Below are 57671 nucleotides of genomic sequence, written 5' to 3' on the forward strand. Positions count from 1 at the left end.
AGTTTATCTAAGTGATAGAGTCATAGTCATGTCAACTAATAAGGGTAAAATAATGGAAGATATGAAAATAGAACTAGATAGGCCGAGGGATAGAAAATCTGAAGGATATAAGTATTATAAAGAAAAACTAACTTTAATATTAACAAAGGCAAATCCAGTATAAATAGAGGAGCAGTTAAATATGAAAAAAGACTTTAAGTTTAGATATTATCCAACAGAAGAACTATTAATAAGTAGGATAGATAAAAAATTAAACCAGTACGAAAGAAAAGTTAGACGATATCTAATGAATTATACAATTGATAATGGAAAAGCTTTTAATTTAGGTGAAACAACAGATGAAATGTCTAAAGATATAGGTTTTGAAAAAGAAGAATTAAAAGTTTTATTTGACAATCTAGATAATAAATCATCCATTGTGGTAGATGAAAATAAAAATGTAAATTTTATCTATCCAGTATCAGCAATTCCAACTAACCATAAGGTAACTTTAGCAGATGGAAGAAGCTTTAATGCTATGTGTGCTATAGATGCAATGGGAACAGCGTTTACATTTAATCAGGATATAGAGATTGAATCAATATGTAGTAATTGTGGAGATTCTATATATGTGGAAATAAAAGATGGGCAACTAATGGAGTATACCCCTGAAGATATGCATATACTTCATGTGGATTTAAATAAAAATAAGAATTGGTCAGGAGAGTGCTGAAATATCATGAATTTCTTCTGTAGGAAGAACGAATATGATGAATGGGTAGCAAAAATGAATCTATCAGAGGATGATATATTCTGTTTAAATGCAATTGAAGCTTTACAAGTTGCTAAAATGCTTTTTACTGCATCGGATTTATAAAAAATGATAGCCCCTATGATATGGTGGAAGTGTTAAGCAATACACCAAACATAGATGGGCTATTTTTATGTTAATAAATTCTTATATTATAGAACTATAACATTTACTATTTATAGGATAAAATATCTCCATTTCCAATATATTCTTTTATTTTTAAACCATATCCCCATTTTCTTGCATATTCATCTGTAACTTCATTTAATTGTATATCTATATTTCTAAAACCAGTATTTACTAAAATTTCTTTTATCTCTTCCAGAGATATTGCACCACCTACTCAAGTTCCATGTACATTTGGATCATCTTTTATTTCATCTGGTAATTCTTTTTTTAATATTATATCGGAAATGCTTATCCTTCCACCTGGCTTTAATATTCTATAGATTTCCCTATAAACTTGTTCTTTATCAGTAGACAAATTGATTACACAATTTGATATTAATAAATCTAAATAGTTGTCTCTTATAGGAAGATACTCAATTTCACCTAATCTAAACTCTGTATTTTTAAATCCTTTATTTTGGGCTATTTCTCTAGCTTTTTCAAGCATTTTATAATTATTGTCAATTCCAATTACAAGTCCTGATTCTCCTACTGACTTTGATGCTAAAAATACATCCATTCCTCTTCCAGAACCAAGGTCAGCCACCACTTCTCCTAATTTAGGCTTTCCTTTTTCTTTAGGATTTCCACATCCTAAGCCTAGCTGTGCTTCCTCGGGGATATTTTTTAAATCTTCTTCGGTATATCCTAAAGATTTATTTAATTTATCTACATCACCCTTTACTTTTATTTCCTTTTCTGCTATTTCATCATAAAATTCATTAATAGATTTTCTAATATTTTTTTTATCCATGAATTTCTCCTTTTATAAAATTTAAATAAAATATTTCTATAGATAGTATTTACTTATCATGTAATTCATTATATCATAAAAATATAAACTAATATGTACTTTTATTTTAGGAGAAGAAAATAGTAGAAATCTCTTCATGGATAGAAGTATAATTATTATATAATTAACCTAAATAAAGAAAATAAAGAAGGTGGGAAACATAAATTCAAAAAAGAATTACGCAGTTGTAGTAGGTGGTACCAATATAGATATACTTGGAATTCCAAAGAAAGGTTTAATCTATCATGATTCAAATATTGGAAATGTAAAGACATCTCTTGGAGGGGTGGGAAGAAATATAGCAGAAAACTTAAGTAGACTTTCTGTAGATACACATCTAGTATCTATAATAGGAGATGATTCATATGGAGATTTAATAATTGAATCGTCAAAAGAAATAGGATTAAATTTAGATAATAGCTTAGTATTAGAAGGCGAAAATACTTCTATATATCTTTCTATATTAGATGGTGAGGGTGATATGGAAGTAGCACTTTCTAGTATGGATATGTTTGAAAAAATGGATATAGGATTTATAAAGAGTAAAAAGAAATTGATAGAAGAATCTAAAGTATGTATAATAGACACCAATGTTCCAAAGGATACAATAGAATATATCTTAAAAAACTTTAAAGGAACCGACTTTTTTCTAGACACAGTATCTACTGAAAAGGCCAAGAAGGTAAAGGATTTAATAGGCCTTTTTCATACTGTAAAACCAAACAAAATTGAAGCTGAAATATTAACAGGGATTGAGATTAAAACTGATGATGACTTAAAAAAGGCTATAGAGTACTTTCATTCTAAAGGAGTAAAGAATGTATTTATTAGTCTTTCAAAAGATGGAGTAATATTTAGTGATGGCAAAAACATAGATAGACTAAAGGTTAAAGATCCTAGTATAATAAATGCTACAGGAGCAGGAGATGCTTTTATAGCGGCACTTAGCTATGGACATATGAGGGGACTAGATATAAGAGAAAAAGCAAGGCTTGGAGTAGGGGCTTCACTTTTGGCACTTAGCCATGAAAATACGATAAACCCAAATATGAGTGTAAAAAATATAGATAAAAAACTGGAGGAAGTTGAATTATGTTAGATAAGTATTTAAGCTTTAAAGAAGAGGTAGCAGTTGCTTTAAAAGAGAATAGACCAGTAGTAGCATTAGAATCTACAATAATTTCTCATGGAATGCCTTATCCTAAAAATGTAGAAACAGCTTTAAAGGTAGAAAAGATTATAAGGGAAAACGGAGCAGTTCCGGCAACTATAGCAATACTTGATGGTAAGCTAAAAGTAGGTCTTACAGGAGAGGAGATAGAATCTCTTGGTAAAAAAGGCGAAGATGTTATAAAGACTTCAAGAAGAGATATACCATTTATAATAGCTGGTAAAAAAGATGGTGCAACTACAGTAGCTGCAACTATGATTATAGCTAAATTAGCAGGGATAAAAGTATTTGCAACAGGAGGTATAGGAGGAGTTCATAGAGGAGCTGAGACAAGCTTTGATATATCCGCAGATTTAGAAGAACTTTCAAACACTGACGTGGCAGTAGTTTGTGCAGGGGCTAAGTCAATTCTTGATATTGGTCTTACACTAGAGTATCTTGAAACAGCTGGTGTACCTGTAATAGGTTTTGGAGTAGATGAACTTCCTGCTTTTTATACTAGAAAGAGTGGGTTTAATGTAGATTATAATATAGATTCACCTGAAATGATCGCAGCGATGTTAAAAGCCAAATGGGATCTAAATCTTCACGGCGGAGTAGTTATAGCAAATCCAATTCCAGAAGAATTTGCAATGGATTATGATACTATAAACGGTGCAATATTAGAAGCTGTAAAAGAATCACATGAAAAGGGAATAAAAGGTAAAGATAGCACTCCGTTTTTACTTGCTAAGGTAAAAGAAATAACTGGAGGAAGTAGCTTAGATGCAAATATAGAGCTTGTATACAACAATGCAAAGGTTGGAGCACAAATCGCAGTAGAACTTTCAAAATTGGTATAATAATATAAACACCCTCTAATTATTAGAGGGTGTTTTCTGTTTTTTAAGTTTTGTAACAATTAAAATAAAGATAGGGAGTATCACTTGAAAAGGAAAGGCATAATATTTATAAATTTTAATCCATTCAATCATATGCATAGTACTACTATATAAAATAAATGAAACTGACATCATAAGTAGCCCTAAAGGTGCAGAAACCCCCTTATAATCGGGAAAGTTAAATAATCTAGCAGTTCCAATACAAGATGCCAGTAGACAAATAGATACTTTTATAAATCCAGCTATTGTGATTACAATACTTACTATAATTTCAAGGCCTCTTATAAAATTTCCTATATCTATTAGGGTTACAGCATCATATGAAGGGAAAGTACTTGAACTTAAGATTGGAAAGCCCAATATAAGTATATTTCTTATAGCGACACTTAAAAGAATTAAACTCCCTATAAATAGCCCTTTTAGATATATCTTAGATGATTTCTTTTTTTCTTTAACGCTATTTAAAATTGATAGAAATATAACAGTTTCTCCAAAAGGAAAGGAAAAGTTAGAAAAACTAGCCTTTAAAATGGATAACCAACCATTTTCTAGTAGGGGTAATAAATTATTTGTATCCACCTTTGGGATAGCCATAATCAATGTTATGGCTATTATAAAGATTAATAAAGGAAATACAAACTTATTTACCCTAGCTATAACTTCCATTCCAGATTTTAAAACATAAATAGCTAAAGCACCTATAAAAAAGGTAGTTACGTATTGGGGTGTATCAGGGAAAGAAGATAGCTGTATAAATTCTGTTATATTTCTAATACAAATAGCACCTAGGTGAAAAAAATAAAAGGTGTATAGAAATCCTATTATTTTACCAACTATTTTTCCAAATAAATATTCTAGAATTTGAAATATATCTTTATTTGGATGATTATTTAAGATTTTTCCATAGACAATGACTATAGGGATGGCAAATGCTAGGGATATCAACATGGAAATCCATGTATCTTGTTCACTTTCTGAGTAGGAAACTAATGCTAAAGATGTACCGAAGATAAAAGTTATTATCAATATATAAGCTTGCGACTGAGAAATTTGTTCTTTCCTAATTGGAATGCACCTCCTTAATATATGAAGACATTTACTATATTTTCTATGAAGTTTGAGGGGCTTGGAACTTCAAACTTTAGTCCCACTAAGACAACTATTAAAAAGGAAATGGATATTATAATTAAATTAAATCCAAATAACATATGGTGATTATTTTTTTAAATAGGCATAAGATCAAAGATTATAATAAATAGGTAGAGAAATAAATATATTGGTATTATCAGCATATTACTCAACCACCTTTAATGGTTTTAAATAATGACCAGTATTTTTTATTTGTATATCACAATTTATATTTAAATCTAGATCCTTAAAGATAGAATCCCAGTCTTTTTCCATATTATCCCAAAGTCTAGGGTTTCTTTGCCGTATGATATTACCAAATCCAAATATATCAAATCCAAACTCCTTTTGCACATCCTCTATGTGGCTTTTTATTTTTTTTTCTAAGGACTTTTGAGCTAACTTTTTAAGTCTCTCCCTTCCTCGCTTGGATACATAGTCAGTAGTAGTCGTTAGTTCTCCTATGGTCACATCTGTTTTAATGGAAATATCAAAGCCGAGAGTTTGGGAATCGTATATAGGTTTTATTTTTGTATTGCTACCTAATATCTCTAAAGTTATTGTGTCATTTGGATTTCGCTTTTCAGCCTCTACATTTAAAAAACCTGCTTCTACCTGGTCTTTTATAAATAAGTAGGGTAGTATATCTTTCTCTTCTAAAAAACCTACAAGTTTTCCCATGCTAAAAACTGCTCCTCCTGATAATAAATTTGTAGGAGTTCCATCATTGTAAAATGATTTTACAGTTGGTAGTACAGTATGAACCTTTGGTATTGCAAGTGCGTTTATAACTTCATATGTCTTTAATGCAGGCACCTTTACTATGTTTTTACTTTCATTTACCATTATAGCTAGTTCAAACGATCTTACATCAGTTGAGAAGCTTTCTCTTTGTAGTACCTCTTTAGCTGATTTTTCTTTAGAAATATAAATATTGGTGGAAAGTCTTGCTTCTCCTCTTCTTACAATTAAATCTAAAAATTGAACAATTCCCTCACGTGCGACTTCTTCACTGATTATAATAGTGGTTGCATGACCCCAATAAGCTCTTTTTGCAGAAATTCTGGTCATCTTAGTAACCGCATCTGAAATAGAATCACCCTCAGTTTCCAATAGAATAGACTCAAAGCTTTGTTCTCTTTTATTGTCCTTTATATTTATAAATTCTGTTGCTATATTATATTTATCCGAATTTTCCGCCTTATCTATGGCTATTCCAGCTACTATATAAAGAGCGTTTATCTCTTTATAACTCCAACATCCTGTAAGGACTATGCTAGATATTAGGATAATAATTAATAATATATATCTATTCATCACCTTTCCCCCCAATAGTGCCTCTCTTAGAATCTTTGCTCATAAATTTTGGTCTATATCTCATATACCAAGCTGGGCCCCTTATTATAGTATCCTTTATAGACTGCATATGAAATGAGGTCAAATGCCCCATAAAAGGGATACCACATGATCTTAATGAAAATAAATGTATAATTAAAGCTAGCATACCAAATATATATCCATATATTCCCAGAACTGAGGATAAGAGCAGAAGGCCTGCCCTAATAAATGAAAGAGTTACAGTCATATTTGGTATCATAAGTCCTGTAATAGAGGAAACTCCAACTATTATAATCATAGGAGCAGATACTAGACGTGCATCGACAGCAGCTGTTCCCAACACCAACACTCCTACTATACTTATAGCCTGGCCCATCGTACTAGGAGCCCTAGATCCTGCTTCTCTTAATATTTCAAATACAGTAAGTAGGATTAAAAGCTCCACAATACTGGGAAAAGGAACCCCTACTCTAGCTGCATAGATAGTTATTAAAAGAGGAGTTTGAAGTGTTCCCTGATGAAAAGACACTAAAGATAAGTATAATGCAGGTATACTAATACTTGCAATAAAACCTAAAATGCGAAGTAATCGTCCTAAACTTGCATAGTAATAGTTTATATAGTAATCATCCCCTGCCATAAATGACTCTATAAAGAGGGAAGGAAGAGTCATAACTGAAGGACTCCCGTCAACTAATACAGCAACACGACCTTCAAGTATTTTTCCAGATATAGTATCGGGTTTTTCGGAAGTAAAGCTAGTTTCAAATAAAGAAAAAGGATTCTCATCTATAAATTCTCCAATATATTTAACATCTGTAATTCCATCTATAGAGATATTTTCTATCTTTTTAATTATATTATTTAATATATCTTCATGCACTAAGCCATCTATATAGCATATACATACTTTAGTTCTTGTTCTTTCCCCAAGGGTCATAGAGATAAATTTTAAGTCTTTAGAACAGACTTTTCTTCTTATCATACTTAAATTAGTAGACATTGATTCTATAAATCCCTCTTTTGGACCTCGAAGCACTTTTTCACTATTAGGCTCTTCGATGGCTCTAACTTTCCATCCTTTAGTAGAGTTGATAATAACTTCTTGATATCCTTCTAAAATTAAGACTGTATCTCCAGAAACAATTGCATTTACTAATTCATCTATAGATGTAGAACATTTTAGAGTGCTAGATGTAATTATTTCATTTGATAGATATGATATAAGATCTACATCATCTAATAAAACTTTGCTCTCTAAAATAGGCTTTAGTATATGTTCATTTATGACCTTTGTATCTACCATATCAGATATAAAGAAAAGGCATCCCCTTAGTCCACTATATTGATTTTGAAATATACGCATATTTATGCTTTCATCATTCTTGAATATTTCTTTAATCATCTTTATATTTTCATCTAAGAAACATGTAAGTGAATATTTTTTTAAATCCTCCATAAAAACCATCCTTTTTATACCATTAAAATTAGTATTGCCATTAAATTTTTTATAATTCGCATTGCTTATATAGAATAATAATAATTGTAATTATAAAAATATTTATGATGTATATGCTTTTACCTAATATAGAAAATATCCCATACTATGCTATAATATACTAATAATAAAGAAGTTTAGAAAGTGGGGGAATTAATGAAAAAAGAAGTAAAAAAGATATTGGCCTTTAGCGGTCTTATATGGATTATAGCAAATCTTCATCATCCAGTTACACCTTCATATTTTACAGGTTTAAAATTACCTGATCATATATTTGGAACATCTTATGCAGCGATGGTATTTGCAATATTTATAACTGCTCCAGTTTGGGGTAGTATAGGAGATAAAGGTAAGAGGAAATTGACCTTAGTTATAGCTACCTTTTTTTATGGGATAGTGCAAATTAGCTTTTCACTTACAACATCAGTTTGGAGTATATTGGTTTTTAGAGTTTTAGCAGGAGTGGGAGCGGGGGGATTTCAGGTAAGTCTGATGTCAGCGCTTGTTGATGTAAGTAAGAGGGAAGAGAGTAAAGTTATAATGGCAAACTATTCAGCAATACTAAGTGTTTGCTCAGCAATAGGTTTTCTTATAGGGGGAATGCTTGGCTACCTTACTCCTCAAACTGTATTTATTATTCAAGGTGTGTGTATGATTTTTCTTTCATTGGGGATAAAAATATTTTTAAAGGAAACTAATCCACAACAAAGAGTAGATGCTAAAAAAACTAAATTTATATGGAATATTGTAAAGGATAAAAAGAAGAGTGAAGGAGTCTTTAATCTTTGGATTATAACATTTTTATTTATAACATTTTTTGTAGGTTTAGCTTATAGTGGAAATAATAATGCATTTAATTACTATTTAAAAGCAGAATTAAATATGTTACCCGTGGTAAATGGTATATGGAAAGCTTTAACGGGAATAGTAGGATTAATTGCAAACCTTAGCATAAATGTTTGGATTATTAATAAGACAGATATAAAAAAATCCATGGTATTTATTTTATTTTTTAATGCTATATTTGCATATCTTTTATTTTTAAATGATAGTATTGTTCCATTTTTCTTATATAGCTTTCTATTTTTTACTCTCTATACTATTTTGCTTCCCATACTTCAAGGTTTTGCAGTAGAAGGAGAGATGAAAGATATAGGTTTTATGTCTGGAATGTTTAATGCTATAAAAGCATTTGGCGAGATGATTGGTGCAATAGTGGCTGGTTTTAGTTATAATTTAAGCAGTAAAATGCCCTTTTTAATTGCAGCAATTTCACTTGGTATAGCATTTATATTGTCATTTTTAAGCTATTTAAGAGATGAAAGAGGAGAGGGAGAATCATGTATATAAAAGTAAAAGATGTGTTAGAAATTGATGAATTTAAAGGTTCCCATCTAATCTCTGGAAAAGAAGGTATATATAATATTGTAACTAATGCAATGCTTATGGAAGTTCCTGATATATTTCCCTATGTTGAAAGCAATAGTTTACTTATCACTACCCTATATCCTATATTTTCAGATGAGGAGGCTATAAAAAGTCTTATCCCTAAACTTGTAGAAAGAAAAGTATCAGGCATATGTATAAAGCCTGCTAGATATATAAAAGAAATACCTCTTATTATGATTGAACAATCAAATAAATTTAATTTTCCTATCATAGAATTGCCTAAAGATGCAAACCTATCTAAATTAGTATCCTCCATACTTGAACTGTCATTGAGAAATTATATAAGTGTATTAAATTTTAGAAATTATGTACATGAGCGATTGATGAAATTATTTCTAAATGGTGAAGATATAAATGCACTTATAAATAATTTATCTGAAATAGTAGATTATCCAGTTCTTTTATTAGATAATGATATGAATATAACCCATATATCACAAGATATAAGTAAAGAAAATGTATCTATATTATCAACAAATGATAACAAATATAATGAGTTAATAATAAAATTACAAGATAAAGAATACGATGAAAACACTTATATAAAATATTCTATTAAAGCAGGAGAATCTAAATTTGGATACATTCTATTATTAAAAGGTGAAAATGAAAATAAAAACTTGATAGTTGCAGTTGAACAGGCAGCTTTGCTTATAGCCTCAGTATTTTATAAAAACTATGCTGTGATGGAGAAAGAAAGAAGTTTTCAAGATGCATTTATTAGAGATATTCTTCAAGGTAAAATATATTCACCTATAGATATCATAAAAAATGCCAAAAATTTTGGATGGGATATAAAGTTTCCACAGGCAATCATGATTATAAAGATACTAACGGATAATTATGAAAAGAAAAAAGAGATATATGAATATATATTGTACTCAAACATTATAGAAAAGACACTTGAAAAATATATGTCAATTAATCTAAATAAAATTAAGATAGTATATATAGATGATTCTCTTGTAATTTTTATCAACTCAATATTTATAAATGATATTAGAGAAAATTTTATTGAAATTGGTAAAATGATAATTAAAAATTTAAATACAAACATCAAAATGGGCATAGGAATATCAAATATAATAAATAATATAAATGATTTTCCCTTAGCTTACTCAGAAGCTCAACAAAGTATAGTTGCAGGATCTATATTAAATAAAACATCTTTTGTCAGTCATTATAGTGATTATGAAATGTTTGCTATTATAAAAGAAGTAAGAGATATTGATATATTAAAAAAGTATCTAAACAATAAATTAGGAAAAATAATAGAATATGATAAGGAAACAAATATGGAACTTATGGAGACACTAAAAGCTTTAATTGAAGAAAACTTTAATATAAAAAAAGCTTCAGAAAAACTCTTTATACACTATAATACTTTAAGGTATAGGATAGAAAGAATAAAAGAGCTCGGAATAGAGATAAAAGATGGATTCTTTATAGGTGAATTGGTTTTAGCATATAATATATATCTATGGTTAAATGCAAATGATAGTTAATAGATTACAATATTATTGCCATATAAAAACACGGAAAGTGATTTTCATTGTAGAGAGTTGACAATGGAATCGCTTTCTTTTAGTTATATATAACGATGACTTTGAAATCTAATAATGATAACATTATAGTATAAGTAAGGTAATACAAAATGAAAGGAGTAAATATATGGAGAACAATAAACCTAAGTTATGGCATAAAAGTGATATCAATGGTTTCTTTGGACTTTTTACAAATAACTTAACTAATATTTTAGTTATGGCTAGCCTTTTAACTGTATCTATAGGGATGCCTGGTTGGATAGTTTTTGGAAGAATATTACCGGCTGTTGGACTTTCAATCTTTTTAAGTGGAATTTACTATACTTGGATGGGTTATAAACTTGCCGTAAAAGAAAAAAGAGACGATGTCACAGCCCTTCCTTCTGGAACTAGCGTTCCACATATGTTTCTTATAGCTTTTTTAATTATGGGTCCAGTTTATTGGGATACTGGAGATGCACAATTAGCATGGTATGCAGGTCTTGCTTGGTGTTTTATTGAAGGACTTGTAGAACTATTTGGCTCTATAATAGGCCCTAAGTTAAGAGATACTATTCCTAGAGTCGCTATGTTAAGTGCACTAGCAGGAGTATCAATAACATTTATAGCCATGAACCCAGCTATGCAAACGTTTAGAATCCCATATATAGGCCTTGTATCTTTTGTAATTATACTTCTTGGATGGTTTGGTAATATGAAGATGCCCTTTAATATTCCGGTTGGATTATTTGCTATAATCATTGGAACAATAATTGGGTGGACAAGTGGATATATGGATTATGATTCTTTAATTTCATCGTTTTCAAGTGTCAAACCTTCATATGCAAGATTTTCAATATCAAATATAGTTAAAGGTTTAAAATATGCAGCTCCTTATTTAACAGCTGCAATACCATTAGGAGTGTATAACTTTTTCGAAACAATGGATAATGTAGAGAGTGCTTCAATAGCGGGAGACCATTATGGAGTAAGGGAAACTCTTATAGCAGATGGTGCTACATCTATAATTGCAAGCCTTTTTGGTAGCCCTTTTCCAACTGCTGTATTTATCGGACACCCTGGATGGAAAAGTACAGGCGCAAGAATTGGATATACATTTGTTATGGGCTTAGTAATTTTAATAATAACATGGTTAAATTTAATAACATTACTCTCAAACTTAATACCTTTAGTTGCAATAGTTCCTATACTATTATATATAGGTATTATGATAGGTACACAGGCATTTACCGCTGTAGATGGCAAATATGCTCCGGCAGTATTACTTGGAATTATCCCTTGGATTGCAAATTGGTCACAGGGTAATATTGATAATGCACTAGGACTTGCAGGTAAAAGTGCTGAACAAATTGGATTTGATAAATTAGCAGTAGCAGGACTAGAATATGGCGGGATGTTAACTTTAGGAGCAGGAGCGATACTAGTAAGTATGATATGGTCTAGCCTCTGTGTTTATATTATAGACAAGGAATTAAATAAGGGAATTGTTGTTGTATTAGTAGCGGCAGGACTTACATTTTTCGGGATAATTCATACTTCAAGCATAGGAATTGGAAATGCCAATGATGTAGTAATAGCTTATTTAATGGTTGCGGCATTATTATTTATAATGGGTAAAACCCAGAATAATGATTTAAATATAAAAAAACAATTATAAACAATTATAAAAAAACAGGAGGAATTTAAAATGACAAAGTATACAGTTGATGCAAAGCCTTATGAGTTTGAGTTTAATTTGGAAGAGACAGCTTTAATTATTATTGATATGCAAAGAGATTTTTGTGCTCCAGGTGGATTTGGTGAAAAACTAGGAAATGATATAACTCCTACAAGAAAAGTAATAGAACCAATTAAGAATGTATTAGAGGTTGCAAGAGAAGCAGGTATGCTAGTAATTCACACTAGAGAAGGTCATAGACCAGATTTATCTGACTGTCCTCCAAATAAATTGAGAAGAAGTAAAAGACAAGGTGCTGGAATTGGTGATATGGGACCTATGGGAAGAATTCTGATAAGAGGAGAATATGGACACGACATAGTAGATGAACTTACACCAATTGAAGGCGAACCAATAATAGATAAACCTGGTAAGGGTGCGTTTTACCAAACTGATTTAGATATCATATTGAAAAATAAAGGAATTACTAATCTTATAGTTACAGGAGTTACAACTCATGTTTGTGTACAAACTACAATAAGAGAAGCAAATGATCGAGGTTTTAATTGCTTAATGTTAGAAGATGGTACAGCTGCATTTGATCCAAAAGATCAAGAAGGTTCTATAAGAATGATAAATCAACAAGGTGGTATATTTGGTTGGACTACAGAGTCTAAGTATATTTTAGAAACATTAAAAAAATAAATTGATTTAATTTTAAGGAGGCGTAATAGATGACAAATAAAAATGGAAATAATGGAGCCTCAGCTAATGGTACTCCTTGGTGGGTAAAGGGAGATTTAAACGGTTTTTTCGGTTTGTTTAGTAACTCTCTTACTAACTTTTTAGCAGCTATAGGATTACTTGTCTTTGCTATAGATATGCCTAAAGAAATTGTTTACGGTAGAATTGTACCAGCAGCGGCACTTAGCATAGGTCTTGGTAATCTAATATTAGCTTGGCAGGCCAAACAACTTTCTATTAAAGAAAAAAAAGGAGATGTAACAGCACTTCCTTATGGGCTTAGTGTTCCACATTATTTTGTAGTTGCATTTGCAGTAATTCTTCCAGTACATCTTCAAACAAATGACTGGAACCTTGCATGGTCTGTTGCATTAGCATGGAATATAGTACAAGGATTGATTATGACAATAGGAGCTTTTGTAGGACCTTATATTAAGAAATATATACCTAGAGCAGCTATGCTTGGATCTTTAGCTGGACTAGCTATAACATATATAGCTATGAATCCTATGGGAGAAATATTTACCACTCCATATATTGGACTTACAACACTAGCTATAGTAGTTGTAGGATGGCTTGCAAATAAAAAAATGCCTGGAAATATCCCAGCAGGTTTAGTTGCTATAATAGTTGGCTCAACACTAGCTTGGGGAACTGGATACATGGATATTGGAGCTGTAAAAGAAGCAGCAAGTGGTTTTTCCCTAGCATTTCCAAAGCTAGCAGTAGGAAATTTAGCAGAAGGATTTGCTTATCTTTCACCTTTTTTAGCAGCGGCAATTCCTCTTGCAATATATGACTTTTTAGAGAGTTTAGACAATGTGGAAAGTGCAGAGGTTGCAGGAGATCATTATGATACTACAAAAGCTATGCTTATTCCAGGAGTATTAACTCTACTAGCAGCCTGTTTAGAAAGTCCATATCCAACCATAATATACATTGGACATCCAGGATGGAAAGCTACTGGAGCTAGAGTAGGATATGCTTGGCTTACAGGTGGAGTTATGATAATAGTAGCACTTTTAGGATTACTACCATTAGTACTAACATTGATACCACTAGTAGCTTTATTACCAATATTAGTTTATATCTCAATGGTGATAGGGGCTCAAGCTTTTTCTTCAACAGAAAAAAGACATATACCTGCATTAATAATAGCGTTTATGCCTTTTATAGCAAGCTATGTAGTAACTCAAGTAAATAATGCACTTGGAGCTGCAGGTACAAGCGCAGCAAAAGTAGGAATAGAGGCTTTAACAAGTAGTGGTATTCCTTATGAAGGATGGAAAATACTTGGATCGGGAGATATTTTAGTTGGAATGATGCTAGCTACAATAGTTATATTTGTAATAGATAAGAAATTTAAAATATCTGCAGTTTATAGCCTTATAACAGCAGCATTATCGTTCTTTGGTATAATTCATGCTTCCGAAATTGGATTTGGTACAGGTGGAATGGTTTCCTTAGGATATGTAGCGATGGCTGTAATATTTATGATTATGGAATATTACAGAAAAGAAGAAAATGTAATTACTGAAATTTAATAGAATTAATAAAAAAGGAGGGGATAAGATGGGTACGTTGACATTTTATGCCCTTTCTTATGATAGAGGGTTTAAAAATTTAATAGATAAAAATATAAGTAATCAAGAACTCAAAGTCCATAGTATATTTAAAAGAGTTATCAACTTTATAGATATGGATAGACAAATATATAGTATATTACAAAATCATCTTGACAATGGACCATGTGCTATGAGATTACAAGTAGATAAAGATTATAATTTTACTGATTTGAATATTGAAGTAAATGATAGAGTAAATATTGAACAAGACGCACTAAAGATAGACAATAAGATGGTTATTTATCTTAAAAATACAGAACTTTGGTCACCAGATTTACTAAAAATACAAGTAAATGAAAACGATAAGATTAATTTTAGTAAAAATATCAAGCTATTTAATGAATATTTTCTTCAAAATGCAGTAGATGGTGGAAGTAAATACTTTTATATAAATACACTTATAAATTTAGAGAAAACTTATAGAGTCTCAATTATAGAAAAAGAATTAAAAAACAGAATTGAGATATTTTTGTTAAGATTAAATGAAAGCTTAGAAGAACTAAACAAGAGTATAATTTCAGTGATAGGCTTTGGCAATGGTCTTACTCCATCAGGAGATGACTTTTTAGTTGGGTTTATTACTGCTTTAAATTCTATTGAAGTAGAAAAATCCAAACTACTATTTAAAAAGATTAAATATATCTTAGAAAATACAAGCCTCTCTACCACTGATATTAGTAAAAACATGATAAAAGCTAGTATTGAAGGAAATAGTAGAGAAATTATAATAAACTTTATTAAACAAATTTTTAATGACGATAGAGACGGATTATACCACAGTATAGATGAAATGTTTTCAATAGGTTCTTCATCAGGAGTAGATTTATCTGTTGGAATAATTTTAGGACTACTATACGGTTTAGATATTTTAGAAAGTGGAGGTAAAGAGGATGCAAAATACTATAATTAGAAAAAATGAATACTTTGATTCAGTTACACTTATGTCTTTATCTAGTAAAATCCTAGGTGTAGAAGGAGTAGAAGAAGCAGTAGTTTCTATGGCAACGGATATGAATAAAGAATTATTAAGAAATGTTGGGCTTAGCACTAAAGAATCTGACAATGCAGAAAACAATGATCTTTTGATAGCTATAAAAGCAATAGATGAAAAGAGTTATAATGAGGCTTTAAAATCTATAGAAGAACTATTAAAACCAAAGAATAAAAAGAAAGCTAAAGGTGAAGTGGAAGACCCTAAGACAATTAGTGAAGCATTAGAGCAGATGGAAGATGCGAATATAGCCTTGATTTCAGTTCCAGGTCAATATGCAGCTAGAGAAGCTAGAAAAGCTTTAGAAAACGGGCTTCATGTTATGATTTTTAGCGATAATGTAACTTTAGAACAAGAACGAGAATTAAAAGAAATGGGAAGAGACAAAGGTCTTTTAGTAATGGGACCTGATTGTGGAACTGCAAGTATAAACAATATAGGACTTTGTTTTGCTAATGAAGTTAGAAAAGGAAATATAGGTATAGTTGGAGCATCTGGAACAGGACTTCAGGAAGTTATGGTTCAAATTCATAATCTTGGTGGCGGAGTATCTCAGGGAATAGGAACTGGTGGAAGAGATTTAAAAGAAGAAATTGGCGGAATAATGATGATAGAAGGATTAAAGGCTTTAAGCAATGATGACAATACTGAGATAATTGTTTTAGTTTCTAAACCACCTGCAAAAACTGTTGAAGAGAAAATATTAAAAGAAGTAAAAGCTATTAAAAAACCAGTTATCATTTGTTTTTTAGATGGGATTAAAGATGATAAAAAAGATTCAGATGTGAAGTTTGTATATAATCTCTTCGATGCAGCAAAAGAAGCTGTAAATTTAGTTGGGATAAAGACTGGAAAAGAGAAAAGTCATGAGGCTTTAAAGCTAAAGATAAGAGAAGCTAAGGAAAACTTAAAGGCAGAACAAAAATATGTAAGGGGACTATATTGTGGTGGTACTCTTTGCGCAGAAGCACTATCGGTTTTAAGGGAGAACATTCCATCTATAAAAAGTAATGTAGCTAAAGTTGAAGAAGAAAAACTTGAGGATATAAAAGAGTATTCAGGGAATATACTTCTGGATTTAGGAGAAGATCAATTTACTGTAGGAAGGCCTCATCCTATGATAGAGCCTACTTTGAGATTAGAGCATATATTAAAACAAGCAAAAGATGAAACTGTAGGAGTTATATTATTAGATTTTGAACTTGGATTTGGATCGCATGAAGATCCTGTTGGAGTAACTCTAGATACTATAAAAGAATCAAAAGAAATTGCAAAATCTAATGGTAGAGATTTAGCTTTCGTAGCATATATCTGTGGAACTGATATTGATAAACAAAACTATAATAACCAAAAAATGATGTTAGAAGATGCAGGCATAATAATAGGAGAAAGTAACTTAGAAGCAGCAAATATAGTAGCAGAAATATTATCATAAGAAGAGGAGGCTTTACTATGAGCGGGATTAATAAACTGTTTTCACAAGAATTAAAAATATTAAATATAGGGACAAGTAAATTTAAAGATGACTTGGAACTTCAAGGTCAAGATGTTCTACAATTAGACTGGGAACCAGCTGCTGGAGGAGATATAAAACTTTTAAATATAGTAGATAAACTATCTTCTAGAAAAGAGATTGAAACTGCCAATAAAGAAGCAGTTAAAAGAATGATAAATTCTCATCCAATACTTGTAGATATAGATAAAGCTATAAATGTAATTCCTGGTATGAAAGAAAATATGATACTTCACTCAGGTCCGCCTATAGAGTGGGATATGATGGCAGGGCCTATGCAAGGGGCAATAATAGGAGCTTTAATCTATGAAAAAAGAGCTAAAAATGAAGATGAGGCAAGAAAGATTGCTGCTTCAGGAGAGATCGAGTTCGCACCTTGTAATGAACACAATACGGTTGGACCTATGGCAGGAATAGTATCTCCTTCGATGCCCGTACATGTGATATATAATAAAACCTATGGAAACTACGGATATTGTACAATAAACGAAGGTCTTGGCAAGGTATTAAGATATGGTGCCTTTAATGATGAAGTTATAGAAAGACTTCGTTGGATAGAAGAAGAATTTGCTCCTACTATGAAAAAAGCTTTAAAAAATACGCAAGATGGAATAGATATAAAATCCATTATCTCCCAAGCAATCCATATGGGTGATGAGTGCCACAATAGAAATAAGGCTGCAACTAGTTTGTTTTTTAGAGAGATAGTTTCCTATGTAATAGATACAGATGTTGACACTAGTGTAATAAAAAGAGTATTAGACTTTATAAAAGAAAATGAACATTATTTCTTAAACCTTTCCATGCCATCTTGCAAAGTTGCAACTGATGCAGCTCATGGGATAGAAAACTCTACTATAGTAACCACCATGGCTAGAAATGGAGTAGAATTTGGGATAAGAGTAAGTGGACTTGGAGAAAAAGAGTGGTTTACGGCTCCAGCAAATATGATAAAGGGTTTAATGTTCCCAGGGTTTAAAGAAGATGATGCAAGTCCTGATATAGGGGATAGTTCTATCACAGAAACAATGGGTATAGGAGGATTTTCTATGGGAGCATCTCCTGCTATTGTTCAATTTGTAGGAGGAACTATAGAAGATGCGATTGGATATAGCGAGAGCATGTATAATATAACAGAAGGAGAAAATACTAACTATTCTATTCCAAATTTAAACTTTAGGGGTTCTGCTATTGGAATAGATATAATTAAGGTAATTGAAAAAGGAATTTTACCAATAATAAATACTGGTATGGCTCATAAGGTTGCTGGAATAGGGCAAGTAGGTGCAGGTCTTGTAAACCCACCAATGGAATGCTTTAAAAAGGCAATTACTGAATTTGATAGAAAGAATTAGAAAAAAATATATTTATTAAGAAAAGATAGAGAATTAGATAGCTCTATCTTTTTTGTTATTAATTTTCAGACTTTTATATGATATACTAAAATCAGAAAATATAATAAAAAAATAAGTTGTTAAAGGGGGAAAAGGTATGAAAATAGTAGTTTTAGATGGTGATAGAGTAAATCCAGGGGATATTTCTTGGGATGGATTTAGAGAACTTGGAGATTTAAAAGTATATGATATGGTATCTTTCAACCTAAAGGATAGTGATCTTATAATAGAGAAAATAGGAGATGCAGAGGCTATTCTTATAAACAAAACTCCTATAGATAGAAAGATAATAGAAGCCGCTTCAAACTTAAAATATATAGGAGTTATGGCTACAGGATATAATACTGTAGACTTAGATTCAGCAAGAGAAAATGGTGTAGTGGTTACAAATATTCCCACATATGGAACTGATGCTGTAGCTCAGATGACATTTGCACTTCTTTTAGAACTTACAAACCATGTATCACATCACAATAGTGAAGTTAAAAAGGGTAGATGGAAAGATGAACGTGAGTGGTGTTTTTGGGATAAGCCTTTGATGGAGTTAAAGGGAAAGACTATGGGAATTATTGGTTTTGGTAGAATTGGGCAAAAGGTAGGAGAGATAGCAAAGGCTTTTGATATGAAAGTTTTGTCTACGACAAGTCGTGATGATAAATTGGATGAAGTGCTTAAAAACTCAGATATAATAAGCTTAAACTGTCCACTTACAGAAAAAACCCGTGGGATTATAAATAAAGAATCAATAGCCAAGATGAAGGACGGAGTATTGATTATAAATACAGCTAGGGGTGCTCTTATTGTGGAAAAAGATTTAAAAGAAGCACTAGATAGTGGGAAAGTAGGAGGAGCTGGAGTAGATACAGTATCTTTTGAACCTATAAAAGATGACAACCCACTACTTTCTTCAAAAAATATAATTATAACACCACATATATCTTGGGCTCCAATTGAAACACGTGCTAGGCTTATGGATATAGCAGTAGATAATTTTAGAAATTTCTTAGATGGTAAAATAGTAAATCAGGTTAATTAATCACTCCAATAAAACCGTTGAACATAGAAGAAACTTTTACTAATCTGATGTATGCAAAAAATACACCTTAAAGTTAGAATATAATAACTTTAAGGTGTATTTTATTTAAATTAACTCTTCTAATGGTTTATATTCCATATCAAAGGCATCTGAAACACCTTTATAAGTTATAAATCCATCTATAACATTTGCTCCTTTAGCTAATGAAGCATCCTTATTTAGGGCTTCCTTCCAGCCCATATTTGCTATTTTTAAAGCATAAGGAAGTGTTACATTTGTAAGTGCAAGTGTTGAAGTTTGAGGCACAGCCCCTGGTATATTTGCAACTGCATAGTGAATTATATCATGCTTTACAAAGATAGGATTATCATGAGTTGTAGCAGCTTCTATAGTTTCAACACAACCCCCTTGATCGATTGCAACATCAACTATAACGCTTCCCTTTTCCATATTTTTTACCATTTCTTCAGTTACAAGCTTTGGAGCTTTAGCTCCTGGTATAAGAACTGCTCCTACTACTAAATCGGCAGATTCTACAGCTTTAGTCATATTATAATTGTTAGAATAAAGGGTTTCAATTCTTCCCATAAAAACTTCTCCAAGATAGGTAAGTCTATTCATATCAACATCTAGTACTGTAACTCTAGCCCCAAGACCTACAGCACGTCTTATAGCTCCAGTTCCAACTATACCTCCTCCTACAACTACTACATGAGCTGGAGGAACTCCTGGTACTCCATCTATAAGTTTACCCTTACCTCCACGAGTTTTCTCTAGATAGATAGAACCTTGTTGAACTGCCATTCTTCCAGCAACTTCACTCATAGGTGTCAAAAGAGGAAGTGATCTATTTGGAAGCTGAACTGTTTCATAAGCTATGGCAGTAGTCTTTGCTGCTATAAGAGCTTTTGTAAGTTCTAATTCATTTGCAAGATGAAGATAAGTAAAGAGAATGAGATCTTCTCTAAAATATTTATATTCTTCTTTTAAAGGTTCTTTTACTTTTAAAACCATATTTGATTTATTCCACACATCTGAAGCCTTATCTAAAACTTCTGCTCCGAATTTTTTATATTCTTCATCTGAAAATCCTGCTCCTAAACCTGCACCAGTTTCTATAAATATAGTGTGTCCTGCTCTTTTAAATGCATCAACGCCTGCGGGTGTTAAAGAAACTCTATTTTCTTGAGATTTTATTTCCTTTGGAACTCCAATTATCATTAATTATTCCTCCTTCTTATACTATAAGTATATTCTACCATGAAATAAAAGTATTTTCACTATTTTTAATATTAATACTTCCTTTGTGATAAGCTATCTTTATAGTGAAATAAAAATATTATTACCCATTAATCCCAAATAATAAATAATTATGATATAATAAAAAAAGAAGTTAATAGATCACGAGAAAGAAGGATTTTAAAATGGATAATAAACCAACAAAGATAAAGCTTATATTAGAAGATATACTTCTTATAAATCTATCTTATATATTAGCATTGTATATAAGATTTGATACGATTAACCATCCCAGATTTGCAATATATTTTGAATTATATATAAAAACAGCTATTTTCATAACTATAGCAAAACTTGTAGTATTTAATCTTTTTAATATGTATAATACCTTATGGAAATATGCAAGTATTAAAGAGCTTAAAAACATAGTGCTGGCGGTATTTCTATCAAATGCAATCGTAATAAGTTTTCTATTTATAAGTGGAAACAATCTCCCTAGATCAGTTTATGTTATAGTTCCACTTCTTGAAATGTTTTTAATAGGTGGAATAAGATTTAGCTATAGAACATTTAGTAAAAACAATATACTTAGAAGATTTAAAGCTAAAAATAGAAAGAGGATTCTTATAATAGGAGCAGGGGATGCGGGGGCTATGGTTATTCGTGAATTTAGAAATCATGAGAAGTTAAACTCAGAACCAATAGCCATTATAGATGATGATAAGAGCAAAAAAGGCAGTGTTATAAATGGTATAAAAGTAGTCGGAGGAAGAGATGATATAATCAATGTATCCAAAGAATACAGAATAGATGAAATTATAATTGCCATGCCTTCAGCTTCAAAAGCTGAAATAAAAGAAATTCTAGATATATGTAAGGAAACCAGGTGCAAACTTAAAATGTTACCCGGCATTTATGAGTTGATAGATGAAAAGGTAAGTATAAAAGAGATAAGAGATGTAGAGATATCAGATGTACTAGGAAGAGAAGAGATAAGGGTAGATTTAGAGAAGATAAGTTCTTATATAACAGATAAAACTGTTATGATAACAGGTGCTGGAGGGTCTATAGGTTCTGAACTCTGTAGGCAAATGGTAGGGTTTAAGCCTAAAAGACTAGTGCTATTAGATATTTATGAAAACAGTGTTTATGATGTTCAAATGGAACTAAATAGAAACTATCCTGATTTAAACTTAAAAGTATATATAGGTTCTATAAGAGATAAAGCTAGGCTTGAAGAAATCTTTCTCATAGAAAAACCTCAGGTAGTATTCCATGCAGCAGCTCATAAACATGTTCCTCTTATGGAAGATAGTCCAAAAGAAGCTATAAAAAACAATGTATTTGGGACACTGAATTTAGCAGAGCTTTCAGATAAGTACTCTCTTGAAAGATTTGTAATGATATCTACTGACAAGGCAGTAAATCCAACAAATATAATGGGAGCTAGTAAAAGGCTTTGTGAGATGATAATTCAATCTATAAATGTACATTCTAAAACTGAATTTGTAGCTGTAAGATTTGGAAATGTACTTGGTAGCAACGGCAGTGTAATCCCACTATTTAAAAAGCAAATAGAAGAGGGTGGCCCTGTAACTGTTACCCATCCAGATATAATAAGGTATTTTATGACTATCCCTGAAGCAGTTCAACTTGTAATACAAGCAGGTTCCATGGCAAAGGGTGGAGAAATATTTATACTAGATATGGGAGAACCTGTAAAGATAATAGACCTTGCAAGAGATGTTATAAGACTTTCAGGATTTGAACCAGATATAGATATGCCTATTAAAATAACTGGACTTAGACCTGGTGAAAAACTATTAGAAGAGTTGTTATTAGAAGAAGAGGGATTAACAAATACTTCTCATAATAAAATATTTGTAGCAAAACCTACATTTACAGATTATAGATTACTTTTGAAATCTTTAGATGGACTTAAGGCTTTGATAAAAGATGGAGATGTAGAAAAGGTTAGAGAACAAGTAAAGATGATAGTTCCAACCTATAAAGATAATAGAGTGGTAAATAAGGAAATAGAAGAAAAGAGAAAAAACAGTTAAGTAAAGACCCTCAAGTTTTCTTGAGGGTCTTTATTTAAAAACCTACCTAAGCGACATAATTCCTGTAACTATTGGAGCTAAAGCTGACAGGATGAAAATTGCAGCTAAAAAGATAGCCATTTTTCGTTTCATTTTCGCACCACCTCGTTTAAAATGATAGTTTAATTATATTATATTTAGGGAAAATTACAAGTAGAATGATTAAAAAATATTTGACTAGTTAAACTTAATAATATAAAATTATATAGTTAATGTAAGAGAAAGGGAGAGAAAAAGATGCCAACTAAGTATATATTTGTAACTGGAGGAGTTGTATCATCTCTAGGAAAAGGTATAACAGCAGCAAGCCTTGGACAACTTTTAAAAAGTAGAGGTTTAAAGGTAACAATACAAAAATTTGATCCATATATAAACGTAGATCCAAGAAATATGAGTCCTTATCAACATGGAGAAGTTTTTATTACAGATGACGGAGCTGAAACAGATTTAGACCTTGGTCATTATGAAAGATTTATAGATGTAAATTTAAATAAAAACAGTAATGTAACTGCTGGAAAAGTATATTGGGCTGTTTTAAATAAAGAGAGAAATGGAGAATATGACGGAAAAACTGTTCAAGTAATTCCTCATATCACTAACGAAATATCTGAGAGAATGATTAGGGCATCTAAAGAGGGAGAAATAGATGTAGTAATAACTGAAATAGGAGGAACAGTAGGAGATATCGAATCACTTCCTTTTATGGAAGCTATAAGACAGATAAAGTATGTAGTAGGAAAAGAAAATGTGATGTATTTGCATGTAACTTTAATACCATATTTAAAAAAGGCTGGGGAATTAAAGACTAAACCAACTCAGCATAGTGTTAAGGAACTAAGGGGCATTGGTATTCAGCCAGATATATTGATATGCAGAACTGAAATGCCACTTGAAAAACATATAAAAGAGAAACTAGCTCTTTTTACAGATCTAGATCCTTCTGAAGTTATAGAAAATATGGATGCGGATTCACTTTATGAAATACCTTTAATGCTTGAAAAACAAGGACTTTCAAAACTTGTAATAGATCATTTAGGGCTTGAAACTAAAGAGCTAGACCTTACTCATTGGTATGATTTAATAGAAAAAGTAAAAAACATAAAAGGTGAAGTTAATATTGCCCTAATAGGAAAATATGTAGAACTTAGAGATGCCTATATTTCAGTAGTAGAGGCACTAAATCATGGTGGCATTGAAAATGGAGTAGATATAAAGATAAAATGGATACAAGCAAGAGATTTAGATGGTGAAAACTGTAAGACTCTTTTAGAAGGTATGGATGGAATACTTATCCCTGGAGGATTTGATGATAGAGGAGTAGAAGGAAAACTTGTAGCTATTAGATATGCTAAAGAAAACAAAGTTCCTTATTTTGGGATTTCTCTTGGTATGCAGCTTGCAGTTATTGACCATGCTAGAAATGTACTTGGACTTAAAGGAGCAGATAGTACTGAATGGAATGAAAAAGTAGAACATCCAGTAATAGATTTAAGACCAGAGCAACCTGATTTAGATCTTCAAAATGGAGAGATAAGACTTGGACTATATCCTTGTAAGCTAAAGGATGGAACATTAGCACAAAAGATATATGATGATGAATTGATATATGAAAGACATATGAATAGATATGAAGTAAACAATGAATATAAAGATAGACTAGTTCAAAGTGGGATGATAGTTTCTGGAATTTCTCCTGATGAAAGATTAACTGAAATAATAGAGTTAAAAGATCATCCTTGGTTTGTAGGAGTAAACTTTCATCCAGAATTCAAATCAAGACCAACGCATGCTCATCCTCTATTTAGAGAATTTATAAAAGCAGCAATAGATAATAGAAAGTAGATATAAAACCTAAGCTTAAGATGGCTTAGGTTTTTTTATATAGAAAAAAGGGTTAAAAAATGATAAAGTAGTGGAGAGGTGAGACGTGTGAGAGAGATGGAAATTTGGGAGTTTGCTAGTGAATATATATTGGAGGAAAAACTCTTTATTGTACCAACTAGAGCTATAGGTGTTTTAATGATAGAGCATATGGCTAAAGGGGGGAAGAGTGCTTTAAACTTAAACCCAGTTACAATAAAAAAACTTAGTCAAGATATATGTCAAATGTATATAGAAGAAAATGATATTTTAGTTATAGATGATATACTTGGAAAGAGTATAGTATTAGATTGTTTAAAGAGTTTAAATCAAGAGAGCGATGAATTTTTCTTTAAAGAAAACCTAATAGATGAAAAGACAGCAGAGGAAGTATATAGCGTTATAATAGAATTAAAGTTAAAGAAGATAGATGATTTTCCTAAGGAAAAAGATTTAGATAAAATCTATAAAAGATATACTTTAAAACTAGATAGATTAAATGCTATGGATTACTGCGATATACTCTTAAAAGCTAGAGAAGTTAAGGAATTATCATCTTTTAAAGATAAAACAATAGCAGTAGCTAGCAATATTGAGTTTCATGATTTGGAGAGAGAACTCTTTAGTCAGCTAAATCAAAATGCAATAAAGATAAAGATGCCCGTAAAGAAACTTATAGATTCACCTAAAGAATACTTTTTTAAAGAAAGTGTTGAGTCTATAGACCGAGATAAAAAAGTATGCTTTTTTAATCAGTTTGGCATTAGAAATGAAATAAAATATATTATAGATGATATATATGTAAAAAGCATACCGTTAGATGAGGTTGTCATAGCTTATACGGATCAAAAATATGTAGAATGGATAAATCTAGAGTTCCAAAAGGAAGACCTTGGAATAAGTTTTGCAGATGGTTTAGATATACTTACAAGTACTACATATAGATTTATAAAGACAATATGTGATTTTGCCAAAAATTATTACAATATATGGGAACTAAGACCTATGTTTTTTAATGGAAGCTTAAATGTAGAAACTGGACTAGAAAAAGATGATGAAACAATAACTAGTAATGATATTTATGAAGAATTAGTTAAATGTAAAGTATTTTATGGTAGAGAAAACTATGAAAGATTAAACTTTATCTCCCCAGAACTAGATGATAAGGCAAAGGTTAAAAGAAAATGGATAAGAGAGTTTTTTAATAGTATTATGTTTACACTTCCAGAAGGAAATGTAGAATTTAGAGAATACATAAAAAGACTATCCATCTTAATAAAAAAATATGTAAAGATTCCAGATTCTTCTAAGGCTAATTCTTATGATAAAACTTCTATGAAAGCTATATTAGAAACTTTAAAGCGAATGGAAAAAATTCCTTTAGAAATAGAACCAGATAGATACTTTGATATAGTTTTATCTTATATAGAAGAAATAAATACAAATAGAAGTGGTGCTAGGCCTTCAAAAGCATTTGCATGTAAATACAATATAGCAGCGTATACAGGTAGAAAACATCTTTATCTTATAGGATTAGATAGTAGCTCTTTAGATAGCAAAATAGTAGAGTCAGCTATACTACTTGACAATATAAGACGAGATATATCACCTAGTCTATCATTTTCTAAAGAAAACTATAGATATAAAAAATATAAGATAAGAGAAGCACTAACAGCTAGTTTTACAAATATAAGTATAGGATATTCAAATTTTGATATGGTAGATATAAAGGCAAAGACCCCTTCAAAGATTTATACAGAATTAAAAGAAGAATATGGACATGTAGAACCTTGCAAAGCTATTGATAGAAAACTTATGTCAAAAGACCTTATCTTTTCAGGTACATCTATAGAAACTCTTGGTCAATGTTCTAGAAAACTATATTTTAAAAATAGACTTTTCTTAAAAGAAAAAGAAGATATAGAGATAGATCTAGATAGATGGCTAGATGCATTAACTAAGGGTAATTTAGTTCATGAAATTTTAAATCTTTATTTTGACTTACCAAAAGAAGATAGAGATGAAGAAATACTATCAAAGCTAATAGAAGAGAGAGTGGAGAAAGTAGCAAAGGAAATTCCATATATACTAAAAGAAGTTTACAATAGAGAAAAAGAAGAGATAAAAGTCTACTGTAAGAAAATTTTAGAAAGAGAACAAAATAGCCAGTTAGAAGTATTTATAAATGAACTATCCTTTGGAAGAAATAAAACAAATCGAATATTTGGTCCCTTAAAAACACAGGAAATTACAATAGGAGATTTAAATTTAACGATATCAGGTGCTATAGATAGGGTTGATATAGATAAAAAAGGAAAGTGGTTTAAAATAGTAGATTATAAGACTGGGAACTTAGCAAACTTTGATAAAAGGCTTAGAAAATCAGAAGGTAGAGGCAAAAACAAAACCTATGACTATAGTGAAGGTCAAAAGTTTCAATTTTTCATCTATAAAAAAGCTTTAGAAAATATAATAAAAGAAAAGGATGAGTATAAAGATTTCTCAGTAAAGAGTTTTTCATATGAATTTGAAGATGACTCTATAGATTTAATATTTGATGAAGAATTTATAAACAAAATAGAAAATAGGATAAACGATCTTTTAAATATAGATATATTTCAAAATGATAAAAAAATTGTTTATAATAATACCGATTCCCTAACTTGTAAATACTGTGAATTTAAAAATATATGTAAAACCGACAATATAAAAACAGAAGAAGAGGAGGTGGATTATTAGATGGAACATCTTATAAAAGATGAAATAGACAAGAGAGAGAAGATAGTAAAGAACTTCAATACTAACTATCTACTAGAAGCTGGTGCTGGTGCTGGAAAAACTACTATCATAGTAGAGAGAGTTATAAACCATATAATAGATGGCAGTGTAAATCCTAGAAATATCGTAGCTATAACATTTACTAAAGCCGCCTCACTAGAGCTTGCCCAAAGAATACAAAGAAAAGCTTCTGATTATCTTTCCAAAGAAGAATACTTTTTTGCTAAAGAAAGACTAGAAAGAGTAGAAGAAATATTTACAGGAACTATTCATTCCTTTTGCGAACTTCTTTTAAGAGAGATGCCATTTGAAGCTGGTCTTACTCCTGGTTATGAAATAGTAGAGGCGAGTGAAAAGTTCTATGAAAAGATCTGGTATGAGTTTTTAAGAGAGTTTGAAGAGAGATATAAAGAAGATATAAAAAATCTAAATAGATTTAATATTGACTATAGAGAGTTAAAACAAAGTGCCTTTATAGCTATGGATAATCCAGATATAACCTTCGTTGGTTTTAAAGATAAACTGGAGTTTAAATCAGTAGAAGAAAAGTTTGAAAGAATAGATACAAATGTCTTAGATGCTTCTCTTATAAAGACAGGTTCAAACCTTGGAAAATTATGTATAAGTATTATAGAAGATAAAAGAAATCTAGAGGATTATATAGATATAATTTTAATAGAAGGTCCTAAGATATCTGAAGGCGAAGACTTAGCTCTCAAATTTATTTATAAAAAGCATTTACAAAGTGATGGAGTAGAGAAAATAGTAGATTTTATAGAAATCTTATTATCTATATATAAAGATTTAAATGCTATTATTTACAATATGTGTACAAGTTTTATAAACCGAGTAGTAGATTATAAAGATAAAAGATACACTAATAGCCTTACATTTAATGATTTACTCTTTAGAGCATCCAATCTTATAAAAACTTCTTCAAAAGCTAGGACTCATTTTAAAAATAAATTTAAATGTTTTTATATAGACGAAGCACAAGATACTGATCCTATGCAGGCAGAGCTGCTACTTCTCCTAAGTCATGATGGAGATATAGAAGAGTTAAATTCTCTAGAAGAGGTAAAACCTCGTGATGGTTCACTCTTTATAGTTGGGGACCCCAAGCAATCTATATATAGATTTAGAAGAGCCGATATAACTATCTATGAAAGTGTGAAGAAAACAATAGCCTCTCATGGTGAAGTAGTTTATTTAGATATAAACTTTAGATCAACAAACTCTATATGTAGCTGGGTAGAAAAAAACTTTAAAGATAGAAAGGATGGATTTGCATTTGCAAAAAAGGCTACCAAAGTACAAGCAGGTTTTGAAAAGATACTTAGCCTTTGGAGCGATGATGAGAAAGAGATAGATGAAGAAAAAAACAAACTCTCTGGAGTATATGGCTACAAGTTCTCTGAAGATATGGGAATTAAAGAAGAGGAGTATGTAGCAGCTATAGTTAAAGATATTATAGATACAAGATTTATAGAGGAAAAAATTGGAAGAGACAAGATTGAAACTAGAAAGATAGAAAACAAAGATATAATGATTCTAACTAAGAGCAACGAAGAAACTGGAAGATACCTAGATGCACTTAAAGCTAAGAATGTACCAGCACTTTTAGCAGGAGAAAAAAAGCTTGGGGACACTCGTGAAGTGTTTAATTTATATTTACTAATAGACTTTATAATATATTATAAAGATGAAATAAAGCTTATAGCAGCTCTTCGAAATAGTTTTTATTTGGAACTTGAAACTATAAATTATCTATTGAAATTAGAAAGACAAGAAAAGATATTATTTAATGAAGAAAAAATCAAAGTTATAAAACATCCTCATTTAAAAGAAATATTAGTTTATCTAAGTGAAATATTTGTAGATTCAAAAGCGTTAACACCTATTACATTTATAGAATTACTTATAAAGAATAAGATGGGAATTTACGATTGTTATAGGGAATATACTGAAATAGAAAAAAGAGATGCAGATACTTCCTTAGTTCAAACACTAGAGATCTTAAAGTCAAAAAAACCTATAAGTCTCTATGGAGTAAAAGAGGAGTTAGAAGATATAATAGAAAAAAAGGTAAACTATGAACTGCCTTTAGATCTTAACTTTGCACAAAATGCGGTAAGAATAATGAATATACATAAAGCAAAAGGATTAGAGTCTAGCATTGTAATCTTAGCTGGAGCAGATAAAAAAAGAACCCTTGGGGGAGATAGCCACTATGTTGAAAAGATAGGCAATAAAACAAAGGGCTATATAGTTTATAAGAAAAATCTTTTAGTAAATTGTCCAGATGAAGATAATAAAAAGTCAAGAGAAAGAGAATTTAAAGAAGCAGAACTAGATAGACTTATCTATGTAGCTGCAACCCGTACAAAATCAGTTCTAATAACACCTTCTATTATAGACGAAAAATTCTTTTTACAACCTCTTTCAAATGACTTTTCATCTATAATAGATGCTAAAAACATAGAAATTACAAAACAAGATGAAGCTTCTAGTTTTAGGAAACTAGAAGAGATCAAGATTACAAATAGCCTTATAAAAAGAAATCAAATATCTAAGCCAAGTTATTTAAAATTAAGACCTTCTAGTTTAGATGAATTTAAAACTTATGATAGAGAAATAGAACTACTTGAAGATAAACATACTCCAAGAGGAATTGTATATGGAGTTATAGTTCATAGAGTCTTTGAAATAATATTGAAAAATAAATTGGACATAGAAGCTATATCTCAAATAGAAATAAACTATGCTATAAAAACTTCTATAAAAGAAAACATAGAAACTTTAGAACTAGATAATGATACTTTGGAGGGACTCTATCCTAACAATACCTTCAATCTAGAAGATATAAAAGAGCGTGAAAATATAATAAAAGATTTAGAGATCTATCTAGTTACAAACTTAAAAAGTGTAGTAGATTCATTTTTAAACAATAAGGATATAGTAGAGTTGTTTTCTAATGCCAAGAGGATATTTACAGAATTTCCATTTACAGCTTCTATGGATACTTCTATACTAAATAAAAATCAAAACGAAAAAGTAATAGTAAATGGATTTATAGACCTTTTAATCCAGAACAAGGATGGTAGTTTTGTAATAATAGATTATAAAACAGATATAGTTTCAAATGAATTTTGCCAAGAAACATTCACATCTAGATATATAAACCAATTAGAAGTTTATAAAAAAGTGCTAGAAGAAGTTTTAAAAGCACAAGAAGCGATTGTAGATAGATTATTAATTTATTCTACTTGCTTAGAAAGAATAGTCTCTTTAAAAGAAACCTCTTTAGCATAGATAAAAGATTATAAAAATCCAGCTAGACTATTTATAATTTTAAAGATATGGTATAATAATATACACTTTTAAGGAGGGTAAAATGATGATTGATGTTTTAAGAGAAGTAAAGAAAATAGAAAAAGAGATTATATCTTGGAGGCGTGAACTACACAAAATTCCAGAATTAGGTCTAGAACTACCCAATACAAGCAAGTATATACAAAGGAAATTAAGTGAAATGAAAATAGAATATCATACCCTAGTAAAGGGCAATGCGATTGTAGGCATTATAAAAGGTAGTAAAGAAGGAAAGACAATAGCTTTAAGGGCAGATATGGATGGGTTACCTATTAAAGAAGAAACTGGGCTTTCCTTTGCATCTACTAATGGACTTATGCATGCTTGTGGTCATGATGCACACTCAGCTATGTTGCTTGGAGCTGCAAAAGTATTAAATGAAAATAAAGATAAGTTAAAGGGAAATGTTAAACTTTTCTTTCAACCTGGAGAAGAATATCCAGGGGGGGCACTTCCTATGATAGAAGAAGGAGCTATGGAAGATCCTAAAGTTGATGCAGTTTTAGGGCTTCATAATGGATCGATATCAAAAGATGTAGCAAAAGGTAAAATTGGAGTTTGTTATGGACCTATGATGGCATCTATGGATAGAATCTTAATTAAAATAAAAGGCAAAGGTTCGCATGGTGCATATCCAGAACAATCAATAGACCCAATTTCTACAGCAGCTGAAGTGATATCTGCTCTTCAAAGGATAGTTAGTAGAGAGGTAAAAGCAATCGATCCTGCAGTACTTTCTATTACAAGAATAAATGGTGGATTTAATCAAAATATAATTCCTGATGTTGTAGAAATAGAAGGAACTGTGAGAGCCGTAAACCCAGAAACAAGAAACTTTATAGCTAAAAGAATAGATGAGATAACTAGAGGAGTAACAACGGCTATGAGGGCCGACTGTGAAGTGGAGTATGAGTTTAAATATCCACCACTTATAAATTCTGAAGATTTTACTAAAAATTTTGTAGAATCTGCAAAAAAAGTAGTTTCAACAGAATCGATATATGAAATGAAAGACCCTGTAATGGGTGGGGAAGATATGGCTTATTTCCTTGAAAAGGCACCAGGTACTTTCTTTTTCTTAAGTAATCCAAATAAAGTTGATGGGATAGCTTATCCACATCACAGTTCAAAGTTTGATGTAGATGAAAATTTATTCTATATAGGTTCTTCACTTTTTGTGCAAGCAGTATTAGATTTCTTAAAATAAAATAGAAGAGGTGAAATTATGAAAAATGTTAAATTGCATTTAATAGCACTGGGACTTGTAATAATATCTGAACTAATTGGAATCATACAAATACCCGTAGGAATAGGTACCATTGTCTTACTCCCAATGCTATTTGCTATGGTTTTGGGAATACTTACAACACCTAAGTTTTTAAAGATTGCAAAAGAAAAAGAAATGGATGATGCAGGTTCTTTAATTGGTTTAACTCTTATGCTACTAATGGCTAAATATGGAACAAACATTGGGCCGACATTACCAAAAATCTTGGCAGCGAGTCCTGCACTTATATTACAAGAATTAGGAAATTTGGGAACGGTAATTCTAGGAGTACCTTTGGGAGTAATCGTACTTGGTCTTAAAAGAGAAACTATCGGTGGAGCTCATTCTATATCAAGAGAGCCAAATGTTGCCTTAATAGGAGATAAGTTTGGTTTAGATAGTGAAGAAGGTCAAGGAGTTCTTGGAGTTTATATTGTAGGAACAGTAATAGGTACTATATTTATTGGACTTATGGCAAGTTTTCTTGCAGTAAACACGCCACTTCACCCATATGCACTTGCCATGGCTTCAGGAGTAGGATCAGCAAGTATGATGACAGCAGGGGTAGGTTCACTGATTGCAGTTTATCCTGAAATGGAAGAGATGATAACCGCATTTGGAGCATCAAGTAATATGCTTTCAGGATTAGATGGGATATATATGTCTCTAATTTTAGCACTTCCGTTTTCAGAATGGCTATATAAAAAGTCATATAAGTTCAAATATAAAGAATTTCCAGAACCACCTATGACTAAGGAGGAGAAATAATATGAAATTAAGAGATTTTATAGTAATATTATTGATAACTGCAGGTATTTCAGTTGTAGGAAACTATATTGGATATAAGGTAAATCCTATTGAAGCAATTCCTGGAATGCTTATACTTGTAGGAATTGCAGTAGCAGGAATATTACTTTCCAAATTTATTCCAGTTAAAATTCCAAGTGTAGCCTATATAGTAACTCTTTCTACATTGCTAACTGTACCAGGGATTCCGGGTTCAGCATTTATCACAGAACATGTAGCAAAGGTAAATTTCTTAGCCTTAGCCACACCAATCCTAGCTTATGCTGGTATCTATACAGGAAAAAACTTAGATTCATTGAAAAAAACTGGTTGGAGAATTGTAATTTTAGCTTTAGTAGTTATGATAGGAACTTATGTATCCTCTGCAATTATAGCTAATATAACATTAAAGATGTTAGGTCAAATATAAATTTATCTTATCCGATAGTTTAACAATTACAATGTTTTTTTCCTTTTAGGATAGAGTATGCAAGAAATATATCTCATGAATAAGTAAGAACTATATATTAGAAAAATTCATCTAAAAATAGAGGTAGCTAAGCTATCTCTATTTTTTTATATTTAAATACACAAATTGTCAAATTATTGCTATAATTTGACAATTATTATCCGATATATAACAACACATATCTTACATGAGAGGAAGGGTGGTTATGAAAGAAGAAAATAATAATAATAAGTCAAAATTCAACAAAGATTCAATCAAGGTAAAACTCTTAGTTATACCAATAGTGCTAGTAATAATATCTATTGTTGTTATAGGTATTGTTTCTAACTATAGTGCTAAGAATAGCTTACTAGATCAAATGAATAAAAATGGAGAATTTACATTGGGATCAGTTGTAGCTCGAATACAGGATAATTCAAATTCAGTTGAAGCTATGAACAAAACAATGGAAAGCGTTATCAAGAAGGCTATTAACTCTTTACAAAATGTAAATAATGGATTAAGTAATGAAAAATTAAGTCAATTAGCAGATGATTTAGGAATCGATGAGGTAAATTATTATGATAAAAATGGAGTTGTCAAATATTCAAATATGCCAGATAATATAGCTTGGGCACCAGGGGAAGATCATCCAATAACTATATTGAGAAAGAGTAATGAAACTGAACTAATGGAGAAGATCAGAAAAGATTCGGTAAGTGGCGTTCATTTTAAATATGGAGCTATAAAAAATTCCGATGGTAGTATTATTCAAGTGGGGATAAATGCTGATTATATTTATAATTTGACAGAACAATTTAGCTATCAAGCACTTATGGAGGATCTAGTTTTAAGTGATGAGATTGTATATGCAACTTTTATAGATACAAACTTAGTAGCGATTGCAGATAGTGATATTGAGGATATAGGAAAAGATCTTTCAAAAGACAAATCAATTACCTCCACAGTTAAAGATGGTGTTCCAAATTCATCAGAATGGGAATATGGAAAAAACAAAATAAAGGTGTATGATGTTGTATACCCAGTAGTTATAAATGATGAACAAATAGGAGCTATAAATATAGGCTTTTCTATGAAAGACGTTAATTCTGCTATTTCTAAAAACTTAAATGTTATTGCTATTTCAGGACTTATAACCATTTTACTTCTAGTATTTATATTGTTTTCAACATCTAACTACGCTGTAAAAACAATAAATAAGCTAAAATTACTAATGAACTCTATGGCACTAGGAGATTTTAGAAATGATGTTCCAAAAGATATCTTGGCTAAGAAAGATGAACTTGGTGAGATATCAAAATCAGTAAATACTATGCAAGGGGCAATAAGAGAGATGATTAAAAATGTATTAGATAGATCTCTCATGGTTGCCGCTCATTCAGAAGAGCTTACTGCAACGACCCATGAATCTGAAAAGGCATCTGATGAAGTATCTAAAGTTATTCAAGAAATAGCAATGGGCTCTAGTGAACAAGCGATGGATACTGAACAAGGTGTTGCAATTTCAGAAGAACTTGGAAATGTAGTCATTAATAATACAAATTATATAAGAAGTTTAAATGATTCAACCAAAAAGGTTAACGGACTTAAGAATGAAGGATTAGAACTAATAAAAGATTTAGTTGAAAAGACAGAAAATAGCAGTAAAGCTGCAAAAGAAATTTATGATGTTATAAAAGACACTAACTTAAGTGCTGGTAAAATTGATAGTGCTAGTCAAATGATTAAAAATATAGCAGAACAAACTAATCTACTCGCTTTAAATGCAGCTATAGAGGCTGCAAGAGCAGGAGAGGCAGGTAGAGGTTTTGCTGTTGTGGCAGATGAAATAAGAAAGCTTGCAGAAGAGTCTAATAAATTTACTGAAGAAATTGAAATTATAATTGATGATCTAATATTAAAAACATCTATGGCAGTTAAGACAATGGGGGAAGTTGGAGGTATCGTACAATCTCAAAGCCAGAGTGTAAATTTTACTAGTAATAAATTTGATGGTATAGCTGATGCTCTATATGAAATGGAGGAAGCAATAATTTTAGTAAATAGTTCAAGCGATGAAATGATAAATCAAAATGAAAAGATAAAAGAGGTAATGGAACATCTCGCAGCAATCTCGGAGGAAAATGCAGCAGGATCTCAGGAGGCTTCTGCATCTGTAGAAGAGCAAAATGCAGCTATGGCTGAAATCTCAGGTGCAAGTGATGAGCTTGCGAGAATTGCTGAAGAACTTAATGGCATGATAGAAAAATTTAAAATCTAAAAGAAATAATAACTAAAAAAAGAGAATTATGATGGGGTTAACTATAATAAGCTATCTCTTTTTTTTATGCTTTATTGTTAAAATAAGTGTAAAATGGTATAATAAGTTTGATAATAAAGGAAAGGGTGATGTATGTGTTAATGACAGGTAAAGAATTATTATTAGATGCACAAAAAAATAAGTATGCAGTTGGTGCATTCAATGTAAATAATATGGAAGTAATACAGGCGATTATTGGAGCTGCAGAGGAAACTAATTCTCCAGTAATACTTCAAGCAAGTCAAGGGGGCCTAAAATATGCAGGAGTAGAGTATATTGCAACACTTGGAAAACTTGCAGCTAGCATGACCAAAGTACCAGTAGCACTTCATTTAGACCATGGTACAGATTTTGATCAAGTTATGCAGTGTATTAGACATGGTTTTACATCTGTTATGATAGATGGTTCTAGATTTCCTTTAGAAGAAAATATAGCATTTACTAAAAAAGTAGTTGAAATAGCTCACATGGTTGGGGTTACAGTAGAAGCAGAACTAGGCAAGATAGGCGGAACTGAAGACCATATCACAGTGAGTGAAAAAGATGCAACTTTTACAGATCCACAGGAAGCTAAAAGGTTTGTAGAAGAAACAGGAGTGGATTATCTTGCGATAGCGGTGGGTACGGCTCATGGAGTATATAAAGGAGTCCCAAAACTTGACTATGATAGAATAACAGCTATTAGAAATATAATAGATATTCCTCTAGTATTACACGGTTCAAGTGGAGTACCTTATGAAAGTCTTAAAAAAGCAATATCACTGGGTATCTGTAAGATAAATATAGATACTGATATAAGAGCATCTTTTGCAAAAACTGTAAAAGAATATATAGAGAAAAATCCAGATCAAATAGATCCAAGAAAGATACTTGGACCTGCTACAGAGGCTATGAAAGAAACTATTAAAGAAAAGATGGAAGTATTTGGATCAACAAATAGAGCTTAAGTTTTGATATAAAAGGAGGATTTAAATGAAGTTATTTATTGATACTGCGAATTTAGATGAAATAAAAGAAGTAAGTAGCTGGGGAGTTTTAGCAGGTGTAACTACTAACCCAAGTCTTATAGCGAAAGAGGGAAGAGACTTTAAAACAGTTGTAAAAGAAATTACCGATATCGTAGATGGACCTATCAGTGCTGAAGTAGTAAGTGAAGACCATGAAGGAATGCTAGAAGAGGCAAGAGATTTAGCTAAGATTCATAAAAACATAATCATAAAAGTACCTATGACAAAAGAAGGTCTTAAAGCTGTTAGTATATTAAATAAGGAAGGCATTAAGACAAATGTAACTCTTATATTTTCTGCAAATCAAGCACTACTTGCAGCAAGATCTGGGGCAAGCTTTGTAAGTCCTTTTGTAGGAAGACTTGACGATATAGGAAATGAAGGAATAAATATAGTAGAAGATATTTCTGAAATCTTTAATATATTTGGCATAGAAACTGAAATAATATCTGCAAGTATAAGACATCCTATACATGTACTAGAATCTGCAAAAGCAGGTGCTGATATCGCAACTATTCCTTATAAAGTCTTTAATCAAATGTTAAATCACCCTCTTACTGATAGTGGAATAAAACAATTTTTAAGTGACTGGGAAAGTGTAAAGTAATCTAAAATTTAAGTTTATCAGATGGGAACTTCTTCCCATCTGATAAACTCTTTTAAGCTAACACATCTCTTAAATATAAATCTAATTTTAAAATCTTTAATTATTCAAATAAACTTAATATAAAAATACAATAAAATATGGAGGGGTATTTTATGGATAGAAATTTACCTGTAAATTTAGGAAGAGTCACAGAAGCTGCAGCTTTAGCAAGTGCAAAATTCTTAGGACAAGGAGATAAAAACGAGGCAGATGGTGCAGCAGTAGATGCCATGAGAAGGATGTTTGATACATTAGATATTGACGGAGTTGTAGTAATAGGAGAAGGCGAGATGGATGAAGCTCCTATGCTTTATATTGGTGAAAATATCGGAACTGCTAAAGAAGATGGACTTAAAGTAGATATAGCAGTAGATCCATTAGATGGAACACAAGCAGTTGCAAATGGGCTTGCAAATGCTATATCAGTAGTAGCAGTAGCTCCTCGTGGATGTCTTTTACACGCACCTGATACTTATATGAAAAAGATAGCAGTAGGACCTAAGGCTAAGGGTTCAATAGATATTCATAAATCTGTTGATGAAAACATAAAAAATGTAGCCAAAGCTCTCAACAAAGATGTAAGCGATATAACTGTTGTAGTATTAGATAGACCAAGACACGAAGATCTTATAAAACAAATCAGAAAATCAGGTGCTAGGATTAAGATGATCCATGATGGAGACGTTTTAGGGGCTATCTCTACTTGTTTTGATTATACAAACGTAGATATACTTATGGGAGATGGGGGAGCACCTGAAGGAGTTATATCAGCAGTTGCTCTAAAATGTTTAGGTGGAGAACAACAATGTACTTTAAAACCAGTTACAGAAGAACAACATAGAAGATGTTTAGAAATGGGTGCGGATTTAGAAAAAGTATATCATATAGAAGATTTAGCTAAGGGTGAGGAAATGAGTTTTGCAGGTACAGGAGTTTCTTATGGAGAACTTTTAGATGGAGTGAAGTATATGGAAAACAATACTGCAAGTACTCATACACTTATACTTAGACTTGAAACTCAAACTATTAGATTTATAGAATCTATACATCAATTAGATAAAAAACCGGAGTATGCTAAATAGAAGGAGGATTTTCTTGAACCCTGGAGAACTAGAAAAGAAAAAAATAGTAGATCTTAGAGAAATAGCTAAGAATTTAAATATAAGTAGTCCCTATAAATATAAAAAATATGAGCTTATAGAATGTATTTTAAAAAGTGATAAAGACAAATTAGTAGAAGATAAAGATAGTTCTACAGAAGATAAAGCTAAAATAGATAGAAAAGAAATAAACATGAAAGATTTATCGGATAAAGCTACAGAAGAGATGGAGCAACTTGATAATATAAATATGGCAGAAGGAGTACTGGAAATTCATCAAGATGGATATGGATTTTTAAGACGAAATAACTATCAATCGGGAGATGATGATATATATCTATCTCCATCTCAGATAAGAAGGTTTAGGATGAAAACTGGTGATAAAATATCAGGAGTTATAAGACCTGCAAAGCAAGGGGAAAAATTCAAAGCTCTGTTATATGTAAAAGCTATAAATGATCTAAATCCTGAGACAGCAGTAAACAGACCTGACTTTGACAATTTAACTCCTATATATCCAGATGAGAGAATGGAACTTGAAACCACTTCAAGTGAATATGCAACTCGAATGATAGACTTAATAGCACCACTTGGAAAAGGGCAAAGGGGCATGATAGTTTCTCCACCTAAAGCAGGAAAGACAACTCTTTTAAAGATGATTGCAAACTCCATTAAAAAAAATCATCCTGAGACAGAAATGATAATCCTACTTATAGATGAGAGACCTGAAGAAGTTACAGATATGAAAAGAACAGTAGCAGGAGATGTCATATATAGTACATTTGATGAATTACCTAGAAATCATACTAAAGTTGCTGAAATAGTACTAGAAAGAGCTAAGAGACTGGTAGAACATGGAAAAGATGTAGTAGTTTTACTAGATAGTATAACTAGGCTAGCACGTGCTTATAATCTTACTATTCCTGCTACGGGAAGAACTCTTTCGGGAGGTCTTGACCCAGGGGCACTTTATATACCAAAGAGATTCTTTGGAGCTGCTAGAAATATAGAAGAAGGTGGAAGCCTTACTATTTTGGCAACAGCTCTAGTAGATACTGGAAGTAGGATGGATGATGTAATATTTGAAGAGTTTAAAGGTACTGGAAACATGGAAATCCATCTTGATAGAAAGCTTTCAGAAAAGAGGATATTTCCAGCAATTGATATCCATAAATCAGGCACAAGACGTGAAGATCTTCTTCTTTCACAAAAGGAATTAGAATCAATATGGGCCCTTAGAAAAGCTTTTAGTAATACTCCAAGTTTTGAGGTTATTGAAACCTTTATGAACAGACTTATCAAAACTAAAACAAATGAAGAATTTATAAATGATATGATAAATAAAAATCTATTTTAGTTGATAATGGATTTTTATTATGGTATAATTTAATGGTTAAAATGATAATATGTCTAACCGATATATATACATTTGGAAAGAGGTGAAAGAAATGAAGAAAGATATTCATCCAGATTATGTAGAGGCTACTGTAACATGTGCTTGCGGCAATACGTTTAAGACAGGCTCTACACAAGATACTATAAAAGTAGAGATTTGTTCAGAATGTCATCCGTTTTATACAGGTAAACAAAAATTTGCTGAGCGTGGTGGACGTGTAGAAAAATTCAAGAAGAAATATAATAGAGATTAGTTTCTTCGAAAATCTAGGTTAGTTGCAAGAGCATCTAACCTTTTTTTGAATACTTTTATAAGTAAAGGATAGTGATAGGTTTGAAAGAAAACTCCTTAAAGCATAAGACAACTATAGGAGGGCAAGCCCTTATTGAAGGTGTAATGATGAAGGGGCCAGAGAAAATTTCAATGGCTGTTAGAAAACCAGATAGTGTTATAGAATTAAAGGTAGATGAAATAAATAGTATAGGTAAAAAATACAAGGTACTCTCTTTTCCGTTTATAAGGGGAGTAGTAGGACTTATAGAAGCGATGATAATAGGAACAAATGCTTTGATGTATTCTGCCGATTTTTTTGAAGAAGAGGAAGAAGAAGCTAAAGAAACTATTTTTGATAAGATATTTAAGGACAAAGCTAAAGATGTATCTATGTTTTTAATGGTAGCTTTTTCAATTATGATCTCTATACTAGTATTTATGATAATTCCAAATATCATAACAAGTATATTTAAAAAGTGGGTAGCAAATCCTATTTATTTGAACTTAATAGAAGGCTTAATTAGAGTTTCTATATTTTTTATATATGTGATGTGGATATCAAAGCTTGAAGATATAAAGAGAGTATTTGAATATCATGGAGCTGAGCATAAGTCTATTCACTGTTATGAAAGCAGGGAAGAACTTACAGTTGAAAATGTAAAAAAACATCCCATACTTCATCCAAGATGTGGAACAAGTTTTTTATTTATGGTAATGATAATAAGTATATTTGTATTATCATTTTTTGGTTGGCCAAGTCCTCTTCAAAGAATAATTATAAGAATAGCTATGTTTCCTGTAATAGCAGGTATTTCTTATGAAGTAAATAGACTTATTGGGAAAAGTGATAGTAAGTTTGCATATATACTTTCATATCCTGGACTTATGGTTCAGAAGTATGCAACTGTTAAGGAGCCAGATGACTTACAAATAGAAGTAGCAATAAAAGCACTTAAATCTGTGATTCCAGAGAACATGGAGGATGACATTTGGAAATAAGACAACTTTTAGAAATCGGAAATAAAAAACTTACTGGAGTAGAATTTGTAGATCCAATAAAGGAATCTATATTTATACTTTCAAAAGTTTTAGATGTTGATAAATCTTTTGTATATATAAACTTCGATAAATGGGTAAATGAAAAACAAACGGAAAAGTTTTTAGAAATAATAGATAGAAGAGCCTTAGGAGAACCCATTAGCTATATATTTAATACAAAAGAATTTATGGGGATTGACTTTTTCGTAGAAAAAGGAGTTTTAATACCAAGATGGGAAACTGAAATTTTAGTAGAATATATTATAGATTATATAGAGAAAAACTTTAAAGATGAAGATATAAACCTTTTAGATATAGGCATAGGAAGTGGTGCTATATCTTTAAGTATTGCAAAGAATTGCAAAAACGTAGAAGTTCTAGGAATAGATATATCAAATAGAGCTATAAGTGTGTCAAATAAAAACTTAGATAGATTAGCCCTTGACAATGTAAGCTTTAGAAAAAGCAATTTATTTGAGAGTATAAAATCAGATGAAAGATTTTCTATAATAGTTTCAAATCCCCCCTATATAAAAACAGAAGTTATAAAAGATTTACAAAGGGATGTAAAAGAGTTTGAACCAAGTCTAGCACTTGATGGTGGGATGGATGGGCTCTTATTTTATAGAAAAATAAGTAAAGACTCTAAGAATTATTTATTAGATAAAGGAATGCTTATATATGAGATAGGATTTGATCAAGGTAAAAGTGTCAAAAAAATAATGTCAGATGAAGGATTTAAAGATGTAAAAGTAATAAAGGATTTACAAGGTCTTGATAGGATAGTACTTGGGTTTAAGAAATAAGGAGAAATTATATGAAAGTTTTAATACAGCTTTTTATGACGTTTTTTAAAATTGGAGCTTTTAGTTTTGGAGGCGGGTATGCTATGCTTCCCTTACTTGAAGAGGAGGTCATTAGAAATCATGGATGGATGACAAGTAGTGAATTTATAGATATATTTGCCATCTCAGAGATGACCCCGGGGCCTATAGCAGTAAATGCAGCTACATTTCTAGGCTTTAGAGTAAGTGGGATAATAGGAGCTATAACAGCTACTTTTGCAGTTATACTACCTTCCTTTATAGTTATAAGCATTATATTTGCCTCTCTTTCTAAATTTAAAAATTCTAAATATGTAGAATGGATATTTGAAGGTATAAGGCCGATTGTAATAGGACTTATACTAGCTGCAGGAATTACAGTTTCTAAGAGTAGCTTTGTAGATATAAAATCAATTATAATAGCTATAGGTCTTTTTTATGGAGTAACATTTAAAGACTTAAATCCAATACTTGCAATAATTATTGGAGGAGTTTTAGGGGTGATGCTTTATTAAAAAATTAAGAAAATATATAGATATGTTTTTAACGTTTTTTAAGATAGGTGCCTTTACCTTTGGTGGAGGATTTGCAATGATCCCCATTATACAAAGAGAAGTTGTAGAAAAGAAAAATTGGATAAAAGATGAAGAGTTTATAGATACTATATCTATAGCACAGTCTGCACCAGGACCTGTAGCTGTAAATTCAAGTATATTTGTGGGTTATAAGATAGATGGTTTAAAAGGCGCTATTATATGTACGGTAGGAACAGTCCTTCCCTCATTTTTTATAATACTCTTTATAGCAGTTTTCTTTACCCAGTTTAAGAACAATCCTTTATTTGAAGAAATTTTTTTAGGAATTAGACCAGTAGTAGTAGCCCTTATATTTTCAGCAGTATATAAACTTATTACAAAAGCACATTTAGGATATAAGGATTTAGTTATAGCAATAATTGCAATGCTGACAATAGTTATATTTAATGTAACTCCTATCTATGTTATAGTTGTAGGAGTAGCGTTAAGAGTAATATATAATAAATTTAAAAATAAAGAGTAAATAGCGGGGGTTTTTTATGTTAGAGAAATTAAGTTTTATTGAGAAAAAATATGAAGAATTAAATCAAAGAATAATGGATCCAGAACTTGTAAAGAATTTAGATGAATATCAAAGCGTTATGAAAGAGCATTCTGATATTGAGCCGATAGTTTTTAAATACCAAGAGTATACGAAGATACTACAAGAACTAGAAGAGTCAAAGGAACTCCTTCATAGTAAATTAGATGATGATATGAAAGAAATGGTAAAAGAAGAAGTCAAAGGATTAGAAGAAGCACTTGTAAATGTAGAGGAAGACTTAAGAGTTCTTCTCATTCCAAAAGATCCAAATGATCATAAAAACGTAATAGTAGAGATAAGAGGAGGAGCTGGAGGAGATGAGGCTGCTCTATTTGCAGGAGTGCTTTTGAGAATGTACTCAAGATATGCAGAGAGAAACAACTGGAAAGTTGAAATGATGGACTCTAATGAAATAGGGATAGGTGGATTTAAGGAAGTTATATTTATGATAAAAGGTAAGGGAGCATATAGCAGACTAAAATATGAATCAGGAGTTCATAGAGTTCAAAGAGTTCCAGAAACTGAGTCAAGCGGTAGGATACATACATCTACTGCAACTGTTGCAGTTCTTCCTGAAGCAGAAGATGTAGATGTAGATGTTCAAGATAAAGACTTAAAAATAGACACATATAGATCTTCTGGAGCTGGTGGACAGCATGTAAACACTACAGATTCAGCTATTAGAATAACTCATTTACCAACTGGGATAGTGGTTTCATGTCAAGATGAAAAGAGCCAAACTAAAAACAAAGAAAAAGCTATGAAGATAATAAAAACTAAAATATATGATCAAGTTTTAAGTGATCAGCAAGCAGAAATAGCACAGGATAGAAAAGGTCAAGTAGGTACGGGAGATAGATCAGAGAGAATAAGAACATATAATTATCCTCAAGGAAGGATTACAGATCACAGAATAAACCTTACAGTTCACAAGTTTTCTGCCGTTTTAGATGGTGAATTAGATGAACTTATAGATGGACTAATAACTACAGACCAAGCAGAAAAACTAAAACAAAATTCATAATAGAAGAGAGATCTCTCTTCTATTTTACTATAAATGTAAAGAGGAAAGATATGGATACTAAAATAATAAAGATAGATAAAGATAACTTTAATCAAGAAGATTTAAATAAAGCGGCTAAAATTATAAAGGCAAACGGAGTAGTAGCTTTCCCAACAGAAACAGTTTATGGTCTTGGGGCAAATGGCTTAAACCCTGAAGCAGTAAAAAAAATATATAGAGCTAAAGGAAGACCTTCTGACAATCCTTTAATTCTTCATATAGGAGAAGTATCCCAATTAGATGATTTAGTAGAAGAAATAACAGAAGAAGCTACTAAATGCATAGAAGAGTTTTGGCCAGGCCCCATCACTATAATACTCAAAAGAAAAAAAGTAGTGCCTGATATAATAACCGCAGGCCTTGATACTGTTGCGGTAAGAATGCCAGAGAGTTCTATTGCAAGAACTCTTATAAATTTAGCGAAAGTTCCCATAGCAGCTCCCTCAGCAAATTTATCAGGAAGACCTAGCCCTACAAGTGCAGGTCATGTAATAGAAGATATGATGGGCAAGATAGATATGATAATAGATGGTGGAGAAACTGGAATAGGTATTGAATCTACAGTACTTGATCTATCAGGAAGTACACCTATAATACTAAGACCAGGCGGGATAACATATGAAGATTTAAAAAGAATCCTTCCTGATGTAGTAGAAGATAAGGCCAATTTAGAAAATGATATTATACCTAAATCTCCAGGACAAAAGTATCGCCACTATGCACCAAAAGCTGAAATGCTTGTATTTACTGGGAATTTAGAAGCAGTAGTAAACAATATAGATAAATATACAAAACAAGCAATTATAGAAGGAAAAAAAGTAGGTATAATGGCCACTGATGAAACAAAAGAAAAATACAATGACGGAACAATAAAATCTCTTGGAACAAGAATGGATAAAACAACTATAGCAAATAGTCTTTTTAGTGCACTTAGAGAATTTGACCATTTAGATATAGATATAATATTTGCTGAAGGAGTAGAAAAGGACAATATAGGACTTGCTATTATGAATAGGATGATGAAAGCTTCGGGAGGAAAAACTATTAAATGTTAGGAGAATGTTTTTGAATATACTATTTATATGTACAGGCAATACTTGCAGAAGTCCCATGGCTGAAGGAATACTTAAAACCATAGCAGCACAAAAGGGACTAGATATAAGAGTAAAATCAGCTGGTATATTTGCAGACAATGGAAGTGGTGCTTCTATAAATGCAATTTCTTCTATGAAAGACATTGGAATAGATATAAAGAATCACTCATCTCAAGCGGTAACAAAAGAAATAATAGAAGAGAGTGATTTGATTTTAACTATGACAGGATCTCATAAAGATATCTTAGTTTCTAATTATCCAGATAAAATATATAAGATATTTTCATTAAATGAATATGCTTTTGGTAAAGAGGTAGATATAAAAGATCCATATGGTGGAGACAAACACTTTTATGATATGGCAAGGGATGAGATAATGCATGCTATTAAAAAGATATATCAACATATATAAAAACTTATAAAGGAGAAAATAAAAATGAAAATAGGAATAGGTAGCGACCACGGAGGATTTGATTTAAAAGAAATTATAAAAAAAGCTTTTAAAGATAAAGTAGAATTTGTAGATTATGGAACTAATTCTAAGGATTCTGTAGATTATCCAGACTTTGGAAAAAGAGTGGGAGAAGCTGTAGTAAAGGGAGAGATAGATAGAGGTATAGTTATCTGCGGAACAGGAATTGGTATTTCTATAGCTGCAAATAAAGTAGATGGGGTAAGATGTGCTCTTTGTAATGATTTATTTTTAGCTAAAATGAGTAGAAATCATAACAATGCCAATGTTTTAGCAATGGGTGGAAGGGTTATAGGAGATGTGCTTGCAATAGAAATAGTAAAAGTATTTTTAGAAGAAGAGTTTGAAGGTGGAAGGCACGCTGGAAGAGTTGAAAAAATAAGTAAAATTTAAGTCGAAATATGTTATAATGTTAATTGAAAAACTTATAGGAGGAATTTAAATGGGAAAAGTAACAGTGTTAGACCATCCTTTAATAAAGCATAAATTAACTTATATTAGAGATAAAAATACTGGTTCAAAAGAATTTAGAGAGCTAGTATCAGAATTAGCTATGCTGATGGCATATGAGGTAACAAGAGACTTAGAACTTGAAGAGATAGAAATAGAGACCCCTATTAAAAAAATGATGTCTCCGGTAATTTCAGGCAAAAAACTTGGAATAGTACCTATATTAAGAGCAGGTCTTGGAATGGTAGAGGGGATGTTAGCACTTCTTCCAGCAGCAAAAGTGGGTCATGTTGGACTATATAGAGATCCTGAAACACTACAGGCTGTAGAATATTATTGTAAAATGCCTCAAGATATAAGTGAAAGAAAACTAATAGTAGTAGACCCGATGTTAGCGACTGGAGTATCTGCAATAGCAGCTATAAATTCAGTAAAACAAAGAGGTGGTACAAACATAAAACTTGTATGTTTAGTATCGGTACAAGAAGGAATAGATGCTGTACAAGAAGCTCATCCTGATGTAGATATCTATGTAGCAAGTATAGATGAAAAACTTAATGATCATGCATATATAGAGCCAGGTCTTGGAGATGCAGGAGATAGACTTTTTGGTACTAAATAGAGATAAAAAATAGAATGAAAACTTTCATTCTATTTTTTATCTCTATTTAGTACTTGTTTGTTTATAAGTTTTTTATTATAGCATATTCTAACTATATTCTCTATATAGATAGAATTAAACTTATATTTAAATATAAAAATTAAATAAACAACGTTTTCTCTTGTAATTTTCTAAATGTTTTGATAAAATAGGGAATATGTAGAAAAAGATATTCCATAATTAAAATAGATTTTTAAGGAGTGATTTTAATTAATAAAAATAACAATAATAAAAGTGCCCTTAAAAACCTAGCTCTTATTTCTCAAGTTGGAATTTCGGTTATAACTCCTATTCTTCTTGGAGTATATATTGGTCAATGGATAGATAAATGGGTAGGTACTAATGGTCTATTTATGATTATATTTATACTTTTAGGTACTGGAGGCGGATTTCTTAATCTATTTAAGATTACAGGAGTATTTAAGGACAAAAGGAAGTGAAACTTAATAGATGAAGGAAGATACAATTACAAAAATTTATAAAAGAGCATTAGTATTAGGTTTTATTATTATGGGATTTTCATTTTTTATATTTAAAAACCCAAAACCTATAGTTTTGGGGTATTTGTTTGGTCTTATTATTAGTATGTTATCTTTTAAACTTTTAGAGAGTACCATAAATAGGGCTGTAAAGATGACACCTGGAAGGGCAAGTCGTTATACCTTTGTGCATTATACACTTAGGTATCTCATATACTTTATAGTCTTAGCTACAGCTGCAATAGGAGATTATTTGAATCTTCTAGCTACTTTATTAGGTCTTCTTATGGTAAAATTTATTATAATAGCTTCTGCTTTTATAGATAAAGATTTTACAAAATAAAGTTTAATATTCATACTAAAAATATAATTTTATTTTGGAAGGAGGAATATTTTGGAGCTATTAATAACAATAGGTGGAAAAGAGATTATTATTCACTCAAGTATAGTAAATACGGTCTTAGTAGTTATACTTTTATCTTTATTTGCCCTCTATGTAAATAGTAAATTTAAGAGTGCAGATACAAGTAAAAAGCCAGTTGGACTTCAAAACATAGTAGAAATATTAGTTGGAGCTGTTAATAACTTAGTTATGACAACTATGGGAGAGAACAATTTTAAATTTGCACCATTTATATTTACTATTATATGTTTTATAGGAGTTGCAAATCTACTAGGACTTACAGGACTTACACCGCCTACTTCCGATTATAGTGTAACATTTTCTTTAGCTCTTATTACGTTTTTTATAACACAAATCATGTTATTTAAAACAAGGAGAGGACTCGGAGGGTATTTGAAAAGCTTTACAGAACCCTTTGTACTTTTAACTCCGCTAAATGTAATAGGAGAGCTTGCAAATCCAATATCATTATCTTTCCGTTTATTTGGTAATATAATGAGTGGTGGTATAATAATGACATTATTATACAGTGCATTAGGATATTTTGCTCCAATAGTAACACCTGTATTACACGGTTATTTTGATGTGTTTTCAGGGCTTCTACAAACATTTATATTTGGAATGTTAAGTATGATATTTATCAGTGGGGCAACAGAAGAGTAAAAACAACAATTTTAAGGAGGAGTAAACAATGGAAGGAATAACAAGTGAAGCGTTTATATTAGGATGTTCAGCAATAGGTGCAGGATTAGCAATGATCGCAGGTATAGGACCTGGTATTGGTCAAGGTAATGCAGCAGCTAGAGCGTGTGAGGCAGTAGGAAGACAACCAGAAGCTCAAGGAGATATAACAAGAACAATGCTTCTTGGTCAAGCGGTAGCAGAGACAACAGGTATTTATGGACTTGTAATAGCTATCATATTATTATTTGTAAGACCATTAATGACATACTATGTAGGTTTAGGATTATAATCTAAGGATAATTTTCCTTATATTAAGGAGGTTAACATATGGAAATACAAGTATTAGCCTTGCCTGAACTGGTATCTATGATAATTACTTTAGTTTCTGTTTTTATTCTATATTTGATACTAAAAAAATATCTCCATAAACCAGTTACACAATTCATACAAAAAAGACAAGATGATATTGAAGCTGAGATAATGGAAGCAAAAATCTTAAAACAAGAAGCTATAGATTTAAGAGCTAATTATGAAGATGGAATAGAAAAGGCAAAACTAGAAGGGCAAGAAATAATTGAAGGCTCTAGAGTTCGTGCAACTGAACTAGAAAAAACAATGCTTGAAGAGGCTAAAAAAGAAGCAGCTGCAATACTAGAAAGAGCTAGAATAGAAATAGCTAGAGAAAAAGAAAAGGCATATGAAGATGTTAAAAAGTCTGCAGGAGAGATGGCAATTCTTATAGCTACAAAAATTATGGAAAAAGATATAAATTTGGAAAACCAAAATACATTAATAGACAAATTTATAGATGAGGTAGGTACTTCTCAATGGCAGAACTAGTAGGAAAAAGATACGCCTCCTCTCTTTTTGAAGTTGGAATTGAACTAAATAAATTAGACGATTTTCATAGCCAATTAGAATTTATAGAAAAAACTTTTCGCTCAGAAGAAAAACTTATTCAAATATTAGAACACCCAAGGATTTCTAAAGGTGAAAAAAGAAGAATGTTAGAAAACATTTTCACGCAAAATATATCCAAAGAGATTTTAAATTTCCTATTTATAATAATAGATAAGAGAAGAGAAGATAGTCTGATGGATATAGTAAGAGAATATAATACGCTTTTTAAAGAATATAAAGGCATACTCGAGATAGAAGCTGTTACTGCAGTTTCCATGAAAGAGGATGCTAAAGAAAAATTAAAGCTTGTTTTAAAAAATAGATTTAAAAAAGAAATACAACTTTCAAACAGTATAGACCCTTCTATAATAGGAGGAGTTGTTTTAAAGATGGATAATAAGGTAATTGACTCTTCACTTAAGAGCCAATTAAAAGAAATGGAATCAATCATTAAGGGAGTATCACTATAGAAGACTGAGGTGAGAAAATTTGGAGTTAAGGCCAGAAGAAATAAGTTCAATTATAAAAGAACAAATTAAACGATACGAAAGTAAGATAGACCTTGTAGACGTAGGTACTGTAATACAAGTTGGAGATGGTATTGCAAGACTTCATGGACTAGAAGGATGTATGGCTGGAGAGCTCATAGAGTTCCCAGGAGATGTATTTGGAATGGCTCTAAACTTAGAAGAAGACAATATAGGTTGTGTACTTTTAGGATCTGATAAAGATATAAAAGAGGGAGATACTGTAAAGAGAACTGGAAGAATAGTAGAAGTTCCAGTAGGCGATGCTCTTATAGGAAGAGTTGTAAATGCTCTAGGTCAACCTATAGATGGAAAAGGAAGTATAAATACAGATAAGTTTAGTCCCATAGAAAAAATAGCACCAGGTGTTATCACTAGAAAAAGCGTAAATGAACCACTTCAAACTGGAATAAAGTCAATAGATGCACTTTTTCCTATTGGTAGAGGACAAAGAGAGCTTATAATAGGCGATAGACAAACAGGTAAAACAGCTCTTGCAATAGATACTATCTTAAATCAAGATAAGACAGATGTTATATGTATCTATGTAGCTATAGGTCAAAAGAGATCTACAGTTGCACAAATAGTAGATGTTTTAGAGCAAAGAGGTGCTATGGATTATACAATAGTTGTTTCCTCTACTGCAAGTGAACTTGCACCCCTTCAATATATAGCACCATATGCTGGTGTTACTATGGCAGAAGAGTTTATGGCACAGGGAAAAGATGTTTTAATAGTTTATGATGACCTTTCAAAACATGCTACAGCTTATAGAGCGATGTCACTTCTTTTAAGAAGACCACCAGGAAGGGAAGCTTTCCCAGGAGATGTATTCTATCTTCACTCAAGACTTCTTGAAAGAGCTGCAAAACTTGATAAAGAATATGGTGGAGGATCTATTACTGCTCTTCCTATTATCGAGACTTTAGAGGGAGATATCTCAGCATATATTCCAACAAACGTTATATCTATAACAGATGGACAGATATTCTTAGAGACAGACCTATTCTTCTCAGGACAAAGACCAGCTATAAACACTGGACTTTCAGTTTCAAGGGTAGGGGGAGCTGCTCAAATAAAAGCTATGAAAAAGATAGGTGGTAAACTTAAACTTGATATAGCTCAATATAGAGATTTAGCATCATTTTCTCAATTTGGATCTGATCTTGACCCAGAAACACAAGCAAGACTAGACCAAGGTGAAAGACTTATGGAAGTATTAAAACAACCTCAATACAGTCCATTAGCTGTAGAAGATCAAGTAATTATTCTATATGCAGTTACAAACAATCATCTAAAAGATATACCAGTTGATCAAATATCTTTATTTGAAAAAGAATATTTAGATTTTGTTCACAATAACTATCCTGAGATAGTAGGGATGATAAGCGAAAAGAAAGTATTAGATGATGATATAATAGCAAAAATAAAAACATCTATTGATGAATTCAAGAAAAACTTCTAGTTTAAGAAAATGGAGGTGATAGTTTGGCACAATCCACTAGAGAAATAAAAAGAAGGATAAAAGGGATTGGAAGTACTAGACAAATCACAAAAGCTATGGAACTTGTATCTTCTACAAAAGTTAGAAAAAGAAGAATAAAACTAGAAAAAACAAGACCTTATTACAATACTGTTTTAAAGAGTATAAAAGAAGTATTAAAAAATGTAAATATAAACCACCCTCTTTTACAAGAGAGAGAAGTGAAAAAATCACTATACATTACAATAAATGCTGATAGAGGACTTGCTGGAGGATACAATTCAAATATAAATAGGCTTATAGATAATAAATTTAAAAACAATAAAGACTCCATTTCTTTGATAACTGTGGGAACAAAGTCTAGAGACTTTTTCAAAGGTAGAAACTATAATATATTAGAAAGCTTTGTAGGAATCTCCGAAGAACCAGAGTTTTCAGATGCAAGAGAGATTGGTAAGCTGGCTATGGATCTTTATATAAAGGGTGAAATAGATGAGATAAATGTAGTATTTACTGAATTTGTAAGTACTATATCTTACAAACCCCAAATTATAAAATTATTACCTAGTGAAAAGATTAAAAAAGAAGAAGGTAAACCTAGTGCAATAGTAGACTTTGAACCAAGTCCAGAAGAAGTATTGGAGTATTTAATACCAAAATATGTTGAAAGTAGTATATATGGAGCTCTTATAGAGGCTTCAACAAGTGAGCAATCTGCTAGACGATCTGCTATGAGTGCGGCTACTGACAACGCAAATGAAATAATAGACGAGCTTAATATGGTATACAATAGAGCAAGACAATCAGCTATAACCATGGAACTATCTGAAATAGTTGCAGGAGCTGAAGCATTAAAGTAACATAGAAAGGAGTGGGCAAATGGAACAAAATATAGGAAAAGTAGTTCAAGTAATTGGCCCAGTAGTAGATATCCGTTTTAATGAAGAAAAACTTCCCAATCTATTAAGTGCTATTGAGATAGATAAAAAAGGTGAAAAGATAATAGTAGAAGTAGCACAGCACCTTGGAAATGATACAGTAAGATGTATATCCATGGGTCCAACTGATGGTCTTGTTAGGGGAATGGAATGTGTTGATACAGGAAAACCAATAGCCGTTCCAGTAGGAGAAGATACTTTAGGAAGATTGTTTAATGTACTTGGAGAAACAATAGATGGAAAAGAGGAGCTTAAAAACGTACAAAAATCCCCTATTCATAGAGAAGCACCTTCTTTTGAAGAACAAGAAACTTCACAAGAAATCTTCGAAACAGGTATAAAAGTAGTAGACCTTATGGCGCCTTATTCTAAAGGTGGTAAAGTAGGACTATTTGGTGGAGCTGGGGTTGGTAAAACAGTACTTATCCAAGAGCTTATAAACAATATTGCAACTCAACACGGAGGAATCTCAGTATTTACAGGAGTTGGAGAGAGAACAAGAGAAGGTAATGACCTTTATCATGAGATGATTGAATCTGGAGTAATAGACAAAACAGCTCTAGTATTTGGTCAGATGAATGAGCCCCCTGGAGCTAGGATGAGAGTTGCTCTTACAGGACTTACTATGGCAGAATACTTTAGAGACCAACAAGGACAAGATGTACTTTTATTTATAGACAATATATTTAGATTTACTCAAGCTGGTTCTGAAGTTTCAGCACTACTTGGTAGGATGCCTTCAGCAGTAGGTTATCAACCAACACTAGCTACAGAGATGGGTCAGCTTCAAGAGAGAATCACATCTACAAAGAAAGGTTCTATAACTAGTGTTCAAGCAGTTTATGTACCAGCAGATGACCTTACAGACCCTGCTCCTGCGACAACTTTTGCACATCTAGATGCTATAACAGTATTATCTCGTTCTATATCAGAACAAGGATTTTACCCAGCGGTAGATCCACTTGAATCTTCATCTAGAATGCTTTCTCCTAATATAGTAGGAGAAGAACATTACAATGTTGCAAGAGGTGTACAGGAACTTTTACAAAGATATAAAGAATTACAAGATATAATAGCAATCTTAGGTCTTGATGAGCTTTCAGATGAAGACAGACTGATAGTATCAAGAGCTAGAAAAATACAAAGATTTTTAACACAGCCTTTCTTTGTTGCTGAAACATTTACCTCCCTTCCTGGTAAATATGTACCTATAGCAGAAACTGTAAGAGGTTTTAAAGAGATACTAGATGGAAAGCATGATGATGTATCAGAAACAGCTTTCCTTATGGTAGGGACTATAGAAGAAGCACTAGAAAAAGCTAAAAAGGTGGAAGATTAATATGGCTGCAATTCATCTAGAGATAGTTACTCCTGATAGACTTTTTTTCAATGAAGATATAGATAGTATCATCGTTCGTGGAATAGAAGGAGATTTAGCTATTTTAAAAGGGAGAACTCCAATAGTTACACCTTTAAAGATTGGAAAGATAAGAATATTTCAAAACGGCACTGAAAGAGTAGCATCAGTAACAGAAGGATATGTTACTGCAATAGAGGATAATATAACTATAGTTACAGATGCTGCAGAGTGGCCTGAGGAGATAGATATAAATAGAGCAGAACGCGCTAAGAAAAGAGCTGAAGAGAGATTAAGCGGTAAGTCGGATATGGACTTATATCGCGCGGAAATTGCTTTAAAAAGATCCATCAACAGACTAGAGACATCAAAGTATAAAAAATAATTTTTAAATAATGTATAAAAAGTATCCTTCCTTGGCAATACTTAAAATATAAGGGAAGGGTACTTTTTTATTTTAATGTTTTGTCCCCCTTTACATTAAAGAAATGAGTATCTTTCCCTAATTATATTTTAGGAGGCGTTTAAAATGAAAAGAATAATTATATTTGCACTTATTTTATTTATACTTATACCTATATTTCCAAAAGCAGAAGAAACAAACGGCGAATGGAATGTATTAGAAGATATGTTATATGATCTAGAAGGAAAACCTTCAGAAGGTGAGATGGTTTTTAATGGAGTTATAAAGAATGGTTTTATGAAAGAAAAAGAGATTACTAGTTTAGGAGAAAAAATGGTTAAAAAATTGGGGCTTGTGGGTGAAGAAATTGATCCATTTATACTTCAAGAAAAAACAAAAGATAAATTTTATTCTAAGATGGTAATATTTGAAAAAGATTATAGTCAAATAAATTATGATGGATATGATAGTAATGGAAACCAGATTTCTATAAACTTAAATTCATATATAAATGAAGAAGTAAACTTAGAGGAAACTTCCCTTTCAATAAGTATTGTAAAAGATGATGATTTTTCCAAAATAAATGATATAATAGAAAAGATAGAAAAAATATATAAAGACTTTGACTGTCAATGGGATTTAACTTCGTGTTTAATAGGCAAAGTAAAGGGTAAATATCCTAAAGAAGAATTCTCGGACAAGTTTAAAAGTGTATTAAATAGTATAGATGGAACAATAGTAGAAGAATTTTCTGATAAAGATTTTTCATCTTATACTATTTATAGTCCACTAATAGAAAACTATTTAACAATTAATAAAAAAAAGATTAACATTCATCTATCTATAAGGTATAATAGAGAAGAAGACTATACATACTTGTGGATAGGTACGCCTATAATAACAACAGGATATTAAAGTAGTATAATAAATTAGGGGGAGATAATTTGGAAATAATAGTAGTAGAGAAAAGCCCTCCGTTGAAAGGGAATGTAAGAATAAATGGAGCGAAAAACTCTGCGCTTCCCATAATAGCGGCATCGCTATTGGGAACTGAAGATATAATATTGGAAGATGTGCCAGATTTAAGGGATGTAGGTATAATATGTGAAGTTTTGAGATCCCTTGGAGCAGAGGTAGAATTTATAGATAAAAGAACTATAAAAATAAATTCAAAGAATTTAAATAATCATATAACTAGATATGATCTTATGAATAAGATGAGAGCATCTCTTCTTGTAATGGGACCACTAATTGCAAGACTTGGAAAGAGTAAGACTTCTCTTCCTGGAGGATGTGCTATTGGTACGCGTCCAATAGATTTACACCTTAAAGGATTTAAAGCCTTAGGAGTAGATATAAATACTGAACACGGAAGTATTGATGCATCAGTAGATAAGTTAATAGGAGGAAAGATATATTTAGACTTTCCATCTGTTGGAGCTACTGAAAATATAATGATGATAGCATCTATGGCAGAAGGAGAAACTATCTTAGATAATGCGGCTATGGAGCCAGAAATTATAGATCTTCAAAACTTTTTAAATAAATTGGGTGCAAAGATTAAGGGAGCAGGTACTAGCACTATAAAAATAAAAGGTGTTAAACGTCTTGGTGGATGTAGACATCAAATTATTCCTGATAGAATAGAAGCGGGAACATTTTTAGTTGCGGCGGCTATAACTGGTGGAGATGTAGTAGTAGAAAATGTTATAGCAAGCCATATAAAACCTGTAATTGCAAAACTTAGAGAAGCAGGAGTAGAAGTAATTGAAAATGATGATAATATAAGGGTGATAGGTAATGGAGAAATCAAACCTATAGATGTAAAGACTCTTCCATATCCGGGTTTCCCAACAGATATGCAATCTCAATTTATGGCTATGTTAACACTTTGTAAAGGAACAAGCGTTGTGGTAGAAACAGTATTTGAAAATAGATTTATGCATGTAGATGAACTAAAACGAATGGGTGCAAATATAAAAATAGATGGTAAATCAGCTATTATTCAAGGCGTAGATGGCCTTACAGGAGCACCTGTAAAAGCTACAGATTTAAGAGCGGGAGCGGCTCTAGTCCTAGCTGGACTTGTAGCTGAAGGAAAGACTGAGATAGAAGATATATATCATATTGAAAGAGGATATGATGGTATAGAGGAAAAGTTTTCAAAACTTGGAGCTATTATTTATAGAAAAACAGTTTAAACTTACTAATTTGTAAAAAAGAATGGGAATATGATTATTCTTATTCTTTTTTTGTGTTTAAAGGAATAAAATGATAGGCTTTAGAATAAGTATATATATACTAAAGTGATAAGGGGGAAGACATGAGAAGATTTGGGGGATACTTACTTGTAATGTTGTTAATAACAATTCTAATTCCTTCAGTTATAGCTAAAAGTGTGGACATTGTATCAATAAAAAGTGTTTCAGAAGGAAAGAGATTTGTGAAAAAAGAAAATGGAAACAATAAAAAAGATGAAACGGCTAAATCTATCAAAAAGGCAAGTGTTCCTTTAAAGATAGGCGAAAAAGAATTTGAATATATAAAAGTATACAATGAAAATACTAAAGAGGTAAAAGAGATCTTATTAGATGAGTATATAAAGGGAGTTGTTGCAGCTGAGATGCCAGCTAGATTTGATATAGAGGCCTTAAAAGCGCAAGCAGTCGCTGCTAGAACTTATGCTATTAATAAGAGCTTAAGGTTTGAAGATGGTCATCCTAATCATCCCAAGGCACCTATTTGTACTGGAGTTCATTGTCAGGCGTACTTATCTTTAGAAGATTTACAAAAGGTACATGGAGAAAAATGGGTAGAGGATTATTGGGATAAGATAGGAGAGGCAGTAAATACTACAGCAAATCTTGTTATTATGTATGAAGGAGAAATTATAGAACCACTTTATCATTCGACAAGTGGAGGTATGACAGAGGATTCTGTAAATGTATTTGCCAATAATTCTCCTTATTTAAAAGCAGTAAAAAGTCCACATGAAGAAGAAGCGCCAAAGTTTAAAGAAGTAAAGACTCTAACTAAGGCTGAATTTGTAAAGGCCATAAACTCTAAGTTTCCTAAGGCCAAACTTAAAGAAAATGATTTTTTAGAAAAAATAAAATTAGTAGAAAAGACTCCAAGTGGAAGAATAAATAAACTATCTATAAATGGTATAATTGTAGAAGGTAGAGAAGTAAGAGATATATTTGAATTGAACTCTACTAACTTTAAGTTTTTATATGATAAAAAGGTAGGGCTTATGGAGATAGAAACTCATGGATATGGCCATGGAGTTGGAATGAGTCAGTGGGGAGCCAATGGTATGGCTAAAAATGGTAATACATTTGAACAAATATTAAAACATTATTATTCAAAAGTGGAGATAAAAAAGATGTAACTTTTTAAAAAAGTTACATCTTTTTTCTAATTTATAAGGTATTAAAAAAGCAGAAGTGGAAATAATAGGTA

At 31.3% G+C, this 57671-nt stretch carries 53 protein-coding genes; 48 read left to right on the forward strand and 5 right to left on the reverse strand.

All coding sequences use genetic code 11. The features are described 5' to 3' along the window. The first annotated feature begins 181 nt into the window (after nucleotides 1-181). Nucleotides 182-856: a MerB-like organometallic lyase SaoL gene (gene saoL / locus TICRE_RS10675; protein ID WP_238493462.1), complete on the forward strand. Its 675-nt coding sequence runs from the start codon at nucleotides 182-184 to the stop codon at nucleotides 854-856. Nucleotides 857-1133: 277 nt separating this feature from the next. Here the strand turns inward: saoL and TICRE_RS10680 are convergent, their stop codons facing one another. Further along, on the reverse strand, nucleotides 1134-1712 hold the full coding sequence (locus tag TICRE_RS10680) for a methyltransferase domain-containing protein (protein ID WP_075727921.1): 579 nt from the start codon (nucleotides 1710-1712) through the stop codon (nucleotides 1134-1136). Nucleotides 1713-1902: 190 nt separating this feature from the next. Here TICRE_RS10680 and TICRE_RS10685 point away from each other — a divergent pair, with 190 nt between their 5' ends. Next, nucleotides 1903-2850: a carbohydrate kinase family protein gene (locus TICRE_RS10685; RefSeq protein ID WP_158016530.1), complete on the forward strand. Its 948-nt coding sequence runs from the start codon at nucleotides 1903-1905 to the stop codon at nucleotides 2848-2850. Continuing rightward, nucleotides 2844-3764: a pseudouridine-5'-phosphate glycosidase gene (locus TICRE_RS10690; protein ID WP_075727923.1), complete on the forward strand. Its 921-nt coding sequence runs from the start codon at nucleotides 2844-2846 to the stop codon at nucleotides 3762-3764. Before TICRE_RS10685 ends, TICRE_RS10690 begins: the two co-directional genes overlap by 7 nt. 15 nt (nucleotides 3765-3779) lie before the next feature. Here the strand turns inward: TICRE_RS10690 and TICRE_RS10695 are convergent, their stop codons facing one another. Beyond that, nucleotides 3780-4889 carry a GerAB/ArcD/ProY family transporter gene (locus TICRE_RS10695; protein WP_084191938.1) on the reverse strand — a complete coding sequence of 370 codons (1110 nt, stop codon included), beginning with the start codon at nucleotides 4887-4889 and terminating at the stop codon, nucleotides 3780-3782. Here TICRE_RS10695 and TICRE_RS13795 point away from each other — a divergent pair, their 5' ends adjacent. Further along, complete coding sequence (locus TICRE_RS13795; RefSeq protein ID WP_269844002.1) at nucleotides 4890-5018, forward strand: hypothetical protein; 129 nt, start codon at nucleotides 4890-4892, stop codon at nucleotides 5016-5018. 78 nt (nucleotides 5019-5096) lie between these two features. Here TICRE_RS13795 and TICRE_RS10700 read toward each other — a convergent pair whose 3' ends face one another. Next, a complete protein-coding gene (locus TICRE_RS10700; RefSeq protein ID WP_075727927.1) occupies nucleotides 5097-6248 on the reverse strand; it encodes a Ger(x)C family spore germination protein in 1152 nt (383 codons plus the stop codon). After that, nucleotides 6241-7728 (reverse strand): spore germination protein, encoded by a 1488-nt coding sequence (locus TICRE_RS10705; protein WP_143583163.1) that lies wholly within the window; start codon nucleotides 7726-7728, stop codon nucleotides 6241-6243. The genes TICRE_RS10700 and TICRE_RS10705 overlap by 8 nt, the downstream gene beginning before the upstream one ends. A gap of 195 nt (nucleotides 7729-7923) precedes the next feature. Here TICRE_RS10705 and TICRE_RS10710 point away from each other — a divergent pair, with 195 nt between their 5' ends. The 9 genes from TICRE_RS10710 to TICRE_RS10750 all read left to right on the forward strand — a co-directional run bounded on the left by TICRE_RS10710 (nucleotide 7924) and on the right by TICRE_RS10750 (nucleotide 19720). Next, on the forward strand, nucleotides 7924-9117 hold the full coding sequence (locus TICRE_RS10710; protein WP_075727931.1) for an MFS transporter: 1194 nt from the start codon (nucleotides 7924-7926) through the stop codon (nucleotides 9115-9117). Then, nucleotides 9108-10721 carry a PucR family transcriptional regulator gene (locus tag TICRE_RS10715; RefSeq protein WP_075727933.1) on the forward strand — a complete coding sequence of 538 codons (1614 nt, stop codon included), beginning with the start codon at nucleotides 9108-9110 and terminating at the stop codon, nucleotides 10719-10721. The genes TICRE_RS10710 and TICRE_RS10715 overlap by 10 nt, the downstream gene beginning before the upstream one ends. 166 nt (nucleotides 10722-10887) lie before the next feature. Next, a complete protein-coding gene (locus TICRE_RS10720; RefSeq protein WP_075727935.1) occupies nucleotides 10888-12417 on the forward strand; it encodes a xanthine permease in 1530 nt (509 codons plus the stop codon). 30 nt (nucleotides 12418-12447) lie between these two features. Beyond that, entirely contained in the window at nucleotides 12448-13122 is a 675-nt protein-coding gene (locus TICRE_RS10725; RefSeq protein ID WP_075727937.1) for a cysteine hydrolase family protein, read from the forward strand. 29 nt (nucleotides 13123-13151) lie between these two features. Continuing rightward, complete coding sequence (locus TICRE_RS10730; RefSeq protein ID WP_075727939.1) at nucleotides 13152-14705, forward strand: SulP family inorganic anion transporter; 1554 nt, start codon at nucleotides 13152-13154, stop codon at nucleotides 14703-14705. Between the two features lie 28 nt (nucleotides 14706-14733). Then, the gene (locus TICRE_RS10735; protein WP_075727941.1) at nucleotides 14734-15696 is read left to right on the forward strand and encodes a DUF2877 domain-containing protein; all 963 of its coding nucleotides are present in this window, start codon (nucleotides 14734-14736) and stop codon (nucleotides 15694-15696) included. After that, entirely contained in the window at nucleotides 15677-17212 is a 1536-nt protein-coding gene (fdrA, locus tag TICRE_RS10740; RefSeq protein WP_075727943.1) for an acyl-CoA synthetase FdrA, read from the forward strand. The genes TICRE_RS10735 and fdrA overlap by 20 nt, the downstream gene beginning before the upstream one ends. Before the next feature lie 17 nt (nucleotides 17213-17229). After that, nucleotides 17230-18645, forward strand: a complete 1416-nt coding sequence (locus tag TICRE_RS10745; RefSeq protein ID WP_075727945.1) for a YlbE family protein — start codon at nucleotides 17230-17232, stop codon at nucleotides 18643-18645. Between the two features lie 136 nt (nucleotides 18646-18781). Then, complete coding sequence (locus tag TICRE_RS10750) at nucleotides 18782-19720, forward strand: D-2-hydroxyacid dehydrogenase (protein ID WP_075727947.1); 939 nt, start codon at nucleotides 18782-18784, stop codon at nucleotides 19718-19720. Nucleotides 19721-19825: 105 nt separating this feature from the next. Here TICRE_RS10750 and ald read toward each other — a convergent pair whose 3' ends face one another. Then, complete coding sequence (gene ald / locus TICRE_RS10755; protein ID WP_075727948.1) at nucleotides 19826-20941, reverse strand: alanine dehydrogenase; 1116 nt, start codon at nucleotides 20939-20941, stop codon at nucleotides 19826-19828. 203 nt (nucleotides 20942-21144) lie between these two features. Here ald and TICRE_RS10760 point away from each other — a divergent pair, with 203 nt between their 5' ends. The 35 genes from TICRE_RS10760 (at nucleotide 21145) to spoIID (ending at nucleotide 57600) form a co-directional block, all read left to right on the forward strand. Then, entirely contained in the window at nucleotides 21145-23022 is a 1878-nt protein-coding gene (locus TICRE_RS10760; RefSeq protein WP_075727950.1) for a polysaccharide biosynthesis protein, read from the forward strand. Nucleotides 23023-23298: 276 nt separating this feature from the next. Further along, nucleotides 23299-24903 (forward strand): CTP synthase, encoded by a 1605-nt coding sequence (locus tag TICRE_RS10765; RefSeq protein ID WP_075727952.1) that lies wholly within the window; start codon nucleotides 23299-23301, stop codon nucleotides 24901-24903. A 96-nt stretch (nucleotides 24904-24999) separates the two neighbouring features. Further along, nucleotides 25000-27660, forward strand: coding sequence for a PD-(D/E)XK nuclease family protein (locus TICRE_RS10770; RefSeq protein WP_233120204.1), 2661 nt, complete (start codon nucleotides 25000-25002; stop codon nucleotides 27658-27660). After that, a complete protein-coding gene (locus tag TICRE_RS10775) occupies nucleotides 27661-31011 on the forward strand; it encodes a UvrD-helicase domain-containing protein (RefSeq protein WP_075727956.1) in 3351 nt (1116 codons plus the stop codon). It abuts the gene before it with no gap. An 85-nt stretch (nucleotides 31012-31096) separates the two neighbouring features. Beyond that, nucleotides 31097-32278: a M20 metallopeptidase family protein gene (locus tag TICRE_RS10780; RefSeq protein ID WP_075727958.1), complete on the forward strand. Its 1182-nt coding sequence runs from the start codon at nucleotides 31097-31099 to the stop codon at nucleotides 32276-32278. 18 nt (nucleotides 32279-32296) lie between these two features. Next, complete coding sequence (locus TICRE_RS10785; RefSeq protein ID WP_075727960.1) at nucleotides 32297-33106, forward strand: DUF3100 domain-containing protein; 810 nt, start codon at nucleotides 32297-32299, stop codon at nucleotides 33104-33106. Nucleotide 33107: 1 nt separating this feature from the next. Further along, complete coding sequence (locus TICRE_RS10790) at nucleotides 33108-33554, forward strand: DUF340 domain-containing protein (protein WP_075727962.1); 447 nt, start codon at nucleotides 33108-33110, stop codon at nucleotides 33552-33554. 244 nt (nucleotides 33555-33798) lie between these two features. After that, on the forward strand, nucleotides 33799-35853 hold the full coding sequence (locus tag TICRE_RS10795; protein WP_075727964.1) for a methyl-accepting chemotaxis protein: 2055 nt from the start codon (nucleotides 33799-33801) through the stop codon (nucleotides 35851-35853). Between the two features lie 128 nt (nucleotides 35854-35981). Then, complete coding sequence (locus tag TICRE_RS10800; protein ID WP_075727966.1) at nucleotides 35982-36839, forward strand: class II fructose-1,6-bisphosphate aldolase; 858 nt, start codon at nucleotides 35982-35984, stop codon at nucleotides 36837-36839. Between the two features lie 25 nt (nucleotides 36840-36864). After that, on the forward strand, nucleotides 36865-37506 hold the full coding sequence (gene fsa / locus TICRE_RS10805) for a fructose-6-phosphate aldolase (protein WP_075727968.1): 642 nt from the start codon (nucleotides 36865-36867) through the stop codon (nucleotides 37504-37506). A gap of 152 nt (nucleotides 37507-37658) precedes the next feature. After that, a complete protein-coding gene (gene glpX / locus TICRE_RS10810; protein WP_075727970.1) occupies nucleotides 37659-38627 on the forward strand; it encodes a class II fructose-bisphosphatase in 969 nt (322 codons plus the stop codon). 13 nt (nucleotides 38628-38640) lie between these two features. Next, nucleotides 38641-40002 (forward strand): transcription termination factor Rho, encoded by a 1362-nt coding sequence (rho, locus tag TICRE_RS10815; RefSeq protein ID WP_075727972.1) that lies wholly within the window; start codon nucleotides 38641-38643, stop codon nucleotides 40000-40002. Nucleotides 40003-40093: 91 nt separating this feature from the next. Continuing rightward, nucleotides 40094-40294: a 50S ribosomal protein L31 gene (gene rpmE / locus TICRE_RS10820; protein ID WP_075727974.1), complete on the forward strand. Its 201-nt coding sequence runs from the start codon at nucleotides 40094-40096 to the stop codon at nucleotides 40292-40294. 80 nt (nucleotides 40295-40374) lie between these two features. Further along, complete coding sequence (locus TICRE_RS10825; protein ID WP_233120200.1) at nucleotides 40375-41313, forward strand: DUF1385 domain-containing protein; 939 nt, start codon at nucleotides 40375-40377, stop codon at nucleotides 41311-41313. Continuing rightward, nucleotides 41304-42158, forward strand: a complete 855-nt coding sequence (gene prmC, locus TICRE_RS10830) for a peptide chain release factor N(5)-glutamine methyltransferase (protein ID WP_075727976.1) — start codon at nucleotides 41304-41306, stop codon at nucleotides 42156-42158. Before TICRE_RS10825 ends, prmC begins: the two co-directional genes overlap by 10 nt. 11 nt (nucleotides 42159-42169) lie before the next feature. Beyond that, a complete protein-coding gene (locus TICRE_RS10835; protein ID WP_075727978.1) occupies nucleotides 42170-42691 on the forward strand; it encodes a chromate transporter in 522 nt (173 codons plus the stop codon). A 22-nt stretch (nucleotides 42692-42713) separates the two neighbouring features. After that, the gene (locus TICRE_RS10840; RefSeq protein WP_075727980.1) at nucleotides 42714-43235 is read left to right on the forward strand and encodes a chromate transporter; all 522 of its coding nucleotides are present in this window, start codon (nucleotides 42714-42716) and stop codon (nucleotides 43233-43235) included. Nucleotides 43236-43251: 16 nt separating this feature from the next. After that, nucleotides 43252-44319 carry a peptide chain release factor 1 gene (gene prfA / locus TICRE_RS10845; protein WP_075727982.1) on the forward strand — a complete coding sequence of 356 codons (1068 nt, stop codon included), beginning with the start codon at nucleotides 43252-43254 and terminating at the stop codon, nucleotides 44317-44319. Between the two features lie 50 nt (nucleotides 44320-44369). Further along, nucleotides 44370-45413 (forward strand): L-threonylcarbamoyladenylate synthase, encoded by a 1044-nt coding sequence (locus tag TICRE_RS10850; protein ID WP_075727984.1) that lies wholly within the window; start codon nucleotides 44370-44372, stop codon nucleotides 45411-45413. A gap of 10 nt (nucleotides 45414-45423) precedes the next feature. After that, nucleotides 45424-45864, forward strand: a complete 441-nt coding sequence (locus tag TICRE_RS10855; RefSeq protein ID WP_075727986.1) for a low molecular weight protein arginine phosphatase — start codon at nucleotides 45424-45426, stop codon at nucleotides 45862-45864. Nucleotides 45865-45888: 24 nt separating this feature from the next. After that, nucleotides 45889-46317: a ribose 5-phosphate isomerase B gene (gene rpiB / locus TICRE_RS10860; protein ID WP_075727988.1), complete on the forward strand. Its 429-nt coding sequence runs from the start codon at nucleotides 45889-45891 to the stop codon at nucleotides 46315-46317. Nucleotides 46318-46366: 49 nt separating this feature from the next. Beyond that, on the forward strand, nucleotides 46367-46996 hold the full coding sequence (gene upp / locus TICRE_RS10865) for a uracil phosphoribosyltransferase (RefSeq protein ID WP_075727990.1): 630 nt from the start codon (nucleotides 46367-46369) through the stop codon (nucleotides 46994-46996). A gap of 239 nt (nucleotides 46997-47235) precedes the next feature. Then, nucleotides 47236-47475, forward strand: coding sequence for an AtpZ/AtpI family protein (locus TICRE_RS10870; protein WP_233120201.1), 240 nt, complete (start codon nucleotides 47236-47238; stop codon nucleotides 47473-47475). A gap of 10 nt (nucleotides 47476-47485) precedes the next feature. Then, nucleotides 47486-47857, forward strand: coding sequence for an ATP synthase subunit I (locus tag TICRE_RS10875; RefSeq protein WP_075727992.1), 372 nt, complete (start codon nucleotides 47486-47488; stop codon nucleotides 47855-47857). A 51-nt stretch (nucleotides 47858-47908) separates the two neighbouring features. Then, nucleotides 47909-48580 carry a F0F1 ATP synthase subunit A gene (gene atpB / locus TICRE_RS10880; RefSeq protein ID WP_084191941.1) on the forward strand — a complete coding sequence of 224 codons (672 nt, stop codon included), beginning with the start codon at nucleotides 47909-47911 and terminating at the stop codon, nucleotides 48578-48580. A gap of 28 nt (nucleotides 48581-48608) precedes the next feature. Then, on the forward strand, nucleotides 48609-48890 hold the full coding sequence (gene atpE, locus TICRE_RS10885; protein WP_075727996.1) for an ATP synthase F0 subunit C: 282 nt from the start codon (nucleotides 48609-48611) through the stop codon (nucleotides 48888-48890). Between the two features lie 38 nt (nucleotides 48891-48928). Next, the gene (gene atpF, locus TICRE_RS10890; RefSeq protein WP_075727998.1) at nucleotides 48929-49441 is read left to right on the forward strand and encodes a F0F1 ATP synthase subunit B; all 513 of its coding nucleotides are present in this window, start codon (nucleotides 48929-48931) and stop codon (nucleotides 49439-49441) included. Then, entirely contained in the window at nucleotides 49429-49971 is a 543-nt protein-coding gene (locus tag TICRE_RS10895) for a F0F1 ATP synthase subunit delta (RefSeq protein ID WP_075728000.1), read from the forward strand. Before atpF ends, TICRE_RS10895 begins: the two co-directional genes overlap by 13 nt. A 19-nt stretch (nucleotides 49972-49990) precedes the next feature. Continuing rightward, nucleotides 49991-51493 carry a F0F1 ATP synthase subunit alpha gene (gene atpA, locus TICRE_RS10900; RefSeq protein WP_075728002.1) on the forward strand — a complete coding sequence of 501 codons (1503 nt, stop codon included), beginning with the start codon at nucleotides 49991-49993 and terminating at the stop codon, nucleotides 51491-51493. Between the two features lie 23 nt (nucleotides 51494-51516). Then, nucleotides 51517-52371, forward strand: a complete 855-nt coding sequence (gene atpG, locus TICRE_RS10905; protein ID WP_075728004.1) for an ATP synthase F1 subunit gamma — start codon at nucleotides 51517-51519, stop codon at nucleotides 52369-52371. Between the two features lie 19 nt (nucleotides 52372-52390). Beyond that, on the forward strand, nucleotides 52391-53788 hold the full coding sequence (atpD, locus tag TICRE_RS10910; protein WP_075728006.1) for a F0F1 ATP synthase subunit beta: 1398 nt from the start codon (nucleotides 52391-52393) through the stop codon (nucleotides 53786-53788). 1 nt (nucleotide 53789) lies between these two features. Then, nucleotides 53790-54191 (forward strand): ATP synthase F1 subunit epsilon, encoded by a 402-nt coding sequence (gene atpC, locus TICRE_RS10915; protein WP_075728008.1) that lies wholly within the window; start codon nucleotides 53790-53792, stop codon nucleotides 54189-54191. Nucleotides 54192-54335: 144 nt separating this feature from the next. Further along, nucleotides 54336-55124, forward strand: a complete 789-nt coding sequence (locus tag TICRE_RS10920; RefSeq protein ID WP_075728010.1) for a YwmB family TATA-box binding protein — start codon at nucleotides 54336-54338, stop codon at nucleotides 55122-55124. A 29-nt stretch (nucleotides 55125-55153) separates the two neighbouring features. Further along, nucleotides 55154-56410: a UDP-N-acetylglucosamine 1-carboxyvinyltransferase gene (gene murA / locus TICRE_RS10925; RefSeq protein ID WP_075728012.1), complete on the forward strand. Its 1257-nt coding sequence runs from the start codon at nucleotides 55154-55156 to the stop codon at nucleotides 56408-56410. 122 nt (nucleotides 56411-56532) lie between these two features. Continuing rightward, the gene (gene spoIID / locus TICRE_RS10930) at nucleotides 56533-57600 is read left to right on the forward strand and encodes a stage II sporulation protein D (protein WP_075728014.1); all 1068 of its coding nucleotides are present in this window, start codon (nucleotides 56533-56535) and stop codon (nucleotides 57598-57600) included. Nucleotides 57601-57671 lie beyond the last annotated feature (71 nt).

The organism is Tissierella creatinophila DSM 6911, from assembly GCF_001940565.1.
GTDB classification, from domain to species: domain Bacteria; phylum Bacillota; class Clostridia; order Tissierellales; family Tissierellaceae; genus Tissierella_A; species Tissierella_A creatinophila.

Bases quoted from the DNA above. Each gene is read 5' to 3' on its own strand.
- TICRE_RS10680 (WP_075727921.1), bottom strand. From the start codon at position 1,712: ATGGATAAAAAAAATATTAGAAAATCTATTAATGAATTTTATGATGAA.
- TICRE_RS10690 (WP_075727923.1), top strand. From the start codon at position 2,844: ATGTTAGATAAGTATTTAAGCTTTAAAGAAGAGGTAGCAGTTGCTTTA.
- TICRE_RS13795 (WP_269844002.1), top strand. From the start codon at position 4,890: ATGAAGACATTTACTATATTTTCTATGAAGTTTGAGGGGCTTGGAACT.
- TICRE_RS10700 (WP_075727927.1), bottom strand. From the start codon at position 6,248: ATGAATAGATATATATTATTAATTATTATCCTAATATCTAGCATAGTC.
- TICRE_RS10705 (WP_143583163.1), bottom strand. From the start codon at position 7,728: ATGGAGGATTTAAAAAAATATTCACTTACATGTTTCTTAGATGAAAAT.
- TICRE_RS10710 (WP_075727931.1), top strand. From the start codon at position 7,924: ATGAAAAAAGAAGTAAAAAAGATATTGGCCTTTAGCGGTCTTATATGG.
- TICRE_RS10715 (WP_075727933.1), top strand. From the start codon at position 9,108: ATGTATATAAAAGTAAAAGATGTGTTAGAAATTGATGAATTTAAAGGT.
- TICRE_RS10720 (WP_075727935.1), top strand. From the start codon at position 10,888: ATGGAGAACAATAAACCTAAGTTATGGCATAAAAGTGATATCAATGGT.
- TICRE_RS10725 (WP_075727937.1), top strand. From the start codon at position 12,448: ATGACAAAGTATACAGTTGATGCAAAGCCTTATGAGTTTGAGTTTAAT.
- TICRE_RS10730 (WP_075727939.1), top strand. From the start codon at position 13,152: ATGACAAATAAAAATGGAAATAATGGAGCCTCAGCTAATGGTACTCCT.
- TICRE_RS10735 (WP_075727941.1), top strand. From the start codon at position 14,734: ATGGGTACGTTGACATTTTATGCCCTTTCTTATGATAGAGGGTTTAAA.
- fdrA (WP_075727943.1), top strand. From the start codon at position 15,677: ATGCAAAATACTATAATTAGAAAAAATGAATACTTTGATTCAGTTACA.
- TICRE_RS10745 (WP_075727945.1), top strand. From the start codon at position 17,230: ATGAGCGGGATTAATAAACTGTTTTCACAAGAATTAAAAATATTAAAT.
- TICRE_RS10750 (WP_075727947.1), top strand. From the start codon at position 18,782: ATGAAAATAGTAGTTTTAGATGGTGATAGAGTAAATCCAGGGGATATT.
- ald (WP_075727948.1), bottom strand. From the start codon at position 20,941: ATGATAATTGGAGTTCCAAAGGAAATAAAATCTCAAGAAAATAGAGTT.
- TICRE_RS10760 (WP_075727950.1), top strand. From the start codon at position 21,145: ATGGATAATAAACCAACAAAGATAAAGCTTATATTAGAAGATATACTT.
- TICRE_RS10765 (WP_075727952.1), top strand. From the start codon at position 23,299: ATGCCAACTAAGTATATATTTGTAACTGGAGGAGTTGTATCATCTCTA.
- TICRE_RS10770 (WP_233120204.1), top strand. From the start codon at position 25,000: ATGGAAATTTGGGAGTTTGCTAGTGAATATATATTGGAGGAAAAACTC.
- TICRE_RS10775 (WP_075727956.1), top strand. From the start codon at position 27,661: ATGGAACATCTTATAAAAGATGAAATAGACAAGAGAGAGAAGATAGTA.
- TICRE_RS10780 (WP_075727958.1), top strand. From the start codon at position 31,097: ATGATTGATGTTTTAAGAGAAGTAAAGAAAATAGAAAAAGAGATTATA.
- TICRE_RS10785 (WP_075727960.1), top strand. From the start codon at position 32,297: ATGAAAAATGTTAAATTGCATTTAATAGCACTGGGACTTGTAATAATA.
- TICRE_RS10790 (WP_075727962.1), top strand. From the start codon at position 33,108: ATGAAATTAAGAGATTTTATAGTAATATTATTGATAACTGCAGGTATT.
- TICRE_RS10795 (WP_075727964.1), top strand. From the start codon at position 33,799: ATGAAAGAAGAAAATAATAATAATAAGTCAAAATTCAACAAAGATTCA.
- TICRE_RS10800 (WP_075727966.1), top strand. From the start codon at position 35,982: ATGTATGTGTTAATGACAGGTAAAGAATTATTATTAGATGCACAAAAA.
- fsa (WP_075727968.1), top strand. From the start codon at position 36,865: ATGAAGTTATTTATTGATACTGCGAATTTAGATGAAATAAAAGAAGTA.
- glpX (WP_075727970.1), top strand. From the start codon at position 37,659: ATGGATAGAAATTTACCTGTAAATTTAGGAAGAGTCACAGAAGCTGCA.
- rpmE (WP_075727974.1), top strand. From the start codon at position 40,094: ATGAAGAAAGATATTCATCCAGATTATGTAGAGGCTACTGTAACATGT.
- TICRE_RS10835 (WP_075727978.1), top strand. From the start codon at position 42,170: ATGAAAGTTTTAATACAGCTTTTTATGACGTTTTTTAAAATTGGAGCT.
- TICRE_RS10840 (WP_075727980.1), top strand. From the start codon at position 42,714: ATGTTTTTAACGTTTTTTAAGATAGGTGCCTTTACCTTTGGTGGAGGA.
- prfA (WP_075727982.1), top strand. From the start codon at position 43,252: ATGTTAGAGAAATTAAGTTTTATTGAGAAAAAATATGAAGAATTAAAT.
- TICRE_RS10850 (WP_075727984.1), top strand. From the start codon at position 44,370: ATGGATACTAAAATAATAAAGATAGATAAAGATAACTTTAATCAAGAA.
- rpiB (WP_075727988.1), top strand. From the start codon at position 45,889: ATGAAAATAGGAATAGGTAGCGACCACGGAGGATTTGATTTAAAAGAA.
- upp (WP_075727990.1), top strand. From the start codon at position 46,367: ATGGGAAAAGTAACAGTGTTAGACCATCCTTTAATAAAGCATAAATTA.
- TICRE_RS10875 (WP_075727992.1), top strand. From the start codon at position 47,486: ATGAAGGAAGATACAATTACAAAAATTTATAAAAGAGCATTAGTATTA.
- atpE (WP_075727996.1), top strand. From the start codon at position 48,609: ATGGAAGGAATAACAAGTGAAGCGTTTATATTAGGATGTTCAGCAATA.
- atpF (WP_075727998.1), top strand. From the start codon at position 48,929: ATGGAAATACAAGTATTAGCCTTGCCTGAACTGGTATCTATGATAATT.
- TICRE_RS10895 (WP_075728000.1), top strand. From the start codon at position 49,429: ATGGCAGAACTAGTAGGAAAAAGATACGCCTCCTCTCTTTTTGAAGTT.
- atpD (WP_075728006.1), top strand. From the start codon at position 52,391: ATGGAACAAAATATAGGAAAAGTAGTTCAAGTAATTGGCCCAGTAGTA.
- atpC (WP_075728008.1), top strand. From the start codon at position 53,790: ATGGCTGCAATTCATCTAGAGATAGTTACTCCTGATAGACTTTTTTTC.
- TICRE_RS10920 (WP_075728010.1), top strand. From the start codon at position 54,336: ATGAAAAGAATAATTATATTTGCACTTATTTTATTTATACTTATACCT.
- spoIID (WP_075728014.1), top strand. From the start codon at position 56,533: ATGAGAAGATTTGGGGGATACTTACTTGTAATGTTGTTAATAACAATT.